Source organism: Psychrobacter sp. UBA3483 (assembly GCF_002377905.1).
Lineage (GTDB): Bacteria > Pseudomonadota > Gammaproteobacteria > Pseudomonadales > Moraxellaceae > Psychrobacter.
This window is the reverse complement of record NZ_DFQS01000011.1, coordinates 1-44,176: the sequence shown is the minus strand read 5'-3', so window position 1 is coordinate 44,176 and position 44,176 is coordinate 1. Positions and strand designations below refer to the sequence as shown.

Sequence of the window (44,176 nt, the reverse complement as noted above, 5' to 3'; positions counted from 1 at the left end):
GCTGTTCGTCCTGTTCGTTAATCAAGATAACACTACAATTTATCATTTACATGCCTATCGTGATGATCTTAAATACATTAGTAGATAGTATTGTTAGGTATACTTAAAAAATCTGCTAATTGTCTGACCAAAATATCCCGATTTTGAGTGTACGGCATTGACGGTATAGGTTAAATTGCCACTACAAGACAGCACTTTAACCAATTTCAACAGCAACATCCCCAACTATATTTAATATAAATTAAGCATGAGATATAAAAATGCACGCCTTTGATATTATCATACCCCAATATACAGGTATCGCTGAAGATGATGACAGCCACGACCATGATGTATTTTGTTATTTAGGAGATTTAGAAGGCAACGGACAAATATTACCCCGTAACCATCATTTAGCTGTTAGCCAAAATGATATTACTCGCGTGACTGTAGTGTGTCCTGAAATGGATGCCCTTGACCGTAAAAATATGAACAGCTATGCCCAAGAAATGCACAATAAAATCGAACAGTTAGCAGGTAAACCCATTCAAACCTTGTATATCGGAGAAGACCATGATTATCCTCTTCCCCGTTATGCCGTACCAACGCAATCTGAATTTTACATGTTGCGTTGGGGCTGGAGTTCGCCTTTACTAGATGGAGTAACCTTACAAGGCATTCCTCTATATAAAACCCCATATACCCAACCTGATCACCCTTGTTATGATAATGTGTGGTCATGGTATCGACAGGCTGAAGCGTTATATCGTTTGTGGCTTGGTTCTCAACCAGTAAGTGAAGCCTTTGCCTTAGAGCAAATGCAAAATCCCAATTCTGAGCATAGCAAAATAGGTCGAGAATTGTGCCGTATCATTGAACAAAGCACAGGTGTACCCACCTATTATTTTTTAATGAATTACCGTGATTGGACAAAGGCAGAAGATATGGAACAAAAATGTCCACTGACAGGGCAGGATTGGCTATTGCCTGCCAATACCTATCACTATATTGATTTTAAATGCGATGAGAGTCGTTTGGTGAGTGAGTTGAGTCAAAATTGGTCGGATGAAAGCGAGGACTGACCGAATGAAAAAATTATTTGTGGTAAGCTCATAAAGCCTATCAAGCATAGAGATAAAAATAATACCCAAACTATCTGTAACCAACCGTGAATCGTCTCGATATTTTCGGAGAGTGTTTTACTGGAATCAGGCACAGGACAAGTTTATTTTCAGTATACCCCAACGGAACCAGCTATTTAACCCTCTAAACCTATTAACAGACCACTTAAAACAGACTGCCATAATGGAACCACTTATAACAGACTAGCCAAAAATTCGCCACATTATCCAAAATAACCCTGCCATCACCGCAGTAATGACCAATAGCCGCTTTGCCCAATAAGGAATAAGCGGTTTTTTATAGCCCAAGTCATTAAGCTGACTGTCAACACCGTCTTGTAGACTTTGGAAGCCTTGCTCCGTTGGCGTAGTCTTAACGCGAGTCTTCGTCAGACGCTCCGACTCTTCTTGCACTTGTTCTCTATCAAAGCTAAAGGCTTGGCTTGGGATACCTTGTTTATTGGCGATAGTATTGAGGGTTTGTTGCTGCTTGTTCTTTAACGCAAGCTCGTAAGCATCTATGCGAGATTTGGCGGCATCCATACTGATATTTTCATCAGCGGCCAAGGTTTTAATTGCCTGCACCAAATTGCCTTTTTCGACCATCATCATCACGGCTTTTGGCAGTTTTTTATTGGCGGGCGTTGAGCCTGAATCAGAGTCAAACATGACAGTCCTTATTTGGGTGTGATAATAGGTAAGTGAGGGTATTATAACCATTTTATCGGCGCAAAATTCAAGCAAAAAAATACCGCAACCATTATCATGTCTGCGGTATTTTCATGGCGCTTATCCTATTTTAATAAAAAAATGGCAATAAACGCTTCTTATAAATTATCTAGGACAATTTATAGGTCTTTCCAGCGTTGGATAGACTCTTTGATGACTTCTTTAGCTTCTGCGACGTCACCCCAAGATTCGACCACCGTTGTACCGGCTTTTTTAAGGTCTTTATAGTGGCTGAAATGGAATTGTAATTGGTTGATAAGCTGCTTTGGTAAGTCTTCTAGGCTGTTATAAGCATTGCCTGTATCACGGTCGTCAGCCGGTACGACGACGATTTTGTCATCAACTTCGCCATCATCAACGAATTTCATCACGCCGATTACTTTCGCTTTTAAGAAAATACCAGTAGGCAAAGGCTGTTCTGTGATGATAAGCGCATCTAACTCATCGCCATCTTCATCAAGGGTTTGCGGAATAAAACCATAGTTACAAGGTTTAGCAAAAATCTGTGGATCAACACGGTCAAGCTCAAAAACTGCCAATTCGCGATTCCACTCAATTTTATGGCTGCTACCAGTTGGGATTTCTACGACCACATTAATGATGCCGCCATCGACGTCGCCTGCGTCCAAAATTTTATTAAAATCTGCCATAAATTGCTCCAAGGTGCTTTTGTTATGAATGCTTCAATGATAAAGGGTTAGATGTTGGCGCGCTAAGGTTATTGCTGCGCCCAATTTGTGCGCCTGCGATTATAACAAGTTTGACTCAAATTTTCTCACAATGCTTAAGTCTAAGCGTGCACGATATTATGCAAAAAAGGATTATGCAAAGAACAGTATTTAATTTAAAAAACTGTGTAAGCAAGACTGTATAAAAAAACTTGGAAAATTACTTTGGGGCGAGGGCACGTAATTGGATATGTCCAGCATGACGCTTGGCAATATTATCGATAAGTTTTTTGGTCACTTGCTCATAGCTTAAACAGTTGGTCATTGCTGGCATAGATTTTTCCGCTACCTGCGCTGCCAGTTGTTCATCCTGCGTTTGCCGATCCATCGCAACGAAGTCAGCCAGTCGTAACATTTGCATGCCCGCATAGCCGCACGGATTAATCGCATTAAAGGCGGATAAGTCACAATCTAAATTAATCGCAACGCCATGATAGCTAAAACCATGCTTGATTTTAAAGCCAAGTGAGGCGATTTTACCCAGCATAATGGCGTCATCGGTCGGAAGCTCAGTGAGTGGTTGAGCCTTGTCATTGCTGGCAGTATTTAGATGGCTATATAAATAAACACCGGGCGCATCACGGCGGGCATGGGCGCTGATATCGGCACTGGTATTGACACTATTAGACGCGTGGCTCTTTAGGCAGTCATTGACGACATCTTCAATCGCTTGCTCGGCGTGCGATACCATATTGCGCACACTCCAACCCAGACTTTCCAAATCAAATAACCAATAGATAACCAACTGTCCATGCCCGTGCCATGTCACCTGACCGCCGCGGTCGGTCTTGATAATCGGCGTATTGGTACGTTGTAGGATATGCTCTTCTTTACCGGCTTGTCCAAGCGTATAGACATCATTGTGATCGACAATCCATAGCTCGTCAGGCGTGCGTAGACCTTGCTCTTTTTTCAGCGCGATACGCGCTAACGTACGCGATAGCATAGCATCAAGGGTAGGGACGTAATCAGCAGCTGAGAGTGATTTGCTGACCAGCATATCATTGAGGGGTTGCGCGGTATTTTGCATGAGAGTGATTGTCTTATGGTTTTGTTATTAAAAAAGGGGCTTCTTATTGATATTTAGTGTAGCAGTTTTAGCTTTTGTGCCCAAATCTAAATTTTGCTGTTTAATGTATGAATTAATTGTCCGAGCTGCGTTAAAAATACTGTTAAATTGCGGCAATATAACCCTTGCCTGACACGTATTTCATACAAACCCAGTAGTCAATCAAAGGTGCTGTTCATTGATTGGACAATGCGCTACATTAAACGGCATTGAATAAAATAGTGTTTAGCAGCATTGAATGGAATCTCAGGCGCTTTTCGTACTTTAGCGACTGCTTATTTTAACGACCATAGATTCAGAGTCCTAAATCGATAATAGCGTACCGACTCTAACGCTTATAACAAGGAAGGTAAATGACTGATAACAATCAAACGACTGCGTTTCAAAACGAGCAGTCTTCAAATAACCAAGATGTAAGCAATCAAGATTCAAATAGCCAAACTCAAGCCTCAAATTATACCAATGATGCCAACGAATCCCTTAGCATTATTAAGAGCGTCGCTGATATGCAGGCGCAATTTTCGCGCTTGCAAAAACTGAGCCGCACGCAGCCTATCAATGATTGGGCCACGCGTGAAAATCAACTCGACAATTTAGAGGTGATGCTGAGCGACAATCAAGAATTACTTGCCAAAGCGATTAGCGCTGATTTTGGTTATCGCAGTGAGTCGGAAACCCAGTTTGCTGAGCTGTTTCCAAGCTTTACTGGTATCAGTCATGCCAAAAAGAATGGTAAAAAATGGATGAAGCCGCAGCGGGTATCGATTTCAGCGCTTTATATGCCAGCTCATAATGAGATTCAGCCGCAGCCGCTTGGCGTGGTCGGTATTATGGTGCCTTGGAATTACCCGCTATTTTTAGCAGTCGGACCGATGATTGATGCGCTGGTAGCGGGCAATCGCATTATGATTAAGATGAGCGAGGCGGCACCGCAATTTGCTCAAACCTTTGCTGAGACTATTTCGCGTTATTTTTCACCGGATATGGTTTCTGTGGTGATTGGCGAAGTTGAGATTGCCGAAGCCTTTAGTAAACTGCCTTTTGACCATTTATTGTATACCGGCTCGACTGCGGTCGGCAAAAAAGTCATGGCGGCGGCGGCACCGAACTTAACGCCAGTCACCCTTGAGCTGGGTGGTAAGTCGCCGGTTGTCGTTTTAGAAGGTGCTAATTTAGAAAACGCTGTTAATCGCGTGATGATGGGTAAAACGCTTAATGCGGGTCAAACCTGTATTGCGCCTGATTATGTATTGGTTCAACGTCAATATCATGAGGAGTTTACCCGTCTGGCAAAAGAGTGGATGGAAAAGCATTATCCCAATATTGCAGACAATCCTGATTACTCGCACATCATCAACGGCGAGCAGTTTAAACGCGTCAAAGGCTATCTCGATGATCTAGAAGATGACCATATCCATCAGTTGACGGATGCAGATGCTGATCACGACAGCCGCCTGATGCCGCCAGTGATTGTCAAAGAGCCTGCGCCTGATAGTGAACTGATGCAAAACGAGATTTTTGCGCCGATTTTGCCCTTGATGCACTATGACACTCTCGATGATGCTATTGATTTTATCAATGAGCGTCCACGCCCGTTGGCACTTTATGTCTTTGGTGACAACAGCAGCGAGATAGATCAGGTGCGTAACAATACGGTGTCAGGCGGTCTGTGTATCAATGAAGTCATTATGCATGTGGCGCAGCATGACTTGCCGTTCGGCGGGGTTGGGCACTCAGGTACGGGCGCTTACCACGGTAAAGCTGGTTTTGAGCGTCTTAGTCATATGAAGCCGGTATTCATACAATCGAAGCTCAATGGTCTTAATATTTTATTGCCGCCGTATGGTGGTGTATTTAAAAAAGCCATGGCACTGTTTTTAAAATAACAATACGCTCTAAATAAGTAGCGTTATAAAAAATAGCATCTACTCAGGTAGGTGCTATTTTTTATCTAAAAGTTAATCCATTACCTTCAGAACATTCAAAATAAGTAGTTAAAAACCGCTTTTTAGAATGAATGAGCATTTGTCATCTTGTCTATAAATAGCTACACTTTGTAGACCACCTAAACAAAATGAAGCTAGTTTTTAGACGCACTCTAAGTAAATAAATTAATAATAAACAACAGACTTTAGGTGTAAAAATAAGCTTTACTAAACTTAGAGATAATTTTAAGAATAATAACGATAAATAGGATCTGCCGTGCGCCAATGGATTGCTTTTAGCTTATTATTGATAAGCTCACTCATATTGTCTTTACCAGTATCTGCTGCTGTATCAAGTTGTGATGCGCCGATTAAATTTGGTGCGCTCACGTGGGAGAGTGGGCAATTTACCACTGGGGTGTTGAAATATATCACTGAAAACGGCTATGGCTGTCAAGTGACTGAGATACCGGGCGCAGGTCCGGCGCTTGAAAATGCGCTGCTGCAAGATGATATCCAAGTCATCGGTGAGCAGTGGATAGGGCGCTCGCCGATTTTAGAGCAAGCGATCGAGGACAAAAAGGTGGCGATCATTGGCGACACGCTTGAAGGCGGTGCGACCCAAGGATGGTATGTGCCTAAATATGTTCTAGAGGAAAATCCGGGTCTGCGTCGTTATCAAGATTTGCCCAAATACGCTGAGCTATTTAAAGATCCTGAAGACCCGCGCAAGTCGCGCTTTATGAACTGTCCGTCAGGATGGGCGTGTGAGATTTTTAATACCCGTTTATTAAAAAATACCGGTTTAGATAAGACTTTTAACAGTGTTCATCCTGGTACTGGCGCCGCGCTCGATGCCGAAATATCCTCTGCTTTTGAACAGCATAAACCCTTATTGTTTTATTACTGGCAACCAACTGGGCTCATGGCAAAATACGACTTTGCGCCATTAGAGTTCCCTGCGCACGATGACGCCTGTTGGCAAGATTTATTAATAGCTGATGGTACTTCTGATTGCATCTCAGGCTTTCCTGTTTCTCCTTTAAGTATCGCGGTATCGACGCCTTTTATACAATCTAATCCTGAGCTGACCGATTTTTTTAAACAAGTTAAATTTACCCCGGATCAGCTCAACGGCGCTATTTTAGAGATGAGTGAAAACAAGCGCAGCGGTGATGAGCAAGCGCTGGTATTTTTACGTCAAAATCCTGATATTTGGCAGACGTGGATAACGCCAGAAGCGGCGCAGAAGATGGCGGCGACGCTTGGTATCAGCCTGAATGGTGGCGCTTTGTCAAATAACGCTGCCTCAAATAGATCAACAAACAATAATACCGCTAACTTATTCAGCGTGTCCTCAAGCTTTCCTGCATGGTCGCTTGAAACGTCGCTCAATAACGTCTTAGCGACTGTGGTTAGAAACTATGGTGACGTTTTTCGCAGTGTTAGTAGCGCCGCTTTAACCTATCTATTGTTGCCCATCGAGCGCTTTTTAACCTTTATGCCGCCGTGGCTAATCATTGCGCTGGTGACCGTATTGGCATGGTTTGGTGTTCGTAAAATATGGTTCGCGTTGGCATGTGGCGTCGGATTATTTCTAATTGGTGCGTTTGGACTATGGGGTGCGCTGATTGATACTTTTGCGCTGCTTATTGTATCAGTACTGGTCACGGTGGTGGTTGGTATTCCAATCGGTATCGCCATGTCTGGCAGTAAAATACTGCGTAAAATTATCACACCGATACTCGATGTGATGCAGACCATGCCAAGCTTTGTCTATTTAATACCCGTTCTGATGTTATTTGGCATCGGTAAAGTGCCCGCGCTATTTGCCACCATTATTTATGCCTTGCCGCCGCTGATTCGGCTGACCACTTTGGGCATTACCCAAGTCAATCATGAAATGATCGAAGCGGGGCGCTCATTTGGTAGCACGCATCTGCAATTGCTGATTTGGATTAAATTGCCGCAAGCGCTGCCCAGTATCATGGCGGGTATCAATCAAGCGGTCATGATGTCGCTGTCTATGGTGGTGCTAGCCTCTATGATTGGCGCGCCAGGTCTTGGTGAAGATGTATTGCAATCGATTCAAACGCTCAATATCGGTCAAGGCTTACAAGCGGGTACTGCTATTGTCATTGTCGCTATCATTATTGACCGTATCACGCAAGCCTTTGGCCAAGGAAAACGGGCGCGGCAAAAAACCATTGATGCCGGCAGACGCCCGATTGGTTAATGATGAATCGTAAAAATAAAAAATGAGAGCTACAATGAACCATATTCAATTAGAAAATATCAGTAAAATTTATAATGCCAATAGCTCGCAAGCGCAGTCGGCCTTGGCATTATTGGCAGAAGGTATGGACAGCATTGCCGTCAAAAAGCAGACCGGCTATTCAGTCGGGCTTTATGATATTAATTTAAGCGTTAAAGCGGGCGAGCTGCATTGTATCATGGGCTTGTCAGGTTCTGGTAAATCAACCTTGATACGTCATATCAATCGTTTAATTGACCCGACTAGTGGCAAAATTTGGGTGGATACCGCTATTAACGCGAAAGAATCTACAGAGGGAACTGTCTCTAATTCAGCGGTCGCAAGCGAAGAGCAATTACCGGCTAGAAACGAAAAGTCTTCTGCTATTAATATCCTAGCACTCAATGATAAAGAGCTACAGCACTATCGTCAGCAAACAGTCAGTATGGTGTTTCAGCATTTTGGTTTGGTGCCTCATATGACGGTGCTACAAAATGTCGCTTACGGTTTACGTGTGCGCAAAATGAGTACCAAGGAGCGCCATGAAGTGGCAAGTTATTGGCTCAATGAGGTCGGGCTACCCAATCTAGAACGCAGCTATCCTGATGAATTATCTGGCGGTATGCAGCAGCGGGTAGGACTGGCACGGGCGTTGGCGACCGACAATCCAATATTGCTGATAGATGAGGCATTCTCCGCACTTGATCCCCTTATTCGCGCGCAGCTACAAGACCAGTTGCTTGATTTACAAGAACGGCTTAATAAAACCATCGTCTTTATTACCCATGATATCGATGAAGCAGTCAAAGTTGGTCAACGTATCAGTATTTTAAATGGTGGGCGGCTGGTACAAACTGGTAGTGCAACTGAGTTACGCAATAATCCCGCTGATGATTATGTGGCGCAATTTATGGGTGCTAAAAGTTAACTACCTTATATTCTTAACCTAACTGATATTGACTATTAAATGTCTTATTAAGTGATTGATTAGTTTCGTAATATTGATTTTTTATTATTTTATCCTCATATAAATATAATCGCCCATTAATAATTGCTCACATCATTTCTTTGTGCTCACTTGTGTATATCACTACTCTTACGGCGTTGTTAAAGAAGTGTAGCAACCGCTTATTTACTATTAAAGTAGACTCCACTAACTATGTATACTATTAAGATGGTCTAATGTCTTTGTCATTCTTTTTATTTTCATATATCTCGCAATCTATTTGCTTTCACTAACATTCATTCTGCTTTATTGATTTTGAATACGCTTGACAATTATTAATCATTAAGCGGGTGCACGTAATATTTTGTGAAAAGGATACTTCATGCTACCTGATAAACAAGATAATAAGTCTCATCATACCAATCGCTTTGATAAGGGCAGCAACCCTCATGATTTAGCGACACAGTCCCCACGAACAGCTGCGCGTTGGTTAAAAAACGTCAGTGCTTTTGGGGTAACGATGGTGTTAAGTGCAGGGATTTTGGTTGCTTGCGGGCAAATGAGTGGCGCAGAAAATAATGCTAAGAACAATGCCAGTAGTAGCACCAGTAGCCAAAACAGCGGCGTAAAAAGCTCACGTGATATGTTGCCATCTGACATGCTGGGGCAAATGCAGGCTTTACCGCAACTGACCAAGGGTTTGGGCAACACAGGTGCGGCGGTCATTGACCCCAATAAACCTACTTTGATTAAGTTTTGGGCAAGCTGGTGCCCGTTATGTCTAGGCACGCTTGCAGAAACCGAAGAGTGGCGTACCGATCCTAAGTTTGCCGGTTTAAACCTTGTTACCGTTGCCAGTCCCGGTCAGCTTAATGAAAAAGCCGAGAGCGATTTCAGGACTTGGTATGCAGGCGTGCAAGCCGACTATCCAAAGCTACCGGTATTATCAGACGCTTCAGGTGAGCTGATTAATAAGCTTGGCGTGCAAGTGTACCCAAGCTGGGCGATACTCGATAAAAAAGGCAATTTGGTGCATTTGGTCAAAGGTAATATATCAGCAGAGCAAGCCTATGCCCTTGCTGAAAACGCTGATAATGACTTTGCCGAGCTAAAAGCCGGTAATGCCAAACCGGCAAACGCCCAAGCATTAGATAATAACAGTAAGATTGAAACCATCAAGCAAAAAGATGGCGTCTACTATAACGATAAAGGTAAGGCAATTAATACGCGCTCAATCTACTTGGCTGGTGGCTGTTTCTGGGGCGTCGAAGCTTATATGGAGCGCGTCGAAGGTGTCGTTGATGCGGTCTCAGGCTATGCCAATGGCGACACGGCCAATCCAAGCTATGAGCAAGTGATTCGTGGTTCAGGTCATGCTGAGACGGTTAAGGTTACTTATGATGCTGATAAAACCGATCTCGATACTATTTTAAAATACTACTTGCGCGTGATAGATCCAACCAGCCTAAATAAGCAAGGCAATGATCGCGGTGTCCAGTATCGGTCGGGCGTTTATTACACCGATAAAGCAGACAAAGCGGTGATTGATGCGGCGCTCAAACGTATCCAAAGCCAGTATAAACAAAAAGTCGTGGTAGAAAATAAGCCTTTAGATAACTTCTATTTAGCTGAAATGTATCATCAAGATTATTTGGCAAAAAATCCAAATGGCTATTGTCATGTCGATTTAAGCCTTGCCGATGATAAACCAGAAGGCACGGCGCGAACCAAGCTTGCACCGGTCAGCACGGTTGCTGAAACTTTAGATCCCAAACGCTATACGAACTTTGATAAAGGCGCGCTAAAAAACACCCTAACCAAAGCCCAGTACAATATCACCCAAGAGGCAGCGACAGAACGTGCGTTTAGTCATGAGTATGATGATTTGTTTGCACCCGGCATTTATGTCGATGTGGTGAGCGGTGAGCCGTTGTTTTTATCCACCGATAAGTACCAATCTGGCTGCGGCTGGCCAAGCTTTACCAAGCCAATTGATAAGCAAGTCATTACCCAACATGAGGATGCCGCCTTTAATATGGTGCGTACCGAGATTCGCTCGCGGGTCGCAGACTCGCATTTGGGTCATGTATTCCCAGATGGTCCCAAAGACCGTGGCGGTTTGCGCTATTGTATTAATGGCGGGGCGCTACAATTTATCCCAGTCGATGTGATGCCACAGTCAGGCTATGCGCCGTTGGTAAAATTGGTAAAGCCTGCAAAACCTTAATGATTGATATTGAAAATTAAAACTATGATGAGACGTTAAGCTTATGCCTGACGTCTTTTTTATGGCTGATATTCCAAACTTATAGATCAGAGTAAAAGGATGGATACGTTTATTATCGTTGTATTTTTGCTGTTATAAGCGTTGAGTTATGAAAAACAAGGCAAACTTCGTTATACTCAAAATCTGAACCTTTTTTATTATTGGCATCTTGATAATTATTGATAGCTATTTCGTCGCTCGCTTTGTTTGGCGGCTTTTCTTTTTTGCATTTAAGGCTGTAACATGACCGTTACTCATACTGCTAAAACTTTTGAACCTATTATCACCTCGTTACTGGATAACGACTTATATAAATTTACCATGCTACAAGCCATGCTGCATCAGTTTCCGCAGACCCATGGGGTGTACCGTTTTCGCTGCCGCAATAACGAAGATACGCTGTATCCGTTGGCAGATATCAAAGAAGATTTAGAGCAACAGCTAGACAGCTTGTGTGAATTGCGATTCTTAGAAGATGAGCTGGAGTATTTGCGTGGATTGCGCTTTATGCGTTCAGACTTCGTTGATTATCTAGAATTATTTAAGCTAAAACGCCGTTTTATCACCGTTAGCACCGATGAAAAAGGTCGCTTGTTTATTGACATCGAAGGGCCTATGATTCAAGCGATGTTCTTTGAGGTATTTGTCTTAGCCATTGTTAATGAGCTATATTTTAGTGCTTTATCTAATGTCAGCGTCATTGAGGAAGGGCAGCGCAGGTTGGATGGAAAAGTTGAGTTATTGCATCAGTATGCGGTGAAGCAGGAAAAATATGATAATAATACACCGCCATTTATCGTCGCTGATTTTGGTACTCGTAGGCGTTTTAGCAAAGTCTGGCAAGTGCATGTGGTTGAGACTTTACACAAAGCGGAACCAAAAATCGTTAGCGGTACGTCAAACGTTTATTTAGCAAAAAAACTCGGCATGACGCCAATTGGTACAATGGCACATGAGTTTATGCAGGCATTTCAGGCATTGGATGTGCGTTTGCGTGATTCACAAAAAGCGGCGCTTGAAGCGTGGGTACATGAATATCGTGGCGATTTGGGTATTGCACTGACCGACGTCGTTGGCATGGATGCGTTCTTACGCGATTTTGATTTGTATTTTGCCAAGCTGTTCGATGGACTGCGTCATGACAGCGGCGACCCTTATATTTGGGGTGACAAGGCCATTGCCCATTATAAGAAATTAAAGATAGACCCAAGAACCAAAATTTTAACCTTTAGTGATGGCTTGGATTTAAATAAAGCTTGGGATTTACATCAGTACTTTAGAGGTCAAATAAGAACCAGCTTTGGCATTGGCACCAATTTGACCAATGATATGGGTATCACACCGATTAATATCGTCTTAAAATTGGTTGAGTGCAATGGGCAGCCGGTTGCCAAATTGTCAGACAGCCCAGGCAAGACCATGATCAATAATGATACCTATCTTGCCTATTTGCGCCAAGTATTTGAAGTCGATGAGCCAGAATAAAGCTGACTTAACTTAGTTTAAATGTCGCTGTTCTCTGTATTGTCATCTTCGGCGAAAGCGGCATCTAATGCTTGCTGCACGGCATTGATACGAGTTTCGCAAACACGATAGGCGGCAATCGACTCTTCAACCGTTGTCATCAGATTATCGATATCTGGCTCGTCTTGCTGCTGTAGTTCAGCGGCATTGGTTTTTAAAATATCATAAGCTGCCTTAAAAGTTTTTGGGGCGGCTTTTTTACGTTTGCGAGTAGGGGTCGTCATAAGGTTTCCTAATATTCACATTAGTTTAAGAAAAAATATAGAAAGAAAGGTAGATAAAAAGTTGTTAAATATTTTAGTTTTAGGAGTCTGCTGCTGGTATAAGTTTTCTTTGCTTGCTGTGTGACTTCGTCACTGTTCGAGGCTACGCAAAACTTATCCCAGCAGCTCTGTATTTTTATGGCAAATAGACTATAACTAATTGGTCTCCACATCAATAATTTGTGCTTTTGCCTTACCGTCCTTTAAGACGATATGTACCGTTTGTTCAGGATACAGCTGACTACTGCTGGTCAGTATCTGTTTGTCCTTTTTTGCATCAGTGAGCATGGTATAGCCTTGCTTAAGCACGCGAGAGGGACGATGCAAGAGTACGATATCGCGCAGATGTTCGCTATCACGCTGTGCTTGTAGTAACTGCTGCTGGGCACTATGCATAATCGTTTTTTTATTGATTCGACTGTGCGTCGATGCGCTTGCTAACTGCTGATAAGCAGATGTTTGAATTTGCGCGTGCAAATCGTTGGTGAGTCTGGCAGCTTGCTTGACTTGGCGTTGGGCGCTTTGCTGAATACTACGCCAAGCATAGTCGCTGTCTTTTTGCAGGGCGGTCAATTGGCCAATCGTTTGCGATTGTATTTGGCTTAATTGACGTGTTGTCTGTTGCTCAGCGCTATTTAATTGCCGCTGCGCTGCTTGTTTGATTTGCGCTTGGTATTGCAGCGTTTGCGTGACGAGCTGGGCTAAATGCGCCATGATAGCAGCAATCACTTTTGATGGCGTATCGAAGCTGGTGTGCGCCACTTCATCTAAAATCACTTTATCACGTTCATGACCGATACCGACCCAGACAGGGATAGGCTGCTCGGCCACGAGGGCAGCAAGCTCGTAATCATTGAGATAGGCTAAATCACCAACCGCGCCGCCGCCACGGATAATGACTAATAAATCAGGTAGGCGCTGATAGGTGTCATAAAACTGTTGCCCCGCGCTGACGATAGCTTCACGGATTTCGCTTGGTGCGTGATTGCCTTGAAAAGTGGCGTGATGATAATGAAAATGACAGGCACCTGTACAAGCTAAGCGGTCCGCATCGGCTTGAAAGTCGCCCAATCCCGCCGCTTTTTCAGGGGCAATGACTAAGACATGCTCGATATCAAATGGGGCGGGTAGCTGCTGATTCAGGTTTAATAAGCCTTCGCCCGTCAAGCGGTCGACCATCTCCGCATATTGCCGCGCCAAGTCGCCTAAAGTGTAGCTTGGGTCAATATCTTCAATCGTCAGTGAGAAACCGTATTGTGCATGAAAGCCTGCCGATACTTTGAGTAAGACGGTCAAATCACGGTCAAGCGGCATGCCGGTTGCGCGCTCAAACTTTGCTAAGACGCGCGCCGCTTTAAAGCGCCAAAGATTACCACGGCAGCTGGCAATAACTTTACCGTCGTCATCTTTTTCTGCTAGCTCAAAGTAATAATGCCCACCTTTACTTGATAGGTTGCGAATCTCAGCTTTTACCCATACGCGGTGATTAAAGGTCTGTTTGATGACCATATCGACCGCCGATAAGTAATCACTTAGGCGCAAAACCGTATCTTCTAAACTGACTTCCAGACTGTTTTCTTGCTCCGCCAGTTCAGCCTCCAAGGTCGCTAAATCTTTGGCAGGCACCAATACTTTGTCTTTTTTGGAGCTGGTTTGTTTCATATTTGCTAGATTGGGTTTGCGCATAATAGGAGACCAAAGGTAATCGAGGCTGAAAGGCTGAAAGGCTGATGGCGTTAGATTAACTCATCAAAGTAGAGGTTGCAGATATAAAATACCAGACAGGATAGTTTACCCCAAAAGTGCCGCGACAAAAAGTAAAGCCAATAAGCTGCGATGAATATAACAGCTATCTCGCAAACTTATTGGCTAAAGGCTAAATAATGACGGCTTTATTGGCAACGAAAATTAATCATATACTCATAATCATCTTTACGTGATAAGTCTGGTGTGCCCGTCCCAAAGATTGAACCGATGACCGCGCCTGCTTGTCCGACCATACGGCCCGTTTGCTCATTTAAAATACCATTATATTTTACTTTGTCATCAACGATAATCACTTGTTTTCTTCCACAGGTTTTTTGCGCACTGTCTATCGCATTTTGCTGAGCTTTGACTTTACTCTCAGCGATGCCCGTGGTTTCATAAATAGAATTGGCGCGCTGAATCACCGGTGAAGAAGGAGTGCTTTGACAGGCACTCAACGCTAACGCCGCCGCTAATGTCGCCGTTAAGGTGGCAGTTTTATTAAAGGTATTCATAATGGTTTCCTTTTTTTCCTATAAGTTAAATATATTGCTCGACAACTTGTATGAATCTAACGTATTGCGACGAGGAGTGTCTAGGCGGTTATTGTGTGCAACGTTGCAGGTACACAGCAAATTACTTGAAATATAAACCATATCTAGGATAATTGACCTATTCACTTTTAACCAATAAGTAAATTTATGCAACTGATTCCTGCTCCTGCTGGCGTGCTCGAAGTCGACGCGCTATGGCAACAAGACAATCCTAAAGATACTAATACCGATACAGTGGCGCTACTTTGCCATCCCAATCCGTTATTTGAAGGCACAATGAACAATAAAGTGGTTACGACCATGTATCGTTTTGCTCGTGATAACGGCATGCATGTGGTACGTTTTAACTTTCGCGGCGTTGGTCAGTCAACCGGCGAACACGACTACGCAGATGGGGAGGTAGTCGATGCGATGACCGTGCTACAATGGATTGCAGAGCAGACCAACGCTCGTAAGTTATGGCTAGGTGGCTTCTCCTTTGGTGGTTATGTGATAGCGCGTGTCGCTGAGCAAATTATGGTATCGCCGCACATTTGGGGATTGAGTGATTTTGAAATAGCAAACGTTGCTCTTATCGCACCCTCAGTCGAAAAAAACGCCACCGATGATTTGAGCTTACCGATTGAGAAAACCTTTGAGATATATGGTAATGAAGACAATGTGGTTGCGCCTGCTATCATGCAGGAGTTTGCTGAGCGTCTCGGACTGCCGGTTAGTATCGTTGATGGCGCTGGGCACTTTTTTCACGGACGTTTATCTGAGCTTAAAGGTTTATTAGAAAAGCATAGTTTTGGGTCTAAAGATTCGCACTAAAATAGATTTTGTTAGCCCGTTTAGCTAACAATGCTTTTAGTTTTTTATATTTATTTTGTCTAATGATGAGTCGTATTATGAGTTTATCTCCCTTGCAACGTTATGAGCAGGCCATCAGCACTGATGAGTTTACTCGAGATGAGCAGCAATATCAGGCAATGAGCTATTTAGATGGTTTGTATCATCAGCTCAATGATAGCGTGGCGCAAAAAAAAGGCTTTTTTAGCTTTCTAAAATCAAAACCCGCTGCGCCCAAAGGCTTATATATGTGGGGCGGAGTAGGACGCGGTAAAACATGGATGATGGATATGTTTTACGACTCTTTGACCATTGAGCGTAAGATGCGCCAACATTTTCACCACTTTATGCAGCGCGTTCATCAAGAGCTAAATAATCTACAAGGCCAGAGCGATCCGCTAGAAAAAGTCGCGGATATCATTTATGCAGAAGCAGTGATTATCTGTTTTGATGAGTTTTTTGTCTCTAACGTCTCAGACGCCATGATTTTGGGCGATTTGTTCACCATGCTATTTAACCGCGGCGTCACCTTGGTTGCGACATCAAATATTGAACCATCAGGACTTTATAAAGATGGTCTACACCGTGATCGCTTTATGCCAGCTATCGCCGAAGTTGAGCGTCATACCACGGTGATGAATATTGACTCTGGCATTGATTATCGTCTGCGTGTCTTACAGCAAGCGGAGTTATATGAATCGCCGTTGACTAAGGCCAATCACCACTGGCTTGCCAACCGTTTCGCTAGTTTGTCTAATAATCAAAAAATCAGCAACGCGCCTATTACTATCAATGGTCGCGAAATCAAAATCAATGCCCGTACTGAAGATATTTTATTTTGTGACTTCCGTCATTTATGTATGGAGCCACGCTCAGCGTCTGATTTTATCGAAATTGCCAAAGAATTTAGCACAGTGTTAATCAATTCTGTGCCCGCTTTGGATGATGATTTGCGTGATCCCACCCGCCGTTTTATTTATCTGGTTGATGAGTTTTATGATCGCCGCGTCAAACTATTGGTAAGAGCAGAGCAGCCAATTCTCGAGCTCTATCAAGGACAAAAATTGGCCTTTGAGATTGAGCGTACACGTTCACGCCTGCTTGAGATGCAGTCAGAAGATTATTTGCGCATGGATCATCGCATCGAAGGCTCAGAAGCGGCGTAAGGCATATCGCTAATGCATTTGCATAATAATAAATAAGGATAAAATATGAATAGTTCTGAAGATAATATGGATAATAGCAACGAACTGAACAGTGATAGTGAAGAAAATCAAGCCGAAAGCCCGAGAGGGGCAAATGCGCAAGTAACCGATGAGCAACTGATTAACTGGATTAAATCAAGACGTAGTATCGGCAATTTGAGCATTCCGGCACCGACAGAAAGCCAGATTAGAGCAGCTATTGATTGTGCGGTTACCGCGCCTGATCATAAAAAACTGCGTCCGTGGCGCTTTATCGTCACTCAAGGTAATGCCCGTCATGACTTGGGCCGTGCTTTTTTAGCAGCTGCTGAAGCACAAGCGGCGCAAGAGGGCGAAGAGCTGTCTGAGAAATCACGCAAGAAAACCTACAATATGCCGCTGCGTGCGCCCGTTATTATTACAGTCGTCACCCACATGCAAGTGCATAAAAAAGTGCCACCTTTTGAGCAAATGCTCAGTGCAGGTGCAGCAGTGCAAAACCTTATTTTGGCACTACAAGCTCAGGGCTTTAGTACGGTTTGGCGTACGGGATTATTGGCTAATGAGCCTGCCGTCAAAGCCTATTTTGACGTTGGCGCAGATGATTATGTCACGGCTTTTGTTTATACTGGCAGCAGTCCTTGCGATATGCCAGCGCGCAAGCCGATTGATATTGAGCCATTACTGCGTTTTGAGTCATAGCGTCGAGACAGGTCTATGATTACGGCGATGTTTCAATAAGGTAATGGCTGTCATAACGCGACACAGCAAAGCAAAACAATGACCAAACTGGTCACGTTATTTCAATAAAATAACGGTTCTATATCAATAATTGTTGAAACATACCCTCAATCTCACTGTATACTCAGCACAAATTCTATTCATAATTCAGTCAGTCAATACGGATAAAATAATATGACCAGCGCTAATGATAAAAAGACAGATGCAAATATAGAGGACAGTCAAACAGATGACAAAGGGGCTGAAAAACAAAACAGTTTGCTATCCGGTATCATTGAGCGTGCCACCAGATCTGGGCTTGGACGTAAGAAGTTAAATCCTAGCGCGGTTGAGTCTGCGGTGGCAAAAAATATGGCAGAAATCCATAACAATCCAACCAAATTGCGTTTGGCATTTTTAGGTGGCGGTAGCTTTGGTACGGCGATGGCAAACTTGGCTGCCCGCAATGGCTGTGATACCACGCTGTGGGTACGCAACAAGCGTACTGTTAAGGCTATGGCAAAGACGCAGACCAATAAAAAATACTTGCCTGGTTATAAGCTTGATGATCGCCTCAAATACAGCCACGATTTACAAGCGGCGGTCAAAGATACTGACATTATTTTTATCGCTGTCCCAGGCCTCGCGTTTCGCGAAACCCTTAAAAGCATCGCGCCCTTTATTAGCGGGCAATCTATTGTCTCTTTAACCAAGGGTATGGAAAAAGATACCTTTGCTTTGATGAGTGATATTATTAAAGATGAGCTGCCGGAAGTAAATTTTGGCGTGATGTCAGGGCCAAATCTCGCCATTGAGATCATGAAAAATATGCCGTCTGCTACGGTCATTGCCAGTGGCTCTGAGCCACTACGCCATGCGGTACAAGCAGCATTACATAGTGCTTTCTTTAGAGTGTTTGCCAGTGATGATGTTCGCGGTGTTGAGCTTGGTGGCGCGCTGAAAAACATTTATGCCATTGCCATGGGTATGGCGGCAGCTTATGAAGTGGGCGAAAATACCAAAGCCATGATATTGACCCGCGGTTTAGCGGAAATGAGCCGTTTTGGCGTCCATGCCGGTGCCAATCCGCTGACCTTTTTAGGTCTGTCGGGCGTCGGTGATTTATATGCGACTTGTAGCTCAGAGCTGAGCCGCAATTACCGTATTGGTAATATGCTCGGTCGCGGTATGACCATTGATGCGGCGGTCAAAAAATTGGGTCAAACCGCTGAAGGCGTCAACACCATTCAGCAAGTACATGAAAAAGCCACCAAAGAAGGCATCTATATGCCGATTACCCATGCGCTTCATGCAGTCATTTATGAAGACAAAGCCGCGCTTGGTGTTGCCTTACATCTTATGGAGGCGGGCTTCCGTAGTGATGTTGAGTTTGTTATGGAGCATGACCATAGTAATGCGGCACTAACGGCGCAAATGCAAACGGCAAGCAAGACTAAGCATAAAAAAGATGCTGACGATAATAAGTAAAGCGTTTAGCAGAATGTAGCTATTTCATTGTTAACATTACTTTATCATCAAAATAGTCAGGTAAACGTAACACACAAGGTGGTTAAGATTATGAAAATTATCTTAGTACGTCATGGTCAAGCAGAAGATGAAACGCGCCCAGACAGTGCGCGGCAATTGACGGATTTTGGCGAGCAGCAAGCGGCGCAAACGGCAGAGTATATTACCACCCATTATCAACCTGATTGTTTTGTTGTGAGTCCTTATAAGCGGGCGCAGCAGACGCTGGCGGCATTACAGTTACGCGCTCCTAACGTGCCCTCACAAATACAAGATAATACCACGCCGTCCGATGATGCCCATCAGGCGCTCATCGACATTGGTAATATTGAAGCGGAGTGTCTGGTGGTCGTCTGTCATATGTCTATCGTTGCTCACATTGCAGGCCTGCTAACGGGTGATTATCCTGAATCGTTTTCTTTAGCAGAAGCGCGCGTGTTTGAGATGGATTTTGTGCTGGCGGGTATGGCAACCGAGATAGACCGCTTTGTCCCAGAACAACCTTATTAGTATCAATAACACACACGCTCATAAAACATTTAAATGCTTGCTAGACCATAGCTTTAATAAATGACAGCTTCAATTAGCAATGACTCTAAACAACAGCTTTGATAATTAAGGACACATTTGGTGTTACATGTTTGGTTAAGAGCGCAGCACAGTCCTTTAGCGGTCTGGCATGAAGACATAAAGCAATGGCAATTGGTTGACAGCTGGCAACAGCTACATGACATCTATGGTAGCTATAAAACCAATAGCCAAAAATCGGTTTGTCTGTATTTTCCCTCAAGCCATGTCTTACAAGTAGAGTCTGAGCTAAATATGGCTCAGCTCAAACAATTGGGTATGAGCGGTAAGCAGTATTTATTTGAAGAAACCTCTCTGACGCCGGTTGAACAGTTAGCTATTCGCCAAATGACTGAGAATAGCAGTCATCATCTCTATGCGTTGGCTCAAAGCGATATCGAAGCATGGCAGCAAAGCACTAAGCTGGTTGGCATGAACATCGTAGCGTTACTGCCTGATTTTTTATTATTGCCAACGCCAGAAGAGGGCGCAGGTCAGCAAATTGTACTGTACCAAGACCAACAAACCATGCTGCTGCGCCAATCCTTACATCAAGGCATGGCCGTCAGTTACTTGCCTTTGATCTTTGAGCGTTTTCCGCATTTAAGCGAAGTGCTGCTATTGCCAGCTATTGATGATGCTTTTGTAGATTCGAGCCACGTGGCTGATATGATTAATGAGCCTACGTTCGCTGATATTGATTTAACCAAGCATGAAACTACCGCCAAAGCATCTTCTCAAACGGCGGCAATGATTGCCGAGCATCAATTATTATTAACCACGCTAGCCGCTGCGCCTAAACCGCTTGAAATTCCTGAACGTCATGCGCTGAACTTTTTTATTAAATCGAACGATTCACAATTATCACCGTATCTGCGGGTGGCGATGATGGTGGCGCTGTCAGCATTGGTATTACAGATGGCGACCGATGGAGTGCAATGGTATCAGTATCAGGCGGCGGCAGCAGCGACCAAAACCGAGATTGCCGCTCAGTATCAGTCTTGGTTTTCTAATGAGCCGCTTAGTACGCGCACGAAATTGCAAGTGCAGTTGCAGCCAAAACTGCGTAGTGACAGCCAAGCGCCTAACGCTCACATAGCGGTATTATCACGTATATCACCGCTGATTAAACAGTCGTCATTACGCGCGCAGGCGTTAGTCATGCAGCCAGCAGCGCTCAGCTTTACACTGATTGCGCCAGACCGCGGCAGTCTTGATCAATTTACCAATACGCTTGTCGCCCAAGGCTTAAATGCTAAGTTGGAACAAGTGAACGGCAATGAGCAAGGGCAGTTTAGTGGTCAAGTGACCGTCGATGTGGTAGAAAACAATAGCAGCGTTAGCAATAAAGGGTAACCATGAAAAGATTACAACGCCTCGCCAAACGCAGCACCATAGAAACTAACCCTCAAAGCAGTGTGTTATCAACGCGCATAAGCAGCTATCAAAGTGTCCTAGCGACACGTTGGCAAGCATTGTCTGCGCGCGACCAATTAGCCTTATTGTTATTGTCGGCATTTTTACTGTTATTTGTTGGTGGCTATGGCGGCTATAGCGTCCATCAAGCAGCAAAAGCGAGCAAAAATGAGTATCAAGAGCAGGTTGCCGATTATTTTTGGTTACGTGCCCAAGCCGTTAACATGGATAGCAATGCGTTAAATGCGGCTAGTGCTGCTGATGGCGCTGAAGCGATGCCGCCGGCTAGCAGTATCAGTGCGCTATTAAATAATTCAGGGATTGCCGATGCCCAGGTCGTTGCGGCGGGCGATGCAGTGCAATTAAGCTTTACTCATCCAAGCCAAGCGGTGGTGAGTGGCGCACTCGGTAAGCTTGAACAGCAAGGTTGGCAATTTACTCAACTGTCGATGCAGCAAGATTTGGTGACTAAAGCCATTCAAGTACAAGCGACCGTGACTTCTTAGTATTTGTACTCAATTATGTTGAAACATATTTAGCCATGTCGATGCTTTAAAGTTTGCCACATTGAAAACCTATTTATCTGCCACAATAAAAGTGCTATTAGCCACAGAATATAACGAGTGATAGTATGATAAACAATCCTAATAATACGATGAGTGATGATAAACGCCGTTCTTTGACGACTTATAACCACATCACGTATTTGCTTTATGTGCTCAGCTATTTTACCGCTGGGCTACTATGGATTGTGCCTATCTTTATGAATTATGCCAAACGCCGTGATGCGGATGGTACTTGGCTCGCCACCCATTTTGACTGGCAAATTAAGACATTTTGGTACAGCATTGTCCTATTCGTTATTGGGGTGCTTATTGTCACCTTTGCCTTAGGCGGTTTTGGTGTCAGTATGTTCGCTGAAACCAACAACATTGCCATCGGCTCAGTATTATTGGCTATTTTAGGTTTTGTTATTATGGGCTTTACTTTTATTTGGCATCTGTACCGTATTGTACGCGGTTGGATTGCGCTTGCTGATGGCCGCCCAGTGCCTTAATCTGAAAATATGAATATCAATAAGTGGTAGATGTGGATAAAAATGCTGTCTGATAGGGGTTTCTTTACTAGGTTAAGTCAGTCAATTAACAGTATTAACGCTTATTTATTCGCAGGATAGGGCGTAATTTTCCTGATGAAACTTTGGTCTTATTTCAGTTAAGCTGATATAATCGCAGCGCTTGACCTCATCGGTTTTTCTCATTCATTATTTCTTTTCAAGCAGGGTCTGTCATTACTATGTCTTACGCCTTACTTCGCCCTTTTTTGTTTAATATGGACCCCGAGCACGCGCATGAGATGACCTTATCTTTATTAGATAAAGCTCATAAAGCGCGTGTGTTGGGCTTAGTATATGGTCAGTCAATGCAACCAACCGATTGTATGGGCTTGCAGTTTGCCAATCCTGTTGGGCTTGCCGCCGGCTTGGATAAAAACGGCGATTATATCGATGCGCTAGCAGAGTTGGGTTTTGGTTTTATCGAAGTAGGTACGGTCACCCCAAAGCCGCAAGTTGGCAATGACAGACCAAGACTATTTAGAATCAAGCAAGCCGATGCCATTATTAACCGCATGGGTTTTAATAATGAAGGCGTTGACTACCTGATTGAAAACGTTAAGCGCTGTAAATACCAAGGCAATATCGGCATCAATATCGGTAAAAATGCTGCGACTCCGGTTGAAAATGCGGCTGATGATTATGTCTATTGCTTAGAGCGTGTTTATCCGCATGCGTCTTATATTACGGTTAATATCTCCTCGCCGAATACCAAAAATTTACGTGACCTACAAAGCGGTGAAGCGTTAACCCAATTATTAGATACCATTAAAAATCGCCACAATCAGCTGGCAACCGAATATGGTTTTTATGTGCCTTTGGTCCTAAAAGTCGCCCCTGATTTAGACCCATTACAAGTCGATTATATCTCTCAGCAGTTGCTGGACTTTGAAATCGATGGTTTGATTGCCACCAATACCACGTTGAGCCGCGTAGGCGTTGAAGATTTGCCCGATGGTGAGCAAGCAGGCGGTTTATCCGGTCGTCCAGTCAGCCACATTAGTACCCAGATTTTACAACAATTCTCCGATCAGCTCGGTGGTAAAGTCACGTTGATTGGCGTTGGCGGTATCGATAGCGGTGACAAAGCGGTCAAAAAAATCGAAGCAGGTGCAGATTTGGTGCAGCTTTATTCCGGGCTTATTTATAAAGGGCCTGGACTGGTACAGTCTTGCATTCAATCTATCGGCGGCTATTACGATGCGATGGAAGGTTAAGACTTTTAACGACTTTCACAATGGTAAGCTTTTTAACTTTACTGAAGTACACCATATAAGATGCAAATGAGGCGATAAACATGAGTGGTTTAGACATTGTGATTGCTGTGGTTGTCCTGATTGGCTTATGGCGGGGTTTTCAGGTAGGTCTAATTAAGACAGCTGTCGGTTTGGTCGGTTGGTTTGTCGCACTTATTGCTGCCACGCGTTTAGCAGGTTCGGTCGCGCCGCAATTATCAAGTATGGTAGAGAATCCTGTCTTGCAAATGGCGCTGGCGTTTTTAGTGATTGTAATTGCTATCTTAGCCATTATGCATCTGGTTGCGTTTGTGTTTTCTGGGGTACTTAAAACCTTACGTCTTGGCGTCCTTGATAAAATGGGGGGCGGGGTACTTGGCGCGGCAAAAAATGTGCTTATGGTTTTGGTGGTGCTTAGCGTCAGCGCGCCATTATTGGTGCAAATGCCGCAATGGGAAACCTCGGTGCTCGCGCCTGAATTGCTGCCTTATGCGCCCATGGGTAAAGAGCTGGTCTCAGATATGTTTGGGATGGCCTGGGATCAGGTCAATCAGTCTTAAGTTTTATAAATTCAAAGGCATGCTAAGCGCTTAAAAAAAGCTATTCAAGCGTCTTTAATATTCGTAAAATACACCTCTATTTATCATCATTAACTTGTCTTATGGATAATCAGCCTTATCTATTGTCCGTAAGACGTTATTCTCAGCAAGATCATCAGCTTTGCGGCAAAAGATAGGCAAACATTTAAGACACGCTTATCAGCCGTTATTGTGTTATCAATGTGTGGTACAAAATAGGATACAACTATGTGTGGAGTCGTTGGGGTCGCAGCTCATGAGCCGGTCAACCAAATTCTTTATGATGCCTTAACCATGTTGCAGCATCGCGGGCAAGATGCGGCAGGTATTGTGACTTTACAGGATGGGCGTCTTTATTTACGTAAAGAAAATGGCATGGTACGTGACGTGTTTATGAACCGTCATATGCTAAAACTGGTGGGTAAGTTTGGTATCGGTCACGTCCGTTACCCGACCGCTGGCACCTCAAGTAGCGCCGAAGCACAGCCTTTTTACGTCAACTCGCCTTATGGTATTACCCTTGCGCACAATGGTAACCTAACCAATGCTGAAGGTTTGGCAAAATCTTTGTATCAAGAAGATCGCCGTCATTTAAACACCGACTCAGACTCTGAGGTGTTGCTAAACGTGCTTGCGCATGAAATGCAAAATATCAATAAAACCCACCCAACGCCTACGGATATCTTTGCAGCAGTAACAGCGGTTTATAGCCGTATTGAAGGCGCTTATGGCGTGGTTGCCATGATTACGGGTCATGGTTTGCTGGCCTTCCGTGATCCAAACGGTATCCGCCCGCTGATTTTTGGTAAGCGTATGGCTGCTAACGGCGGCACAGAATATATGGTTGCGTCAGAGTCAGTCGCTTTGACAGGTTCAGGCTTTAGCATCGTCCGTGATGTCAAGCCGGGCGAAGCAATCTTTATTGATTTGGACCATAAACTGCATACACATCAGTGCGTTGAGCAAAAAGAATACACGCCTTGTATCTTTGAATATGTGTATTTTGCCCGTCCAGATTCTATTATGGATAATATCTCGGTTTATAAATCACGCCTACGTATGGGTGAAAAACTGGCCGATAAAATCCTTGCTGAATGGGGTGAGGACCATGATATTGATGTGGTTATTCCTATTCCTGATACCTCGCGTACCTCAGCGATGGAGCTGGCGCTCAAGATGAACGTCAAATACCGTGAAGGGTTTATGAAAAATCGCTATATCGGTCGTACCTTTATTATGCCAGGTCAGCAACAACGTAAAAAATCGGTGCGTCAAAAGTTAAGCGCCGTACCACTGGAGTTTAAAGGCAAAAACGTGCTTTTGGTCGATGATTCAATCGTTCGTGGCACGACTTGTCATGAAATCATTCAAATGGCACGTGATGCCGGTGCTCGTAAGGTATTCTTTGCCAGTGCTGCGCCGCCGGTTAAATACCCAAATGTCTATGGTATCGATATGCCGGTACGTAGCGAGCTGATTGCTTCAGGTCATAGCGTTGAAGAAGTACGTGAGATTATCGGTGCCGACCGCTTGATTTTCCAAGATTTGGACGATTTGATTGAAGCGGTAAAAGATACTAAGCATAGTAAGGTTGAAGGTTTTGACTGTGCGGTGTTTAATGGCTGCTACATCACAGGGCAAATCAACGAAGCGTATCTCGATCATCTACAAGAGCAACGTAACGACACGGCGAAGATTGGCAAAAAAGGGGTGCAAATCGTTGCTGATACACCAGTCGATATGATGGGCGTAGAAGAGCTGTAAGGCAATAAACACTTTAAAATGATACAAGTAAAAAGGCTGGATTCGCAAGGATTCCAGCCTTTTTTATGGGTATAAATACACGTAGTCAGTATGAAATAAAATGATGAATGAACAGCCACAGGCGACTGGTATAAATTTTCCTTGCTTACTTACTGTTATCACAAAGGCTACGAAAAATTCATCCCAGCCGCGTTGTATCTTTTTAAAGTCACTATACTCTATAAAATAAACTTTTAATCAACCCAAGAAATGAGTAAATAGCCATAAGAAGCCATTAATCGCCGCGATACCAACGATCATACTGACCAATAATTGACGACTTAGATGATAAACGACTAAGACTAATAATAACGCGCCAATTTGTGCCATGAATAAATGTACTTCGGCACTATTTAAGCCGGCTTGAGAGCCAGCATCGCCTGACAAACCTTGATAAGAAAGACTGGTCAAAATCAGTAATACCATCACAGATAGCGGTAAGCTTTCATTTAAGCGATGTAACCACGGCGTATCTAGCAGCTTTTTAGGTATTAAAGCGGGGAGAGCGCGGGTAATAAAGGTCACGGCTGCCATCGCCAGCGTGGCAAGAATCAGATAACTACTGCTCATTGCGGTCTCCTTGCACACTGCGCTGCAACCAAAAACCACGCGCTAAAATCAGTAGCATACAAATCGTAATCGCGACGAGTAACAACCAATTACTGGTAAATAATGAAGCGATCATCAAAGCAATTACAGCAATACCGATGGGGAAGTAACGTTTGATACTTTGAAACTGCTCATACGCCAAAATAGCAAACAGACACACCAAAGCAAAATCTAAATGGGGTATTAAATCGCTTAGAGCGCTACCAATCATCACACCAATCGCCCCAGCTATTACCCACCAACTTTGGTTAAACAAACTAATCGGCAATATGAGTGCTTGTCGTGACTCGTTTGGCAAACTGGTCATCACCGAAAACGTTTCGTCCGTTAAGGCAAATAAACAGTAGGTTTTAGCGATTTTATTACTAGGCATCGCATGCAGCAGTGGCGCCGCATAAAATACATGGCGCAAATTAATCGCTGCGATATTACTGGCGATGCTGCTAATAGCCTCGCCAGCGCTCAGCATCTTCAAACAAGCATATTGCGCCGCACCTGCATATAAGACCACGCTTAGCATGATAGTCGCCCACACTGGTACACCTGCCACTTGTGCGAGCACGCCAAAGGCAATCCCTGCGGGCAGATAACCCATGGCGACTGGCAAGCTTTTTTTAAAGCCTTCGGCCCAATGGTAATGAAAGGCTTGATTTTGATTTATCTCATTAGATTGAGTAGTCACGTAACATCCTAATTTTTCTTACTTTAATTTATTGTTTATTTTCTTCTTTTTTAAAGCGCATCGTATTGGCTGCAAGTTCTAATCATTAAGCGTCAGGCTGCAATTTTTCATAGCTGCCTGTTTGATGGGCATGGTATAAAAACCCACCAAGAATCATCAATCTTAATAATAATAAGCACCAAACGCTAAGCCAAATACCGGTCATATCCCATTGTTGGTAGAGCAGCCAACTGACAGGAAAAAAGATAACCGCCAATATCAGCGCGGCATTACGAATGACGCTACCAGCCGTTAAACCAAAAAATATCCCATCGAGCCAATAAGCGCCAACGCCAACAAGTGGCAGTAGTACCGCATAAAGGTGATAGTCATAAGCCAGCGCAAAGACGGGTTTAATATTGGTCATAAAATCCAAATAAGTTGGCATCGCCAGCCACCAAATCGCGCTTAGCATCATGGCAAGGCCGTAACTGACCACGCCTGTGCGTTTGACGATAATACGAAAGCGCGGCCAATCGCGTCGTCCTGCTGCTTGTCCGCTTAAGGTTTCTGCCGATACCGCCACGCCGTCAAGGGCGAAGGCTGAGATGCTTAATACCTGCAATAAAATAGCATTGGCGGCCAAAATAACATCGCCGCTTTGGGCAGACAGTCGGGTAATCCAAGCAAAGCTTAGGGTTAAAATAAGCGTACGGATAAAAATATCTTTATTTAACGAAAATAGCCTAAGCATCTTATCTTTAGTAAAATGTTCCTTATTAGCATTAAATAACGCGCGCCAAGAGATTTGCAAATGTCGACGGCTAAGCCACAATGCTAAGACCACCCCAAGCCAAAAGGCAATGGTCGTCCCTAATGCTACCCCAACCAAGCCCATCTGCAGCACATAAACGAAAAACAAGGTCAGAATAATATTAAGCATGGCGATAAAGCCTTGCTGATAAAGCATATAGCGGGTTTTGCCTTGACCAGCAAACCAGCCGATAAAGGCAAAATTCATTAGCTCTGCGATAACGCCCCAAAAACGGACATCTAAATAAGTCTTGGCTGCACGACCGCTATCAGGATTGGCAGAAAGCGCCTGCAAGCCAAAATCAATGAGCCAAGGTTTTGCAATAAGTAGCACTGCGCCAATCATAAACGCAAGTAATAAAGCTCGCTGCAAAATTGATAGCAGCGGCGATTGCGTTTGCTTAGAAGGGTTATTGTTAGCAAGCTGACCGAGTGCTTGTGCAGAAAGACCAGAGGAGGCATATTGCAAAAAGTTAAAGCTGACTAATATCAAAGACAGCAGCTGAATAGCCAAACCCATGCCAGCAAGCTTGGCAGTGTCATTCATATTACCGACAATCGCCGTATCAATGACGCTTTGTAGCGGCATTGCTAGATTGGCTAACAACACAGGCAAGGCAATCGCGATGATACGCGCATAGCGAGTATCAATAGGTGGCATAGCACTTGGCGGCAGGGTAGATGACATAGCGTAGTCGCTTATATAACCATATAATAAGACAGAAAAGTTTAGTGATGACTTATCGAATAACATTAAAAGATGAATAAAAATAGTATAAAGACAAAAGCACCTAGAGTTTAGGTGCTTTTATCGTGATAACGTTTGTGGGCTGAATAACTAAAAGTCTAGTTATTGGCTTCTATACAAGCGTTAGTCTTGCTCATACATTTTTGGATCATTAAACGTGACGATTTCTTCTTCAAACTCAGGTTTTACTTTCACGATAAAGTCGTCACGTGATAAGCCCATTCTTAAAGGAATAGAGCTTGCGATATAAGTTGAAGAATAAGTACCCGCAAGTAAACCAATAAACAGCGCCACTGAGAACCAGTATAGACCATCACCGCCTAAGAATAACATCGCTAGTACAACCAAAAGTACCGTTGAGATGGTCATAATCGTACGGCGTAGCGTCTCTGTTAATGACAAATCAATTGTTTGACGCGGCGTGATACCACGCACGCGGCGGAAGTTTTCGCGGACACGGTCATAAACAACAATCGTATCGTTTAGCGAGTAACCAATCAGCGCCAGTACAGCAGCTAGGACGGTTAAGTCGAACGGAAAGCCAAATAAGGCAAAGACCCCGATGGTTACCACCGCATCATGGAATAGCGACAGTACTGCGCCAAGCGCCAACTTAAACTGGAAGCGTAGGGCGACATAGCCAAGCATACAAGCCAATGCTAGTGCCAACGACATAACTGAGCTTAAGTAGATTTCGTTACCGACTTGGCTACCGATGATATTAACGTTACTGATTTCAACGTTATTATTAGGCAATGCCAATGCTTTACTCAAGCTTGTGCTTAGACCGTCGACGTTATCTGATTGGGGTGGCAAGCGTACTAAAAGCTCTTGGCGCGTACCTAGATACTGTACGACCGCATCGTCAAAGCCATTATCGGCTAGCGCGTTTACCACGTCGGCTTGCTCAGCAGGCTGCTCATAACGCACATCTGCTGACACCCCGCCGGTGAAATCAAGACCTAGGTTCAGTCCATTGACCGCAATCGCGATAATACTACCAATGACCAAAAGCAGCGATAAGATGGCCATCGGCTTTTCTATCTTCATAAAGGGGATGATACGCTGATCCCCAATCGCTTTGATACCACCTTCTGCGTAAGCAGCGGCATCTTCGGCAGAATCACCTAACATCAAATTAGGATCAACCGCTGCTGTGTTACCAGATGCTTGGGTCGCCAAGGCTTGATTTTCTTTCCCACCGCGGCGTGTTTTTGAACCGGTCGATTTAGAGCTTCTAGGATTATTGGTTTGCGTATTACTGCCTTTGCCATCACGGCGCGGTTTTTTACGGCGGCGCGTACCAGTAGTATTTGCTTCACCGTTTGAGCCATTTCGATCTGGGTTATTTTCTTGTTCTAGCGGATTGTTATTATCGATAGCCATAGTTTTCTCCTAACCGATGCTCAGACGTTTGATAGATTTGCGCTTGCCGTAAGCAATTTGTATCAGCGCACGCGTCACCAAAATGGCGGTAAATAGCGAGCTGACAATACCAATCGCGAGGGTAATCGCAAAGCCTTTAATCGGACCTGTACCTATCGCAAATAAGATAAAGGCGACCAGTAAGGTTGTGATATTGGCATCGAAAATACTACTAAAAGCACGGTCAAAACCTGCGACGATGGCGGATTTTGGCCGGACACCATTTGCCAGCTCCTCACGTATCCGCTCAAAGATCAGCACGTTGGCATCGACCGCCATACCAATGGTCAAGACAATACCAGCAATACCCGGCAGGGTGAGCGATGAGCCTAAAATTGACATGATGGCAATGATAATAATGACGTTAATCGCAAGAGCAATGTTGGCAATGACCCCAAACAAGCGATAAAAAACAATCATAAAGACGAAAACTAATAGATAACCCACTTGGGTAGAGAACAAGCCTTTTTCGATATTTTCTTGACCGAGCGATGGACCAATCGTACGCTCTTCCACGAAATACATCGGTGCAGCTAGTGCCCCTGAACGTAATAAGAGTGCAAGCTCAGCCGCTTCAGCACTACTATCAAGTCCAGTAATACGGAACGACGAACCTAGTACCGCTTGAATATTGGCACGGTTAATGACTTTGGTTTCTGCATACGGCGTACGTACTTCGACCGTCTCACCAGTCGCTGGATCTTCTTTATAAACGATACGTTGTTTATTCTCAATAAACAGCACAGCCATTTGTTTACCAACAGCAGTACGGGTAGCGTTTTGCATCAGCTTACCACCAGCGCTATCTAGGGTAATACTGACTTCAGGCGAGCCATTTTCATCGATACCTGTCTGAGCATTGGTGACTTTATCACCGGTGACAATCGCTTGGCGCTCAAGCAATACTGGTGGACCGTCAAGTGTTTCAAAGGGAAACGCTTCAGTACCAGCAGGCGGAATACCGCCCATATAGTTTTCAGCACCCTCAGCAACCATACGGAACTCAAGATTAGCAGTACGACCAAGGACACGTTTTGCCTCAGCGGTATCTTGTACGCCCGGTAGCTCAACGACGATACGGCTAGCACCTTGTGATTGTACCAAAGCTTCAGTCACCCCAAGCTCAGCAATACGATTGCGTAGAGTAGTCAAGTTTTGGTTGACCGCGTAGCTATTGATTTCATCTAAAGTGGCATCGTTATACGCTAAAATCAGCGCAGGGCCCTGCTCATCAATCGATGACTGTAAAGTGAAGGTATTACCCATCGAGCCTTGTAGGATGTTTTGCGCGCGGTTACGGGTATCGGTATCAGTGAAATGCAGCACCACGCCACGCTTTTCAGTTTTGATACCTTTTACAGCAATACGTTCAGCACGTAAGTCACGACGCATATCACGACTGGCGCTGGTCAAGCGCTGTTCGAGCGCCTTATCCATATCCACTTCTAGTACAAAACGTACACCGCCACGCAAATCAAGCCCAAGCTTCATCGGTTTTGCACCGATATCACGCAACCACTCTGGGGTGGTTTGTGCCAAGTTTAGCGCGACCACATAATCCTCGCCCAAATTCTGACGCAGCACTTCTTGAGCTTTTAGCTGATCGACTGGATTGTCGAGACGCACCAGCGCACTGTTGCCCTCAAAGGTGCCATCATGATTATTGATGCCAGCCTCTTCAAGTAAGCGTTTAGACTCAGTTAAGATGCCTTCAGATAGCTGCGTACCTGCTGCGGCACTGGTAATCTGTACGGCAGGTTCATCAGGATAGAGGTTAGGGGCCGCATATAGACCGGCAATGATAAGCACGACGGCGATGAGTAAGTATTTCCAAGCGGGATATTGCATAATCACTTCTTTAAGTTGATAAACTACTGGCGACGTAGGCCACAAGTTAGCAGATGGGAAGTTAGCGATAACAATGGCAGGTGACTAAATGGAGAGCTACTATGTGTTGTAGTCGTACTGAATCATGCACCACTGCGATCATCCGCGATGATAGTAAAGCAAAAAACGGTTAAGCGTAAATAGTAAAGCGAAAAATGACCGTAAATAATGTACGGTCATTTTACAGTCATTACAACCAATAATTGATAACGGGTAGTAATTAAGCACAATAAATGTTTGTCAATTATTGGTTTATGAATGCCAATTAAACGCTTTCAATCGTACCAGCGGGCAATACTGAAATCACTGACGCCCGTTGTACTTTAACATCCGTATGGTTGTTTAAGCTCACAACCGCGTAATCGCCTTCCAATGCCTTGATACGGCCCATAAGACCACCAGCAAAAATAATTTCGCTGCCAACGGTCAAGGCGTTGACCATCGCACGGTGTTCTTTGGTACGCTTAGACTGTGGACGAATCACCAAAAAGTAAAAAATGGCAAAAAAGGCAACCGGCAACAAGATTTGACCAAACATTGACGCAGCTCCGGCAGTTTCTGGTGCCGCATGGGCCGCTTGAATGAATAAGCTCATAATTTCTCTCAGTAAGTCATAGATAAGAATAAATTTACACGCATAGTAACAAAAAATCTCAGGCTTGGTAACTGTTAATCATAGGCTGAGGGCGTTTTTGTTACAACTCAGGGATTGGCTATCCCAGTTATAGCGATAGAGGATTTCTTATTATAAACAAAGCCAGGGCAAATTATGCAGTGGGCATAAAAAGTCAAATGTTAAGTGAATATAAAGTTGCTATCATTTTATAAGTGTTAAAAACATGGGTAGGTGACTCTCTAAATAATTGATACTAATGGTTATTTGTCAAAAGTCGCTGGTGTCGGCAGCGGCATGAAACAAAGCCTTATCATAAACCAAATGGCTGTATAATAGAGTGGTTTGAGTACGTTTTTAGGGATTGGGTAGAAAAGCATTCGTATTTATCGGCTATTATTTTCTATCTGCTAGCGCTTGCTCATGATATATTGTGATTTCCTTTTTCTTCTTTGTTTAGGTTACCTAACTTGTTTACCTTTTTTATGTCTGTACCTCGCTTATACCGTCCGCGCGCTTGTCGTAAAGACGCCTCTGCTGAACCTCCCCCGACGATGGGTGACAGTGGTCGCTCTTATATAACACGGTTTAATAGCAAATCGTTTTCGGCGTTCATTTTATTGCTAACTTCTTTGCTACCACAAGCGGTCTTCGCAGCGGGCGAGGTAGCAAACCCTACTGCTAGCAGTGTGTTACTGCTCATCTTATTTGTGCTTGTTGCCATTGGCATCTCGTTTATTTGTTCGTTAGCAGAAGCGGCACTCCTCAGTATGACGCCGTCGTATATTGCTGACTTGCAGGAAACAAACCCCAAAAAGTCCAACATGCTAAAACGTTTAAAGGTTGATAATATTGATCAGTCGTTGGCAGCCATCTTAACGTTAAATACCGTGGCGCATACTTTAGGCTCGATTGGGGCGGGTGCGCAGGCGACGATTGTCTTTGGTAGCGCTTGGTTTGGACTGTTCTCGGCGTTCATGACCTTGGCTATTTTGTTTTTATCCGAAATTATGCCAAAAACCCTAGGCACTATCTATTGGCGACAATTGGGCGGCATGGTTGCTTATTTTGTCCGCGGTATTATTTTATTGCTGTATCCCCTCATTTGGATATCAGAAAAATTAACCAAACTGCTGGTACGCGGTAAAGAGCCGCAAGCGTTTAGCCGTCGCGAATTTGCGGCGCTCGCCAGCATCGGCGAAGAATCAGGACAAATCGATCCCCTAGAGTCGCGTATTATTCGTAATCTATTGGCATTCGGGGCGATTAAAGTTGAAGATATCATGACCCCGCGTTCGGTGATGCTGGCGTTTGAAGAGCATAAAACTGTCGCTGATCTGCTAGTTGATCGTCCAAAACTGACCTTTTCGCGCTTACCAATTTATGATGGCGATTTAGACAATATCACCGGTTTTGTCTTAAAAACTGACATGCTCTTGGCAAAATTTAACCATGCGGCTCATAAACCATTGACCCAATTTAAACGTGACATTACCTTTGTATTTTCAAAGATGAAATTGTTTGATTTGTTAGAGCTGATGCTAAAAAACCGAATTCATATCGCCATTACTGTCGGTGAGTACGGCGAAGTTAAAGGTTTGGTGACTTTAGAAGATGTGTTCGAAACTTTATTAGGGCTTGAGATTGTCGATGAGATAGATCGCGTCGAAGACATGCAAGCCTTAGCTCGGCAGATGATGGACAGACGCGTTGAGCGTTTAGGCATGAAGCTGAGTGATGACGAACGCTATGAAGACGGTCACAATGAGCCCAAGCATTAGAATTCAGGCATTAGAGCTCAGGCATTAGAAAATATAAGCATTAAAAAGTAGCTAGAGAAAACACAGCCATTAATTACACCTTTGATTAAGCGATTAAATAAAAAATTTGTATGACACTGAGGTTCGCAATAATCACACAGGGTGTCACATGGCTGTGAGAATTGAGTGATAGGCTAAAACTAGCATAACAATATGTCGTTAAATAACCTGAATATCGTTAAATAATCTAAGTTTTAAACATAAAAATATTTTATAAATAAGTGATAAATTAAGGTTTTATGTCAATGTTCGGCCAAATGACGTATGACCACAATGGTACTTGATTTTAACGACAACAATGATAATAGTATGACTAAGGAATATTATGAAGCGACTATGGGGAAAAGGGCTGCTGGCTCTATTGATAAAAAGTGCGGGCGTAACGGCAATAGTTGCCGCTGCTAGCGCTGTCAGTATCAGCGCGCAAGCGGCGACCATGACTGAATCATTGGTACAAAACTACGCCGCTGCCATGAAATCAGCTGCCAATAGCCAAAACACCAATCAGGTTGCGCGCTTGGTGTCTGATGATGCGCTGATTTCGATGTCTAGAAAAGGCAAAACGACCAGCCTTGATAAAGACGCTTATCTGCAATTATTGCAAAGAAGCTGGCGCGATACGTCGAACTATCGCTACGATATTACGGTAGATAATATCGTTATTACGGGTGACCAAGCCAAAGCCAATGTCACCACCAATGAAAGCTGGGTAAAAGACGGTCAAAAAGTTTCATTTGTTACCTCATCGCGGGTCACACTTACCTTATCTACGGGTAATGCAGTACTTTTACGGGCGGTCTCACAAGTGACCATCAACTAAAAACTAGTCATATATCAAGTTATATCATGAATTAAGCCATTAAAAGATAGGGCAGATGACTTTTTGCGCATTATCTTTACGATTAGGCTAGTTTTTGTTTGATATTGCGTACTATACTGTCGATTAACTTTATTTTATCACTTATTGTTGTTAGGAAACTTCCACTATCATGTCTACTGTGTCATCAAAATCTCGCTCCTTTATCGCTTTACCACTGACGCTTGCGGTGTCAACTTTACTTATCAGTGCTTGTAGTAATACCTCAGCGGTCAAAAAGACGGGTGCGACCGGCAGCTCAGCTGTGGTTACCAAACGTCCTGTTACTCAAGTGACTAAGCCAAGCACGGGCGCTGATTATTCAACGGCTTTTTTGGATGCTGAGAGCTTAGATGAGCTAGCAGATTTATTAGAAGCGACTGATATGACGATGGTTGAAGGCAATAAACTTGCCATTCAACAATATGGTGACTTGTGGAATCGCTTGCGCGCAGGCTACCGCATGAATGGTGGACGCCCTGTTTATAATCAGCGTATCGAGGCGCAAAAAGGCTGGTTTACCAGTCGTCAAGACTATCTCAACCGCTTGACCGCCCGTGCCAGTCGCTATCTTTACCATACCGTTCGAGAAGCTGAGCGCCGTAATATTCCAACCGAACTTGCATTATTGCCAGTGATTGAGAGCTCCTACGATCCAAGTGGTACCAGTAGTGCCGCCGCGGCCGGTTTATGGCAGTTTATCCCAAGTACAGGACGCATTTATGGTCTAAATCAAAGTAGCACCTATGATGGTCGCCGTGACGTGATTGAATCAACGCGTGCTGCTTACGACTTTTTGACCGCATTGCATAATCAGTTTGGCAGTTGGGAGCTGGCATTAGCCGCTTATAACGCTGGTCCTGGTCGTGTGCAAAAAGCCATTGATGCCAATGCTGCACGCGGGCTGCCGACCGATTATTGGTCGCTCAGATTACCGACTGAAACCATGAACTATGTACCACGCTTTTTAGCGGTTGCCGAAATCGTTGCCAAGCCTGAGCAATATGGCGTCTATCTGCCTGCTATTGCTAACCGTCAGCATTTCCGTAGTGTACCGGTCAATTATGGTGTGAGCCTAGCGGAAGTGTCACAAGTGACTGGGGTCAGCTATGATGAGTTAGAAAGGCTAAATACGGCGCTGACATCAGCGCGTGTTGACGCCTCAGGCCCGCAGCGTATTATCATTCCGAACGATGTCAGCTTGACGACAGATGCCAAGCTTAGCTCGTTAAGAGGTAATGGTAGTAGTAACGTGATTGCTTCTAGCAATACCAGTATTAGCACGACGCCAAGCTATTCAGGCTCAACCACACCGAGCTACAATAATAAACCATACACCAGTAGTGGCTCATTACCGACTACCGGCAGCGCCCTTGCAGAGTATGCAGCGAGCGCAAGCGTACCACAGCAGACCACCAGTTATATTCCACCGACGGCTTCACCAACCAGCAGTTCTGTCTATAGTAGCAACAATACTATTCGTACTGAGCCACCGCTGACGTCTGCTGAAACCAAAAAGATTAACGCTGAGCTAAAGAGTAGTAACAGCTTACCGACCACATCAGCGCAAATCACGCAAAATAATACCATCATTCAAGAGCCGCCATTAAGTAAAGCGGAACGTGATTACATTGCCAATCAGATTCGTATTAGTACGCCTGAAACCAATGTCGTCAACGCCGATGGTAATATCAACCTATCAGCCGTTCAGACGCAGCAGTCTATTTTAGAAGCGACGGGGCAAGAGAAGAAACTGAGCTTCCCGAAAAAATCGGCTAGCAAGCCAAAACCAGAAGGCGCACGTACTACTTATACGGTTAAACGTGGTGATACGTTAGCAAATATCGCCAGTCGTGCCGGTGTTAGCTGGCGTGATATTGCTGAATGGAACCAGATAGATGCGAGTGCCAATCTGCTAGCAGGCAGCACATTATACTTATATAATGCCAAATCTATTGAGCCATTAAGTAGTGCCAGCAATACGGCAGCAAGCCAGCCTGAAAGCTATATCGTTCAAGGTGGTGACACGTTAATCGGTACCGCCAACCGCTTTGGCTTGTCAGTCACCCAGCTCGCCACCTACAATAATCTGAGCAGTAGAGCAGACTTGCTACGTGGACAAAAACTGTGGTTGGTGCCGGGCAAAGTCACCGCGCCAGCGACTACGCCCGCTGCGCCATCAACCAAACCTAGTAAATCAAGTACGGCTACCAAGAATTATAAAGTCAAACCGGGTGATGGCTTGATTGCATTATCGCGCCAATTTAATGTACCGACCGCTACCTTAGCAAATTTGAATAATATCAGTACGACGGACTCGCTATATGTCGGTCAAACTTTAAAAGTACCCGCTAATGTAGACTTTACCGCTACAGATACTCCCTCTAGTAGCGCTAGCAATCCTGTAAAAACCAGTGCTCCTGCAAGCACAGTGGCAACGACCAACTATAAGGTTAAATCAGGCGATACTTTAATTGGTATTGCAACTAGTGTTGGTATCAGTCCTGAAGCGTTGGCAGCCGTCAACCCTAACTTTGATGCCAAAGCGCGCTTACAGCGTGGTCAGACAATCAAAGTGCCTGTCACCAAAGATTTGGTCGATCGTCAGCTTAATGACAAAGCGGTTAGTTATAAAGTCAAATCAGGCGATACGTTAACGGGCGTTGCTCAGCGTTACAATATTGGATTGAGTGATTTGGCCGCCGCCAATAATTTAAAAACCAATGCCAATTTAATATTGGGTCGGACGATTACCATTCCTGCAAATGGTACGGTCAGTGTTGCTAGCACGACTAACAGTAATGCTAGCAGCAGTAGTAAGAGCAGCACTACCAGCCCAGAAACAGCCACTAGTAGCGCAAGCAGTAGTGGTAAAAAGCTTGGTAATACTGAGAGCTATAAAGTAAAAGCAGGCGATGGTCTGATTGCGCTAGCGCGTCAGTTCGGTGTCTCGGTAGAGGATTTGGCAGCGACCAATGATTTGGCAACCAACGCGCAGTTACAACGTGGTCAAACCATCAAAGTACCAAAAGCAACCGTCAGCTATACCGTGGGCTCAGGTGATAGCTTGATTGGTTTGGCGCGTAAATATGGCGTATCTACCAAAGAGCTTGCCGATATGAATAACATTGCTGTCGATACCATGCTGCAACGAGGTCAACGTTTAACCGTACCGAATCGTTAATGCAGAATGTAGTCGCATTTGACAAATTTTAAGTATTAAAAAAAGCTGCTCTTTTATAAGATCAGCTTTTTTATTGGCATTATTTTGTTCAAGATTTAAGACTTTATTCAAGGTTTAGAATCTTTAGCACGACCATATTAAACCGTTTGGGTTTTAATGGTTTCAAGATAACTTCTAATATTACTCACATAATGCATCGCCTGACCATAACGGCTGTTCGACGCTCTATTTTCCGACAAATAAGCATATATATTTGCCCAGCTTTTATCATCGATACCATTGGCGCTTAATTTACGCTGGATACTTTTTACAGCATTTGGACCCATATTATAAGCGGCGAGGGCAAACCAGATGCGATCAGTCTTTGGTACATCAGCAAAATCGGCTTTCATTTGCTCCAAATAACGCGCACCACCACCGATACTTTGATAAGGATCAACGCGATCAGAGACGCCCATGGCCTTAGCGGTATTATTGGTCAGCATCATGATACCGCGCACGCCAGTCGGAGAGACGGCATTGGCATTTAAATGCGATTCTTGATAACCCATGGCGACCAGCAGCTCCCAATCATGATTATAATTGCGCGCTTGCTCTTGAAACGATGATTGATAGTCAGGCAATTTTTCTGTCAAGGTCTTTTTAAAATGGTCCTGGCTATAAGCATCTTTTAACAAATTCTGATTATAAAACGCCGCCAGTTTTTGCGTGTGATCAAGCTTCATACTATCACATAAGAAGTAACTGGCTTTTTGTGATAACGGGTCATTAGCGGAATTAAATGTCCAACTAACTTTAGGGTGTAAGCCGTTCTTAGTTAAGCTGGCATCATAGCCGCAGCTCACATTAACAGAGGCTAAGTCTAGCTGGCTTTTTAGCTGTGTGCTGGCGGTGGTCAAGGCCATATCGGCATCGCCTGATTTTAAGGCTCTAAGCGCCGCCTCTTCATTAGCATAAGCCTTTAGATTGATGTTGACACCAAGCCCATCTGCATAGCTACGCACTAAATCGTAGCCAAAACCGTGCTGAAAGCCGTCGGTTGCAAAGTAGGTACTATCACCCGGTACAGCAGCAACCGTTAGGGTATTTTCCAACATGACATGAGCATAGGCTGGTACTGGCGTGCTCATCGTCGTCAAGCTCTCAGCCGGTAAAGAGAGCAGAGCGATACTTGATATTTGTGCCAATTTCCTGGTTTTGGAAAATTTGGTTTTGGCGAAACGAGTCACTTTGATAGGTGCAACTGCTGGAACGAAGTTACTTTTGGTGTGCAGTAAGCGCTTAGATGGACGCAGTAGATATGAAATACGGCTTTTGGCCCCTTGCGCAGATACCTTCACACGGTAAGTAATACGCTGCATGGATGTCTCCTGATTTTAGCCATCCTGCATACCATAAAAATGCCTGATCAATTTATGCTGCTTATATATTTATATGGCGCGTATGGCTATATAAGTGGCATAAACTGGCGTTACATTTTAGATAACATCAGCCTGATAAATAGCTTAAGGTCACTGTCATCTTGTTTACATATAGGGCTGCTAACCTTCGATATATAACCGTTAGCACCACCGTCTTTTCATCATTTAACTCATAGTTGGCTATTTTTTAGAAAATAAAACAGGCACTTCAAACATCATTCTAAAAAAAAGACGCATCACACGGCGAAGGGTATAAATCGGATGATTCCTTCATCGATATAAAACGAGTTATTGATCAAAAGACTGGCTATAAAACCATATTAAACATAGGTAAGGTCATGAATAAATTATTGAGACAAATACACAGCATAAGCGCCGTACAACTGCACTTAATCGTTGCTGTGTTTATATTAATTGCTAGCTAATAATATGGTTTGCTCAGCGATAAAAATAAGCAAACATTCTATCTAACTACTCATTAACAATAAGTAGCAGACAAACTTTGCTTAAGCAGTATCGCGACGCTCAAAACAGGGCAGACTATTTAATTAGAAAACAAATTAATAAAAAAAACTAATTAAAAATTAACCATATAAAAATAATATTTGATTGCTCACTGCCAAAAACCTAATGAGTTAAAAATAGGCTTTTAGATGATAAGCACTGTTTTAGCGCCATAACCGGAAGCTATTAAAATGGGAAGTCTCATGACAAGACATTCTTTCTTCAGGAACCAATATGCGGATATTCGTTATATTATTCAAGTAGAGTTAATAAATTAGCGATAAAACTTAACAATAGCACTATAAACGGTAAAAAATGTCCTTGTTTTGGGAAGGTTGTGACAAGAAGCGCTATAAGAAAAGATTGCGCTTAAGCAGTATTTTCTGTATTTAGCGCAAAATATTAATATTAACGCTTAATAAACTTAGTGCTTCAACTGAGAAAAAACAATTGTGGGTAGATAAAACTGTTTGATTATCAGGCGGAGCCTAATGGTTAGGCTGGATTATCAATGTCAATAAAAGTCACTGGCAAGCCAAATTGCTGAGCCAGCAGTTCGCCCAGCGCTTGAATACCGCCGCGCTCTGTTGCATGGTGACCGCAGGCAAAATAATCAATGCCAAGCTCGCGAGCGCTATGGGTGGTACGCTCTGATATTTCACCAGAAATATAAGCATCACAGCCCATCAGCGCTGCTTGCTCAATCATATCTTGCGCGCCGCCCGTGCAGATACCCACGCGTTCAATCAATCTGCTGTCCGCTTGCCCAGGCTCAGCGTTGGGTGCGGCGTTATAAGCAGCGGGGATATGTAACGGTATCCGACCTAAAGCAGCGGTAATCTGGGTAATAAGGCTTTGGGCGCTTTGCGGCTGGCAGGTGGCAATATTACCAACTGGATGCATCTCATGCGGATAAAGTGCGCCGATGATGTTCATATCAAGTAACTCAGCAAGTTTGGCATTATTGCCAATGCTAGGATGGGCGTCGAGCGGCAGATGGTAGCCAATCAAAGAGATGCCATGTTGCATCAGTTTGCGGATACGCTGACCTTTCATCCCAGTGATAGTCGCAGGCTCGCCTTTCCAAAAATATCCATGATGCACCACAATAGCATCAGCGTTATCAGCAATCGCGGCGTCAATCAACGCCTCACATGCGGTGACACCTGTGACGATACGACCGATAGGTCGTCCGCCATCTACTTGTAAACCATTTGGCGCATAGTCTTTAAAGGCTGAGGCTGATAAGTAGTCGTCACAAAAATCCGTTAAGGTTTGGGCGCTAATCGTTTTGCTTGAGGTTTGGTTTGAGAACTGATTTGAAAGCTGGCTTGAGGATTCGGTTAAGCTATTGTGTTCGGTCATGGTCATTCCTTATAATTGTTGCCATTCATTACGCACGGTTCTTGATTTGATTATCCGTTGCTTGCATATTTCAGGCGTTCAGTGCTGTAAGTATCGCGGTTAAAGAACTAAGATATTTGTTTGTAAATATCTTATGTTCTAAGTTGTCAAAGTGATGGTTAGCGCCATTTTAACATGGGGCTGTAAAAGAGTAGACAAGACGAATAACTGAAACGGTACACGATACGTTACTATTTATCGATGTGGCCAGTTATAATTTGCATACCTGAATCTACGTGATCTGTAGCGCTTATAATGCTCAATTTTGTCTTAGGTAGTATTAGACATTATTGTTCAACAAGAAGCGTTTGCGCGTAGTCATTATTCACTGTTTCCACAAAACTATTTTTACAATAGAGAGGTTTTTATATGTCGTCATCTCGGAATACCAATAACAAGGCCGGCGCGTTAACGTGGTTGCCTTGGGTTTTGTTGCTGATAGTGGTTGCAGCGTTTATTTGGTTGTTTACGAGTATGAAAACGGCATCAGAGCAAGCGTGGGAGCCGCCTAGAACCATGCCTGCCGAGCAGCAAGCCTCAGCGCCTGCCTCTGATACACCCGCGCCGATTGCTTCTTATCATAATGGCGTTGCTCGTGCGTCACAATCCGTCGTCAATATCTATACCACGCAAACGATGGCCGAGCATCCTTATATGAACGACCCAGTATTGCGCCGGTTTTTCGAGTTTCATGGTGGGCCATCACAAGAGCAGGGCAATACTAACCTAGGTTCTGGGGTTATTGTTTCAGAAGACGGTTATATCGTGACCAATGCTCATGTTCTTGAAAAAGCCGATGAAATCACAGTTGCCTTTAATGATGGGCGCAAGAGTCGTGCAAAATTGATTGGTACTGATCCAGACAGTGATTTGGCGGTGATTAAAGTCGATATGACCGATTTGAAACCCCTTGGTTTCCGTAAAGACCCTATTCGTGTTGGCGATGTGGCATTGGCGATTGGTAATCCATTCGGGGTCGGTCAGACGGTGACGCAAGGTATTATCTCGGCGACAGGACGAACAGGACTTGGGGTTAATAAGTTTGAAGACTTTATCCAAACCGATGCAGCGATTAATCCAGGTAACTCAGGTGGCGCGCTGGTTGATGCTTACGGCGAGCTCATTGGTATTAATACTGCTATTTACTCGCGCTCTGGCGGCTCAATGGGCATTGGCTTTGCCATTCCTACTGCCATCGTTGAGCAAGTGATGAATGCCATTATTAAAGATGGAAAGGTTAGCCGTGGTTGGTTGGGTATCGAAATCCAATCACAGCTACGAGATCCTACGCAGCTTGAAACTTCAACTGGGGTAGAAGTGTTTAATGTCGTGCCTAAAAGCCCAGCGGCTAAGAGTGGCTTGCGCATTGGTGATATCATTTTGTCAATCGACGGTGTTGAGATGACAGATGCCAATACCTTAATCCAGTATGTCGCTCGTAAAGCGCCGAATACCACGCTTAACGCCCAAGTATTGCGCCAAGGCAAAAACAAGCAAGTAAAAATTCTGCTCGAAGAGCGTCCAGCGCAAGAGCCAATGGCACGTCCTGTTGTCATTCATGATGAAACGCTTGGCGGTATGGGCGATCCTAGTCTACAAGATGAAGGGACAGAGGTGCCCATGATGTCAGAAGCGGAGCGTGACCGTATGCGCGAAGAGCTATTGCAGCTATTTGAAAGAGATGGCGCACCTTTATAACGCCAAGCTTTACATATAGTGCTTTACACTTTAAAAGATAATAAAAAAGCGCGCTATCTTGAAGATAGCGCGTTTTTTATTAGCATGTTTTTTTAATCATAACTCTATGAATTCAGCAGCTACTTTTCTATTAGCTCGTGATTGATATAAATAACGCCTTGCACGCGGCAGCAGCAGGGCAATATTTCGTCTTCTTCAATCATAGCAAGCGGCTCAAACGGATAATCAATAACGTGTGAGCTGGCGATGCGCTTGATGCGGCAACTGCCACAGTAGCCTTCCTTACACTGATAATTGATATCGTGTCCGGTGCGTAGCAATCCATCGAGCAGACTTTCGTCATCATGCAAGTAGAATTGCTTCTTACTCGTCATTACCCAAGTCATAATTCAACCTTATCTTAATTTTCCCATCGCATATAGAGTGCCTTTAATAACCCCACTCTCAACTTGAA

General features: G+C 44.0%; 36 protein-coding genes. 21 read left to right on the top strand and 15 right to left on the bottom strand.

Features of this window, described 5'->3' with window-relative positions:
* Positions 1-260: 260 nt before the first annotated feature.
* Positions 261-1,061: a DUF2310 family Zn-ribbon-containing protein gene (locus B2866_RS02375; protein ID WP_296190334.1), complete on the top strand. Its 801-nt coding sequence runs from the start codon at positions 261-263 to the stop codon at positions 1,059-1,061.
* A gap of 243 nt (positions 1,062-1,304) precedes the next feature.
* On the opposite strand, the gene B2866_RS02370 is transcribed toward B2866_RS02375, so the two are convergent.
* The 3 genes from B2866_RS02370 to B2866_RS02360 form a co-directional block, all read right to left on the bottom strand.
* Positions 1,305-1,769, bottom strand: coding sequence for a hypothetical protein (locus B2866_RS02370; protein ID WP_296190331.1), 465 nt, complete (start codon positions 1,767-1,769; stop codon positions 1,305-1,307).
* 179 nt (positions 1,770-1,948) lie between these two features.
* Positions 1,949-2,479, bottom strand: a complete 531-nt coding sequence (locus tag B2866_RS02365; RefSeq protein WP_025651820.1) for an inorganic diphosphatase — start codon at positions 2,477-2,479, stop codon at positions 1,949-1,951.
* A 238-nt stretch (positions 2,480-2,717) separates the two neighbouring features.
* The gene (locus B2866_RS02360) at positions 2,718-3,587 is read right to left on the bottom strand and encodes a lipoyl protein ligase domain-containing protein (protein WP_296190329.1); all 870 of its coding nucleotides are present in this window, start codon (positions 3,585-3,587) and stop codon (positions 2,718-2,720) included.
* Between the two features lie 392 nt (positions 3,588-3,979).
* Between B2866_RS02360 and B2866_RS02355 the strand changes: the two genes are divergently transcribed.
* The 5 genes from B2866_RS02355 (at position 3,980) to pncB (ending at position 12,502) form a co-directional block, all read left to right on the top strand.
* Positions 3,980-5,512, top strand: a complete 1,533-nt coding sequence (locus tag B2866_RS02355; protein WP_296190327.1) for a coniferyl aldehyde dehydrogenase — start codon at positions 3,980-3,982, stop codon at positions 5,510-5,512.
* 316 nt (positions 5,513-5,828) lie between these two features.
* Entirely contained in the window at positions 5,829-7,787 is a 1,959-nt protein-coding gene (locus B2866_RS02350; RefSeq protein ID WP_296190325.1) for a glycine betaine ABC transporter substrate-binding protein, read from the top strand.
* Positions 7,788-7,821: 34 nt separating this feature from the next.
* On the top strand, positions 7,822-8,733 hold the full coding sequence (locus B2866_RS02345) for an ATP-binding cassette domain-containing protein (protein ID WP_296190323.1): 912 nt from the start codon (positions 7,822-7,824) through the stop codon (positions 8,731-8,733).
* Between the two features lie 400 nt (positions 8,734-9,133).
* Positions 9,134-10,978, top strand: a complete 1,845-nt coding sequence (msrAB, locus tag B2866_RS02340) for a bifunctional peptide-methionine (S)-S-oxide reductase MsrA/peptide-methionine (R)-S-oxide reductase MsrB (protein ID WP_296190321.1) — start codon at positions 9,134-9,136, stop codon at positions 10,976-10,978.
* A 282-nt stretch (positions 10,979-11,260) separates the two neighbouring features.
* Positions 11,261-12,502, top strand: coding sequence for a nicotinate phosphoribosyltransferase (gene pncB, locus B2866_RS02335; RefSeq protein WP_296190319.1), 1,242 nt, complete (start codon positions 11,261-11,263; stop codon positions 12,500-12,502).
* A gap of 17 nt (positions 12,503-12,519) precedes the next feature.
* Here pncB and xseB read toward each other — a convergent pair whose 3' ends face one another.
* The 3 genes from xseB to B2866_RS02320 form a co-directional block, all read right to left on the bottom strand.
* Positions 12,520-12,765, bottom strand: a complete 246-nt coding sequence (xseB, locus tag B2866_RS02330) for an exodeoxyribonuclease VII small subunit (protein WP_201612258.1) — start codon at positions 12,763-12,765, stop codon at positions 12,520-12,522.
* A 195-nt stretch (positions 12,766-12,960) separates the two neighbouring features.
* Positions 12,961-14,490 carry an exodeoxyribonuclease VII large subunit gene (gene xseA / locus B2866_RS02325; RefSeq protein WP_296190315.1) on the bottom strand — a complete coding sequence of 510 codons (1,530 nt, stop codon included), beginning with the start codon at positions 14,488-14,490 and terminating at the stop codon, positions 12,961-12,963.
* Positions 14,491-14,696: 206 nt separating this feature from the next.
* Positions 14,697-15,065, bottom strand: coding sequence for a hypothetical protein (locus B2866_RS02320; protein WP_296190313.1), 369 nt, complete (start codon positions 15,063-15,065; stop codon positions 14,697-14,699).
* Positions 15,066-15,251: 186 nt separating this feature from the next.
* On the opposite strand from B2866_RS02320, the gene B2866_RS02315 reads away from it, so the two are divergent.
* From B2866_RS02315 to purF, 11 genes are all read left to right on the top strand, one after another.
* On the top strand, positions 15,252-15,917 hold the full coding sequence (locus B2866_RS02315; protein ID WP_201612311.1) for an alpha/beta hydrolase: 666 nt from the start codon (positions 15,252-15,254) through the stop codon (positions 15,915-15,917).
* A 77-nt stretch (positions 15,918-15,994) separates the two neighbouring features.
* On the top strand, positions 15,995-17,101 hold the full coding sequence (gene zapE, locus B2866_RS02310; RefSeq protein WP_201612312.1) for a cell division protein ZapE: 1,107 nt from the start codon (positions 15,995-15,997) through the stop codon (positions 17,099-17,101).
* A 45-nt stretch (positions 17,102-17,146) separates the two neighbouring features.
* On the top strand, positions 17,147-17,821 hold the full coding sequence (locus B2866_RS02305) for a nitroreductase family protein (protein ID WP_296190305.1): 675 nt from the start codon (positions 17,147-17,149) through the stop codon (positions 17,819-17,821).
* Between the two features lie 213 nt (positions 17,822-18,034).
* Positions 18,035-19,327: an NAD(P)H-dependent glycerol-3-phosphate dehydrogenase gene (locus B2866_RS02300; protein ID WP_296190302.1), complete on the top strand. Its 1,293-nt coding sequence runs from the start codon at positions 18,035-18,037 to the stop codon at positions 19,325-19,327.
* Between the two features lie 90 nt (positions 19,328-19,417).
* Entirely contained in the window at positions 19,418-19,876 is a 459-nt protein-coding gene (locus B2866_RS02295; protein ID WP_296190300.1) for a SixA phosphatase family protein, read from the top strand.
* Between the two features lie 120 nt (positions 19,877-19,996).
* The gene (gene gspL / locus B2866_RS02290; protein ID WP_296190297.1) at positions 19,997-21,289 is read left to right on the top strand and encodes a type II secretion system protein GspL; all 1,293 of its coding nucleotides are present in this window, start codon (positions 19,997-19,999) and stop codon (positions 21,287-21,289) included.
* A gap of 2 nt (positions 21,290-21,291) precedes the next feature.
* Positions 21,292-21,855, top strand: a complete 564-nt coding sequence (gene gspM, locus B2866_RS02285) for a type II secretion system protein GspM (protein WP_296190294.1) — start codon at positions 21,292-21,294, stop codon at positions 21,853-21,855.
* A gap of 125 nt (positions 21,856-21,980) precedes the next feature.
* Positions 21,981-22,406, top strand: coding sequence for a DUF4870 family protein (locus tag B2866_RS02280; protein ID WP_296190291.1), 426 nt, complete (start codon positions 21,981-21,983; stop codon positions 22,404-22,406).
* A gap of 239 nt (positions 22,407-22,645) precedes the next feature.
* On the top strand, positions 22,646-23,680 hold the full coding sequence (locus B2866_RS02275; protein WP_296190288.1) for a quinone-dependent dihydroorotate dehydrogenase: 1,035 nt from the start codon (positions 22,646-22,648) through the stop codon (positions 23,678-23,680).
* Positions 23,681-23,760: 80 nt separating this feature from the next.
* On the top strand, positions 23,761-24,258 hold the full coding sequence (locus B2866_RS02270; RefSeq protein WP_296190285.1) for a CvpA family protein: 498 nt from the start codon (positions 23,761-23,763) through the stop codon (positions 24,256-24,258).
* Between the two features lie 246 nt (positions 24,259-24,504).
* Complete coding sequence (gene purF / locus B2866_RS02265) at positions 24,505-26,040, top strand: amidophosphoribosyltransferase (protein ID WP_296190282.1); 1,536 nt, start codon at positions 24,505-24,507, stop codon at positions 26,038-26,040.
* Between the two features lie 237 nt (positions 26,041-26,277).
* Here the strand turns inward: purF and B2866_RS02260 are convergent, their stop codons facing one another.
* The 6 genes from B2866_RS02260 to yajC form a co-directional block, all read right to left on the bottom strand.
* Positions 26,278-26,649, bottom strand: coding sequence for an AzlD domain-containing protein (locus B2866_RS02260; protein WP_296190279.1), 372 nt, complete (start codon positions 26,647-26,649; stop codon positions 26,278-26,280).
* Entirely contained in the window at positions 26,639-27,370 is a 732-nt protein-coding gene (locus B2866_RS02255; RefSeq protein ID WP_296190278.1) for an AzlC family ABC transporter permease, read from the bottom strand. The genes B2866_RS02260 and B2866_RS02255 overlap by 11 nt, the downstream gene beginning before the upstream one ends.
* An 85-nt stretch (positions 27,371-27,455) precedes the next feature.
* The gene (locus B2866_RS02250; RefSeq protein ID WP_296190276.1) at positions 27,456-28,850 is read right to left on the bottom strand and encodes an MATE family efflux transporter; all 1,395 of its coding nucleotides are present in this window, start codon (positions 28,848-28,850) and stop codon (positions 27,456-27,458) included.
* Positions 28,851-29,033: 183 nt separating this feature from the next.
* Positions 29,034-30,296, bottom strand: a complete 1,263-nt coding sequence (gene secF / locus B2866_RS02245) for a protein translocase subunit SecF (RefSeq protein ID WP_193030585.1) — start codon at positions 30,294-30,296, stop codon at positions 29,034-29,036.
* A gap of 9 nt (positions 30,297-30,305) precedes the next feature.
* Positions 30,306-32,183, bottom strand: a complete 1,878-nt coding sequence (gene secD, locus B2866_RS02240) for a protein translocase subunit SecD (RefSeq protein ID WP_296190269.1) — start codon at positions 32,181-32,183, stop codon at positions 30,306-30,308.
* Between the two features lie 304 nt (positions 32,184-32,487).
* Complete coding sequence (gene yajC / locus B2866_RS02235; RefSeq protein ID WP_068408182.1) at positions 32,488-32,817, bottom strand: preprotein translocase subunit YajC; 330 nt, start codon at positions 32,815-32,817, stop codon at positions 32,488-32,490.
* A gap of 503 nt (positions 32,818-33,320) precedes the next feature.
* On the opposite strand from yajC, the gene B2866_RS02230 reads away from it, so the two are divergent.
* The 3 genes from B2866_RS02230 to B2866_RS02220 all read left to right on the top strand — a co-directional run bounded on the left by B2866_RS02230 (position 33,321) and on the right by B2866_RS02220 (position 38,695).
* Positions 33,321-34,616 (top strand): hemolysin family protein, encoded by a 1,296-nt coding sequence (locus B2866_RS02230; RefSeq protein ID WP_296190336.1) that lies wholly within the window; start codon positions 33,321-33,323, stop codon positions 34,614-34,616.
* Positions 34,617-34,980: 364 nt separating this feature from the next.
* Complete coding sequence (locus B2866_RS02225) at positions 34,981-35,475, top strand: nuclear transport factor 2 family protein (protein WP_296190266.1); 495 nt, start codon at positions 34,981-34,983, stop codon at positions 35,473-35,475.
* 169 nt (positions 35,476-35,644) lie between these two features.
* The gene (locus B2866_RS02220) at positions 35,645-38,695 is read left to right on the top strand and encodes a LysM peptidoglycan-binding domain-containing protein (RefSeq protein ID WP_296190264.1); all 3,051 of its coding nucleotides are present in this window, start codon (positions 35,645-35,647) and stop codon (positions 38,693-38,695) included.
* 137 nt (positions 38,696-38,832) lie between these two features.
* On the opposite strand, the gene B2866_RS02215 is transcribed toward B2866_RS02220, so the two are convergent.
* Entirely contained in the window at positions 38,833-40,056 is a 1,224-nt protein-coding gene (locus tag B2866_RS02215; protein ID WP_296190262.1) for a transglycosylase SLT domain-containing protein, read from the bottom strand.
* 1,059 nt (positions 40,057-41,115) lie between these two features.
* Positions 41,116-41,985: a Nif3-like dinuclear metal center hexameric protein gene (locus tag B2866_RS02210; protein WP_296190259.1), complete on the bottom strand. Its 870-nt coding sequence runs from the start codon at positions 41,983-41,985 to the stop codon at positions 41,116-41,118.
* A gap of 408 nt (positions 41,986-42,393) precedes the next feature.
* Between B2866_RS02210 and B2866_RS02205 the strand changes: the two genes are divergently transcribed.
* Positions 42,394-43,722 (top strand): S1C family serine protease, encoded by a 1,329-nt coding sequence (locus tag B2866_RS02205; protein WP_296190256.1) that lies wholly within the window; start codon positions 42,394-42,396, stop codon positions 43,720-43,722.
* Positions 43,723-43,841: 119 nt separating this feature from the next.
* Here B2866_RS02205 and yfaE read toward each other — a convergent pair whose 3' ends face one another.
* The gene (yfaE, locus tag B2866_RS02200; RefSeq protein ID WP_068408173.1) at positions 43,842-44,108 is read right to left on the bottom strand and encodes a class I ribonucleotide reductase maintenance protein YfaE; all 267 of its coding nucleotides are present in this window, start codon (positions 44,106-44,108) and stop codon (positions 43,842-43,844) included.
* Positions 44,109-44,176 lie beyond the last annotated feature (68 nt).

What these genes read in the sequence shown, in the direction of transcription:
- B2866_RS02375 (WP_296190334.1), top strand. Translation starts at nt 261, where the DNA reads ATGCACGCCTTTGATATTATCATACCCCAATATACAGGTATCGCTGAA.
- B2866_RS02370 (WP_296190331.1), bottom strand. Translation starts at nt 1,769, where the DNA reads ATGTTTGACTCTGATTCAGGCTCAACGCCCGCCAATAAAAAACTGCCA.
- B2866_RS02365 (WP_025651820.1), bottom strand. Translation starts at nt 2,479, where the DNA reads ATGGCAGATTTTAATAAAATTTTGGACGCAGGCGACGTCGATGGCGGC.
- B2866_RS02360 (WP_296190329.1), bottom strand. Translation starts at nt 3,587, where the DNA reads ATGCAAAATACCGCGCAACCCCTCAATGATATGCTGGTCAGCAAATCA.
- B2866_RS02355 (WP_296190327.1), top strand. Translation starts at nt 3,980, where the DNA reads ATGACTGATAACAATCAAACGACTGCGTTTCAAAACGAGCAGTCTTCA.
- B2866_RS02345 (WP_296190323.1), top strand. Translation starts at nt 7,822, where the DNA reads ATGAACCATATTCAATTAGAAAATATCAGTAAAATTTATAATGCCAAT.
- msrAB (WP_296190321.1), top strand. Translation starts at nt 9,134, where the DNA reads ATGCTACCTGATAAACAAGATAATAAGTCTCATCATACCAATCGCTTT.
- pncB (WP_296190319.1), top strand. Translation starts at nt 11,261, where the DNA reads ATGACCGTTACTCATACTGCTAAAACTTTTGAACCTATTATCACCTCG.
- xseB (WP_201612258.1), bottom strand. Translation starts at nt 12,765, where the DNA reads ATGACGACCCCTACTCGCAAACGTAAAAAAGCCGCCCCAAAAACTTTT.
- xseA (WP_296190315.1), bottom strand. Translation starts at nt 14,490, where the DNA reads ATGCGCAAACCCAATCTAGCAAATATGAAACAAACCAGCTCCAAAAAA.
- B2866_RS02320 (WP_296190313.1), bottom strand. Translation starts at nt 15,065, where the DNA reads ATGAATACCTTTAATAAAACTGCCACCTTAACGGCGACATTAGCGGCG.
- B2866_RS02315 (WP_201612311.1), top strand. Translation starts at nt 15,252, where the DNA reads ATGCAACTGATTCCTGCTCCTGCTGGCGTGCTCGAAGTCGACGCGCTA.
- zapE (WP_201612312.1), top strand. Translation starts at nt 15,995, where the DNA reads ATGAGTTTATCTCCCTTGCAACGTTATGAGCAGGCCATCAGCACTGAT.
- B2866_RS02305 (WP_296190305.1), top strand. Translation starts at nt 17,147, where the DNA reads ATGAATAGTTCTGAAGATAATATGGATAATAGCAACGAACTGAACAGT.
- B2866_RS02300 (WP_296190302.1), top strand. Translation starts at nt 18,035, where the DNA reads ATGACCAGCGCTAATGATAAAAAGACAGATGCAAATATAGAGGACAGT.
- B2866_RS02295 (WP_296190300.1), top strand. Translation starts at nt 19,418, where the DNA reads ATGAAAATTATCTTAGTACGTCATGGTCAAGCAGAAGATGAAACGCGC.
- gspM (WP_296190294.1), top strand. Translation starts at nt 21,292, where the DNA reads ATGAAAAGATTACAACGCCTCGCCAAACGCAGCACCATAGAAACTAAC.
- B2866_RS02280 (WP_296190291.1), top strand. Translation starts at nt 21,981, where the DNA reads ATGATAAACAATCCTAATAATACGATGAGTGATGATAAACGCCGTTCT.
- B2866_RS02275 (WP_296190288.1), top strand. Translation starts at nt 22,646, where the DNA reads ATGTCTTACGCCTTACTTCGCCCTTTTTTGTTTAATATGGACCCCGAG.
- B2866_RS02270 (WP_296190285.1), top strand. Translation starts at nt 23,761, where the DNA reads ATGAGTGGTTTAGACATTGTGATTGCTGTGGTTGTCCTGATTGGCTTA.
- purF (WP_296190282.1), top strand. Translation starts at nt 24,505, where the DNA reads ATGTGTGGAGTCGTTGGGGTCGCAGCTCATGAGCCGGTCAACCAAATT.
- B2866_RS02260 (WP_296190279.1), bottom strand. Translation starts at nt 26,649, where the DNA reads ATGAGCAGTAGTTATCTGATTCTTGCCACGCTGGCGATGGCAGCCGTG.
- B2866_RS02250 (WP_296190276.1), bottom strand. Translation starts at nt 28,850, where the DNA reads ATGTCATCTACCCTGCCGCCAAGTGCTATGCCACCTATTGATACTCGC.
- secF (WP_193030585.1), bottom strand. Translation starts at nt 30,296, where the DNA reads ATGGCTATCGATAATAACAATCCGCTAGAACAAGAAAATAACCCAGAT.
- secD (WP_296190269.1), bottom strand. Translation starts at nt 32,183, where the DNA reads ATGCAATATCCCGCTTGGAAATACTTACTCATCGCCGTCGTGCTTATC.
- yajC (WP_068408182.1), bottom strand. Translation starts at nt 32,817, where the DNA reads ATGAGCTTATTCATTCAAGCGGCCCATGCGGCACCAGAAACTGCCGGA.
- B2866_RS02230 (WP_296190336.1), top strand. Translation starts at nt 33,321, where the DNA reads ATGTCTGTACCTCGCTTATACCGTCCGCGCGCTTGTCGTAAAGACGCC.
- B2866_RS02225 (WP_296190266.1), top strand. Translation starts at nt 34,981, where the DNA reads ATGAAGCGACTATGGGGAAAAGGGCTGCTGGCTCTATTGATAAAAAGT.
- B2866_RS02220 (WP_296190264.1), top strand. Translation starts at nt 35,645, where the DNA reads ATGTCTACTGTGTCATCAAAATCTCGCTCCTTTATCGCTTTACCACTG.
- B2866_RS02215 (WP_296190262.1), bottom strand. Translation starts at nt 40,056, where the DNA reads ATGCAGCGTATTACTTACCGTGTGAAGGTATCTGCGCAAGGGGCCAAA.
- B2866_RS02210 (WP_296190259.1), bottom strand. Translation starts at nt 41,985, where the DNA reads ATGACCGAACACAATAGCTTAACCGAATCCTCAAGCCAGCTTTCAAAT.
- B2866_RS02205 (WP_296190256.1), top strand. Translation starts at nt 42,394, where the DNA reads ATGTCGTCATCTCGGAATACCAATAACAAGGCCGGCGCGTTAACGTGG.
- yfaE (WP_068408173.1), bottom strand. Translation starts at nt 44,108, where the DNA reads ATGACTTGGGTAATGACGAGTAAGAAGCAATTCTACTTGCATGATGAC.